At 59.5% G+C, this 54,815-nt stretch carries 58 protein-coding genes (1 of these 58 running past the window's edge); 29 read left to right on the top strand and 29 right to left on the bottom strand.

Translation table 11 applies throughout. The features are described from left to right. A protein-coding gene (locus ACR0LN_RS10005) for a radical SAM protein (RefSeq protein ID WP_480429466.1) crosses the window boundary here: on the top strand, positions 1–453 show its 3' portion. 843 nt of this gene lie to the left of the window's left edge; 453 of the gene's 1,296 nt are visible here — the last part of the coding sequence; its start codon lies beyond the left edge, outside the window; it ends in the stop codon at positions 451–453. Continuing rightward, positions 450–1,286: a DUF547 domain-containing protein gene (locus ACR0LN_RS10000; RefSeq protein ID WP_480429464.1), complete on the top strand. Its 837-nt coding sequence runs from the start codon at positions 450–452 to the stop codon at positions 1,284–1,286. Before ACR0LN_RS10005 ends, ACR0LN_RS10000 begins: the two co-directional genes overlap by 4 nt. Before the next feature lie 15 nt (positions 1,287–1,301). Here ACR0LN_RS10000 and ACR0LN_RS09995 read toward each other — a convergent pair whose 3' ends face one another. The 4 genes from ACR0LN_RS09995 to ACR0LN_RS09980 all read right to left on the bottom strand — a co-directional run bounded on the left by ACR0LN_RS09995 (position 1,302) and on the right by ACR0LN_RS09980 (position 3,774). Then, entirely contained in the window at positions 1,302–2,291 is a 990-nt protein-coding gene (locus tag ACR0LN_RS09995) for an adenosine kinase (protein ID WP_480429463.1), read from the bottom strand. Next, positions 2,288–2,932, bottom strand: coding sequence for an endonuclease III (nth, locus tag ACR0LN_RS09990; protein WP_480429462.1), 645 nt, complete (start codon positions 2,930–2,932; stop codon positions 2,288–2,290). Before nth ends, ACR0LN_RS09995 begins: the two co-directional genes overlap by 4 nt. 41 nt (positions 2,933–2,973) lie before the next feature. Beyond that, the gene (locus ACR0LN_RS09985; protein WP_480429460.1) at positions 2,974–3,165 is read right to left on the bottom strand and encodes a hypothetical protein; all 192 of its coding nucleotides are present in this window, start codon (positions 3,163–3,165) and stop codon (positions 2,974–2,976) included. A gap of 126 nt (positions 3,166–3,291) precedes the next feature. Beyond that, on the bottom strand, positions 3,292–3,774 hold the full coding sequence (locus ACR0LN_RS09980) for a class I SAM-dependent methyltransferase (RefSeq protein WP_480429455.1): 483 nt from the start codon (positions 3,772–3,774) through the stop codon (positions 3,292–3,294). A gap of 125 nt (positions 3,775–3,899) precedes the next feature. Here ACR0LN_RS09980 and ACR0LN_RS09975 point away from each other — a divergent pair, with 125 nt between their 5' ends. Further along, the gene (locus ACR0LN_RS09975; protein ID WP_480429453.1) at positions 3,900–4,751 is read left to right on the top strand and encodes a methylated-DNA--[protein]-cysteine S-methyltransferase; all 852 of its coding nucleotides are present in this window, start codon (positions 3,900–3,902) and stop codon (positions 4,749–4,751) included. A gap of 44 nt (positions 4,752–4,795) precedes the next feature. Here the strand turns inward: ACR0LN_RS09975 and ACR0LN_RS09970 are convergent, their stop codons facing one another. Continuing rightward, positions 4,796–6,235: an aldehyde dehydrogenase family protein gene (locus tag ACR0LN_RS09970; protein WP_480429451.1), complete on the bottom strand. Its 1,440-nt coding sequence runs from the start codon at positions 6,233–6,235 to the stop codon at positions 4,796–4,798. Positions 6,236–6,419: 184 nt separating this feature from the next. Between ACR0LN_RS09970 and ACR0LN_RS09965 the strand changes: the two genes are divergently transcribed. Together ACR0LN_RS09965 and ACR0LN_RS09960 are read left to right on the top strand one after the other, a co-directional pair. Further along, entirely contained in the window at positions 6,420–7,070 is a 651-nt protein-coding gene (locus tag ACR0LN_RS09965) for a peroxiredoxin (protein ID WP_480429450.1), read from the top strand. 263 nt (positions 7,071–7,333) lie between these two features. Further along, entirely contained in the window at positions 7,334–7,969 is a 636-nt protein-coding gene (locus ACR0LN_RS09960) for a DUF1326 domain-containing protein (protein ID WP_480429448.1), read from the top strand. 3 nt (positions 7,970–7,972) lie between these two features. Here ACR0LN_RS09960 and ACR0LN_RS09955 read toward each other — a convergent pair whose 3' ends face one another. Together ACR0LN_RS09955 and pnp are read right to left on the bottom strand one after the other, a co-directional pair. Beyond that, on the bottom strand, positions 7,973–8,362 hold the full coding sequence (locus ACR0LN_RS09955) for a nuclear transport factor 2 family protein (RefSeq protein ID WP_480429446.1): 390 nt from the start codon (positions 8,360–8,362) through the stop codon (positions 7,973–7,975). A 92-nt stretch (positions 8,363–8,454) separates the two neighbouring features. Beyond that, on the bottom strand, positions 8,455–10,605 hold the full coding sequence (gene pnp / locus ACR0LN_RS09950) for a polyribonucleotide nucleotidyltransferase (RefSeq protein ID WP_480429444.1): 2,151 nt from the start codon (positions 10,603–10,605) through the stop codon (positions 8,455–8,457). A gap of 283 nt (positions 10,606–10,888) precedes the next feature. Here pnp and ACR0LN_RS09945 point away from each other — a divergent pair, with 283 nt between their 5' ends. From ACR0LN_RS09945 to ACR0LN_RS09935, 3 genes are all read left to right on the top strand, one after another. Continuing rightward, positions 10,889–11,650, top strand: a complete 762-nt coding sequence (locus tag ACR0LN_RS09945; protein WP_480429443.1) for a DUF3299 domain-containing protein — start codon at positions 10,889–10,891, stop codon at positions 11,648–11,650. A 219-nt stretch (positions 11,651–11,869) separates the two neighbouring features. Next, a complete protein-coding gene (locus ACR0LN_RS09940; protein ID WP_480429441.1) occupies positions 11,870–13,471 on the top strand; it encodes a BCCT family transporter in 1,602 nt (533 codons plus the stop codon). Between the two features lie 119 nt (positions 13,472–13,590). Further along, complete coding sequence (locus ACR0LN_RS09935) at positions 13,591–14,328, top strand: heparin lyase I family protein (RefSeq protein WP_480429683.1); 738 nt, start codon at positions 13,591–13,593, stop codon at positions 14,326–14,328. A 116-nt stretch (positions 14,329–14,444) separates the two neighbouring features. Here ACR0LN_RS09935 and rpsO read toward each other — a convergent pair whose 3' ends face one another. The 8 genes from rpsO to rbfA form a co-directional block, all read right to left on the bottom strand. After that, the gene (gene rpsO, locus ACR0LN_RS09930) at positions 14,445–14,714 is read right to left on the bottom strand and encodes a 30S ribosomal protein S15 (RefSeq protein WP_170329634.1); all 270 of its coding nucleotides are present in this window, start codon (positions 14,712–14,714) and stop codon (positions 14,445–14,447) included. 143 nt (positions 14,715–14,857) lie between these two features. Then, entirely contained in the window at positions 14,858–15,883 is a 1,026-nt protein-coding gene (locus ACR0LN_RS09925) for a calcium-binding protein (protein ID WP_480429439.1), read from the bottom strand. A 94-nt stretch (positions 15,884–15,977) separates the two neighbouring features. After that, positions 15,978–16,481, bottom strand: a complete 504-nt coding sequence (locus tag ACR0LN_RS09920) for a DUF1643 domain-containing protein (protein ID WP_480429438.1) — start codon at positions 16,479–16,481, stop codon at positions 15,978–15,980. A 77-nt stretch (positions 16,482–16,558) separates the two neighbouring features. Beyond that, positions 16,559–17,398 carry a hypothetical protein gene (locus tag ACR0LN_RS09915; RefSeq protein ID WP_480429437.1) on the bottom strand — a complete coding sequence of 280 codons (840 nt, stop codon included), beginning with the start codon at positions 17,396–17,398 and terminating at the stop codon, positions 16,559–16,561. A gap of 95 nt (positions 17,399–17,493) precedes the next feature. Next, the gene (locus ACR0LN_RS09910) at positions 17,494–18,090 is read right to left on the bottom strand and encodes a class I SAM-dependent methyltransferase (protein ID WP_480429435.1); all 597 of its coding nucleotides are present in this window, start codon (positions 18,088–18,090) and stop codon (positions 17,494–17,496) included. 284 nt (positions 18,091–18,374) lie between these two features. Then, the gene (gene truB, locus ACR0LN_RS09905; RefSeq protein ID WP_480429434.1) at positions 18,375–19,280 is read right to left on the bottom strand and encodes a tRNA pseudouridine(55) synthase TruB; all 906 of its coding nucleotides are present in this window, start codon (positions 19,278–19,280) and stop codon (positions 18,375–18,377) included. 60 nt (positions 19,281–19,340) lie between these two features. Continuing rightward, positions 19,341–20,078, bottom strand: a complete 738-nt coding sequence (locus ACR0LN_RS09900; RefSeq protein ID WP_480429432.1) for a phosphodiester glycosidase family protein — start codon at positions 20,076–20,078, stop codon at positions 19,341–19,343. Further along, complete coding sequence (gene rbfA, locus ACR0LN_RS09895; RefSeq protein WP_480429431.1) at positions 20,075–20,470, bottom strand: 30S ribosome-binding factor RbfA; 396 nt, start codon at positions 20,468–20,470, stop codon at positions 20,075–20,077. Before rbfA ends, ACR0LN_RS09900 begins: the two co-directional genes overlap by 4 nt. Positions 20,471–20,559: 89 nt before the next feature. Here rbfA and dapB point away from each other — a divergent pair, with 89 nt between their 5' ends. Together dapB and ACR0LN_RS09885 are read left to right on the top strand one after the other, a co-directional pair. Beyond that, entirely contained in the window at positions 20,560–21,369 is an 810-nt protein-coding gene (gene dapB / locus ACR0LN_RS09890) for a 4-hydroxy-tetrahydrodipicolinate reductase (RefSeq protein WP_480429430.1), read from the top strand. A gap of 39 nt (positions 21,370–21,408) precedes the next feature. Then, positions 21,409–22,092 carry a DUF2306 domain-containing protein gene (locus ACR0LN_RS09885; protein ID WP_480429428.1) on the top strand — a complete coding sequence of 228 codons (684 nt, stop codon included), beginning with the start codon at positions 21,409–21,411 and terminating at the stop codon, positions 22,090–22,092. Here ACR0LN_RS09885 and ACR0LN_RS09880 read toward each other — a convergent pair. From ACR0LN_RS09880 to tmpA, 3 genes are read right to left on the bottom strand one after another with little or no spacing between them, the layout of a single operon-like run. Beyond that, positions 22,079–22,747 (bottom strand): ureidoglycolate lyase, encoded by a 669-nt coding sequence (locus ACR0LN_RS09880; protein ID WP_480429427.1) that lies wholly within the window; start codon positions 22,745–22,747, stop codon positions 22,079–22,081. The genes ACR0LN_RS09885 and ACR0LN_RS09880 overlap by 14 nt on opposite strands. Continuing rightward, complete coding sequence (gene tmpB, locus ACR0LN_RS09875; protein ID WP_480429425.1) at positions 22,744–23,334, bottom strand: (R)-1-hydroxy-2-trimethylaminoethylphosphonate oxygenase; 591 nt, start codon at positions 23,332–23,334, stop codon at positions 22,744–22,746. The genes ACR0LN_RS09880 and tmpB overlap by 4 nt, the downstream gene beginning before the upstream one ends. Next, entirely contained in the window at positions 23,331–24,467 is a 1,137-nt protein-coding gene (gene tmpA / locus ACR0LN_RS09870; RefSeq protein ID WP_480429423.1) for a 2-trimethylaminoethylphosphonate dioxygenase, read from the bottom strand. Before tmpA ends, tmpB begins: the two co-directional genes overlap by 4 nt. Positions 24,468–24,565: 98 nt before the next feature. Here tmpA and ACR0LN_RS09865 point away from each other — a divergent pair, with 98 nt between their 5' ends. Further along, entirely contained in the window at positions 24,566–25,420 is an 855-nt protein-coding gene (locus ACR0LN_RS09865) for a LysR family transcriptional regulator (protein ID WP_480429421.1), read from the top strand. Between the two features lie 4 nt (positions 25,421–25,424). Here ACR0LN_RS09865 and ACR0LN_RS09860 read toward each other — a convergent pair whose 3' ends face one another. Next, positions 25,425–25,607, bottom strand: coding sequence for a DUF1674 domain-containing protein (locus tag ACR0LN_RS09860; protein ID WP_480429420.1), 183 nt, complete (start codon positions 25,605–25,607; stop codon positions 25,425–25,427). Positions 25,608–25,695: 88 nt separating this feature from the next. Between ACR0LN_RS09860 and ACR0LN_RS09855 the strand changes: the two genes are divergently transcribed. From ACR0LN_RS09855 to ACR0LN_RS09825, 7 genes are all read left to right on the top strand, one after another. Continuing rightward, positions 25,696–26,952 (top strand): RsmB/NOP family class I SAM-dependent RNA methyltransferase, encoded by a 1,257-nt coding sequence (locus ACR0LN_RS09855; protein ID WP_480429419.1) that lies wholly within the window; start codon positions 25,696–25,698, stop codon positions 26,950–26,952. A 90-nt stretch (positions 26,953–27,042) separates the two neighbouring features. Beyond that, entirely contained in the window at positions 27,043–28,782 is a 1,740-nt protein-coding gene (locus ACR0LN_RS09850) for a heparinase II/III family protein (protein WP_480429418.1), read from the top strand. A 22-nt stretch (positions 28,783–28,804) separates the two neighbouring features. Continuing rightward, positions 28,805–30,394, top strand: coding sequence for a bifunctional phosphoribosylaminoimidazolecarboxamide formyltransferase/IMP cyclohydrolase (gene purH, locus ACR0LN_RS09845; protein ID WP_480429417.1), 1,590 nt, complete (start codon positions 28,805–28,807; stop codon positions 30,392–30,394). Next, a complete protein-coding gene (gene lspA / locus ACR0LN_RS09840; RefSeq protein ID WP_480429416.1) occupies positions 30,394–30,864 on the top strand; it encodes a signal peptidase II in 471 nt (156 codons plus the stop codon). The genes purH and lspA overlap by 1 nt, the downstream gene beginning before the upstream one ends. A gap of 50 nt (positions 30,865–30,914) precedes the next feature. Continuing rightward, complete coding sequence (locus tag ACR0LN_RS09835) at positions 30,915–31,433, top strand: DUF3035 domain-containing protein (RefSeq protein WP_480429415.1); 519 nt, start codon at positions 30,915–30,917, stop codon at positions 31,431–31,433. Positions 31,434–31,515: 82 nt separating this feature from the next. Then, positions 31,516–32,856 (top strand): M16 family metallopeptidase, encoded by a 1,341-nt coding sequence (locus ACR0LN_RS09830; protein ID WP_480429414.1) that lies wholly within the window; start codon positions 31,516–31,518, stop codon positions 32,854–32,856. After that, positions 32,853–34,163 (top strand): M16 family metallopeptidase, encoded by a 1,311-nt coding sequence (locus ACR0LN_RS09825; RefSeq protein WP_480429413.1) that lies wholly within the window; start codon positions 32,853–32,855, stop codon positions 34,161–34,163. The genes ACR0LN_RS09830 and ACR0LN_RS09825 overlap by 4 nt, the downstream gene beginning before the upstream one ends. Positions 34,164–34,185: 22 nt before the next feature. Here ACR0LN_RS09825 and ACR0LN_RS09820 read toward each other — a convergent pair whose 3' ends face one another. From ACR0LN_RS09820 to deoC, 3 genes are read right to left on the bottom strand one after another with little or no spacing between them, the layout of a single operon-like run. Beyond that, positions 34,186–34,995: an SDR family oxidoreductase gene (locus ACR0LN_RS09820; RefSeq protein WP_480429412.1), complete on the bottom strand. Its 810-nt coding sequence runs from the start codon at positions 34,993–34,995 to the stop codon at positions 34,186–34,188. A gap of 24 nt (positions 34,996–35,019) precedes the next feature. Beyond that, positions 35,020–37,353, bottom strand: a complete 2,334-nt coding sequence (locus ACR0LN_RS09815) for an aldehyde dehydrogenase family protein (RefSeq protein WP_480429411.1) — start codon at positions 37,351–37,353, stop codon at positions 35,020–35,022. A gap of 11 nt (positions 37,354–37,364) precedes the next feature. Further along, entirely contained in the window at positions 37,365–38,363 is a 999-nt protein-coding gene (deoC, locus tag ACR0LN_RS09810; RefSeq protein WP_480429410.1) for a deoxyribose-phosphate aldolase, read from the bottom strand. A gap of 198 nt (positions 38,364–38,561) precedes the next feature. Between deoC and ACR0LN_RS09805 the strand changes: the two genes are divergently transcribed. The 6 genes from ACR0LN_RS09805 to ACR0LN_RS09780 all read left to right on the top strand — a co-directional run bounded on the left by ACR0LN_RS09805 (position 38,562) and on the right by ACR0LN_RS09780 (position 45,886). Next, on the top strand, positions 38,562–39,515 hold the full coding sequence (locus ACR0LN_RS09805; RefSeq protein ID WP_480429408.1) for a metal ABC transporter solute-binding protein, Zn/Mn family: 954 nt from the start codon (positions 38,562–38,564) through the stop codon (positions 39,513–39,515). 3 nt (positions 39,516–39,518) lie between these two features. Further along, on the top strand, positions 39,519–40,322 hold the full coding sequence (locus ACR0LN_RS09800) for a metal ABC transporter ATP-binding protein (protein ID WP_480429407.1): 804 nt from the start codon (positions 39,519–39,521) through the stop codon (positions 40,320–40,322). A 3-nt stretch (positions 40,323–40,325) separates the two neighbouring features. After that, positions 40,326–41,531 carry a metal ABC transporter permease gene (locus ACR0LN_RS09795; RefSeq protein ID WP_480429406.1) on the top strand — a complete coding sequence of 402 codons (1,206 nt, stop codon included), beginning with the start codon at positions 40,326–40,328 and terminating at the stop codon, positions 41,529–41,531. Continuing rightward, the gene (locus ACR0LN_RS09790) at positions 41,528–42,457 is read left to right on the top strand and encodes a metal ABC transporter permease (RefSeq protein ID WP_480429405.1); all 930 of its coding nucleotides are present in this window, start codon (positions 41,528–41,530) and stop codon (positions 42,455–42,457) included. Before ACR0LN_RS09795 ends, ACR0LN_RS09790 begins: the two co-directional genes overlap by 4 nt. A gap of 281 nt (positions 42,458–42,738) precedes the next feature. Then, positions 42,739–44,604: a DNA mismatch repair endonuclease MutL gene (mutL, locus tag ACR0LN_RS09785; RefSeq protein ID WP_480429403.1), complete on the top strand. Its 1,866-nt coding sequence runs from the start codon at positions 42,739–42,741 to the stop codon at positions 44,602–44,604. Positions 44,605–44,656: 52 nt separating this feature from the next. Continuing rightward, entirely contained in the window at positions 44,657–45,886 is a 1,230-nt protein-coding gene (locus tag ACR0LN_RS09780; RefSeq protein ID WP_480429402.1) for a DNA recombination protein RmuC, read from the top strand. Positions 45,887–45,889: 3 nt separating this feature from the next. Here the strand turns inward: ACR0LN_RS09780 and ACR0LN_RS09775 are convergent, their stop codons facing one another. Genes ACR0LN_RS09775 through ACR0LN_RS09765 form a run of 3 tightly spaced genes read right to left on the bottom strand, consistent with a single transcriptional unit; the run spans position 45,890 to position 47,525 of the window. Beyond that, entirely contained in the window at positions 45,890–46,294 is a 405-nt protein-coding gene (locus ACR0LN_RS09775) for a hypothetical protein (protein ID WP_480429401.1), read from the bottom strand. A gap of 54 nt (positions 46,295–46,348) precedes the next feature. Beyond that, entirely contained in the window at positions 46,349–46,999 is a 651-nt protein-coding gene (locus ACR0LN_RS09770; protein ID WP_480429400.1) for a ChrR family anti-sigma-E factor, read from the bottom strand. A gap of 10 nt (positions 47,000–47,009) precedes the next feature. Next, positions 47,010–47,525, bottom strand: coding sequence for a sigma-70 family RNA polymerase sigma factor (locus ACR0LN_RS09765; RefSeq protein ID WP_480429682.1), 516 nt, complete (start codon positions 47,523–47,525; stop codon positions 47,010–47,012). A gap of 287 nt (positions 47,526–47,812) precedes the next feature. Between ACR0LN_RS09765 and ACR0LN_RS09760 the strand changes: the two genes are divergently transcribed. The 4 genes from ACR0LN_RS09760 to ACR0LN_RS09745 all read left to right on the top strand — a co-directional run bounded on the left by ACR0LN_RS09760 (position 47,813) and on the right by ACR0LN_RS09745 (position 49,796). After that, on the top strand, positions 47,813–48,586 hold the full coding sequence (locus tag ACR0LN_RS09760; RefSeq protein ID WP_480429399.1) for a DUF1365 domain-containing protein: 774 nt from the start codon (positions 47,813–47,815) through the stop codon (positions 48,584–48,586). An 86-nt stretch (positions 48,587–48,672) separates the two neighbouring features. Beyond that, the gene (locus ACR0LN_RS09755; protein WP_170326413.1) at positions 48,673–48,990 is read left to right on the top strand and encodes a DUF3775 domain-containing protein; all 318 of its coding nucleotides are present in this window, start codon (positions 48,673–48,675) and stop codon (positions 48,988–48,990) included. Positions 48,991–49,321: 331 nt separating this feature from the next. Then, complete coding sequence (locus ACR0LN_RS09750; RefSeq protein WP_480429398.1) at positions 49,322–49,558, top strand: DUF1127 domain-containing protein; 237 nt, start codon at positions 49,322–49,324, stop codon at positions 49,556–49,558. A 37-nt stretch (positions 49,559–49,595) separates the two neighbouring features. Further along, positions 49,596–49,796, top strand: a complete 201-nt coding sequence (locus ACR0LN_RS09745; RefSeq protein ID WP_480429397.1) for a DUF1127 domain-containing protein — start codon at positions 49,596–49,598, stop codon at positions 49,794–49,796. Positions 49,797–49,873: 77 nt separating this feature from the next. Here ACR0LN_RS09745 and ACR0LN_RS09740 read toward each other — a convergent pair whose 3' ends face one another. Genes ACR0LN_RS09740 through ACR0LN_RS09725 form a run of 4 tightly spaced genes read right to left on the bottom strand, consistent with a single transcriptional unit; the run spans position 49,874 to position 53,370 of the window. Beyond that, positions 49,874–51,016, bottom strand: coding sequence for a saccharopine dehydrogenase family protein (locus tag ACR0LN_RS09740; protein ID WP_480429396.1), 1,143 nt, complete (start codon positions 51,014–51,016; stop codon positions 49,874–49,876). Positions 51,017–51,019: 3 nt separating this feature from the next. Next, entirely contained in the window at positions 51,020–52,075 is a 1,056-nt protein-coding gene (locus ACR0LN_RS09735; RefSeq protein WP_480429395.1) for a saccharopine dehydrogenase, read from the bottom strand. 14 nt (positions 52,076–52,089) lie between these two features. Next, positions 52,090–52,704, bottom strand: coding sequence for a glutathione S-transferase family protein (locus ACR0LN_RS09730; protein WP_480429394.1), 615 nt, complete (start codon positions 52,702–52,704; stop codon positions 52,090–52,092). 15 nt (positions 52,705–52,719) lie between these two features. Beyond that, complete coding sequence (locus tag ACR0LN_RS09725) at positions 52,720–53,370, bottom strand: histidine phosphatase family protein (RefSeq protein ID WP_480429393.1); 651 nt, start codon at positions 53,368–53,370, stop codon at positions 52,720–52,722. A gap of 337 nt (positions 53,371–53,707) precedes the next feature. Here ACR0LN_RS09725 and gcvT point away from each other — a divergent pair, with 337 nt between their 5' ends. After that, entirely contained in the window at positions 53,708–54,802 is a 1,095-nt protein-coding gene (gcvT, locus tag ACR0LN_RS09720; protein ID WP_480429392.1) for a glycine cleavage system aminomethyltransferase GcvT, read from the top strand. Positions 54,803–54,815 lie beyond the last annotated feature (13 nt).

The raw sequence follows: 54,815 nt of genomic DNA, 5'->3' as shown, positions 1-54,815 counted from the left end.
CATGATGCGCATATCCGTATCCGCCCCAAGCTGTGGCGTATGATCCGGCGGCAACCTTTTCTGGCCTTGCGCGCACTGGGGCAACTGGGGTGGAGCGTGGCGCGATTGGGAACGGGCTTGTTACGCGGACCGATCCGGCGGCAGGCAGTGTTCATCCACAATTTCATGGCGGCAAATGCGTTAGAGGATGACCGCTGTGCGTCTTGCGTGTTCATGGTGGCGACAGCAAACGGCCCCCTTTCGATGTGCGTGCATAACGCCCAGCGCGACCTGCATCTGGCCAGCCCTGATCGGATCGACGGGCCGACCGGGCCAAGCTGGTGGAACGCGGCCGTGCCGCGCCTATCCGGCGGCCCCGATTTGCCCGACCTCAGCGATCCGGCACTGGCACCGCTGAAACGGCTCAAGGGTCAGATGCGGGCCATGCGTCAAAACCAAAGGAACGCGTCATGAGAAAGCTCTTGTTCTTGCTGCCGCTATTGCTGGCGGCTTGTGCAAGTGTCGAACGTTTGGCTTTGCCCGCACCCGAGGCCCTACCGGGGCGGGCGCTGACCACTTATGCACTTTCGCTAGGGAAACGGGTCGATCACGGGGAGTGGAGCGCCTTCCTGTCCCGCTATGTCGCGCCGGATGCGCAGGGTGTGAACAGGGTGGCTTACGATCAGGTCTCACAGGTCGATCGGAAGAAATTGGACGGGTATCTGGCCGATTTGCAGGCGGTCGATCCGGCGCAGTTGGCCCGCGATCAGCAACTGGCGTATTGGATCAACCTCTACAATGCGGTGACGGTGGATGTGGTGCTGGAAAACTACCCCACCACCTCGATCCGCGACATCAAAGACGGGCCGCTTTCGATCGGCCCGTGGAACCGCCCTCTGGTGCAGGTGGCGGGTGAAACGCTAAGCCTGAACGATATTGAGCACCGCATCATCCGCCCCACATTCAACGAACCGCGTATCCACTACGCCCTGAACTGCGCCGCTGTGGGCTGCCCAAACCTGTTGGATCGCGCGTGGCGGGCCGAAACGCTGGAGCGAGACCTCACCGCCGCTGAACACGCCTATGTCAACGATCCGCGCGGGGTTCGGTTCGACGCGCGCGGCGGTTTGATCCTGTCGAAAATCTACATCTGGTTCCGCGAAGATTTCGGTCCGAACGAGCAGGCCGTTCTGACTTACCTCCAGACGGCAGCCGAACCCGAGCTTCGTTCACGATTGAAGAACGCCCAGCGTGTGAAAGCATACAAATACGACTGGGCTTTGAACGATGCGGCGACAGGTTCTTAACAGCGCCGACCCGGCTCAGAGCAGCCCTTCGGAGCGCAGCAGTTCCTGCATGTTTGCCTCGGGGCGCGGGCCGATATGGCTGATGACCTCGCGGGCACAGACATTGCCGATGCGGGCGCAGGTCTCGTAGTCGCGACCCGTGGCCATGCCAAACAGGAACCCGGCGGCGAACTGATCTCCAGCACCGGTCGCGTCCACTGGCACCACCTTTTCGACCGGCACATCTGTGCGCTGACCTTCATGCAACACGGTCACGCCATCGCCGGAACGGGTGCAGACGACCAAGGGACAAATCTCAGAGGTTTTCTTCAACGCCTCTTCCAGATCATCGGTTTCGAACAGCGACTTGATCTCGGCCTCGTTGCCGATCACGAAGTCCAGTTCGTTCTCGATCAGTAGCAGGAAATCGACCCGGTGGCGTTCGACGCAGAACGGGTCGGATATGGCGATCCCGGCCTTGCCGCCACCCTTGTGACAGGCACGCGCGGCTTCAAGAAATGCCGCCTTTCCCTTTTCCTTGTCGAACAGATAACCCTCAAGGAACATGATCTGGCTGTTGCCGGCGACGTCATCAGACACGTCCTGCGATGACAGTTCCGAGGAAATCCCCAGATAGGTGTTCATCGACCGCTCACCATCCGGCGAGACAAAGATCATCGAGCGTGAGGTCGGCAGTTCCCCTCCGGGCACGGGCGGGTTTACGAAATCCACCCCATCCTCGTTCATTGCGTCAGCGTAAAACCGGCCCAAGGCGTCGTCATGCACGCGCCCGATGAATGCTGAATCCAGACCCAGCGCGCCTGCGCCTGCGATAGTGTTTGCGACCGAACCGCCCGGTGTTTGCACCCGACCTTCCATCGACGCATAAAGAACCTCGCCGCGTTCCTGTTCGATCAACTGCATGATGCCCTTCTCGATGCCCATCAGTTCCAGGAAACTGTCATCGGCCTGGGAAATCACGTCCACGACGGCATTTCCGATGCCGACAAGCTGGTAGGTCTTCATAGGTTCTTGTCCTCAAATTCGCAGAGATCGCGGATGATACAGGTGCCGCACATCGGTTTGCGCGCTTTGCAGTGATAGCGGCCATGCAGGATCAGCCAGTGATGTGCATGGAGTTGAAAGTCCGCAGGTATATTGTCTTCGATAGCGCGTTCAACCGCGTCCACATCCTTGCCCGGGCAGATACCGGTGCGATTGCCGACGCGAAAGATATGCGTATCCACCGCTTGCGCCGGTTGCCGCCACCACATGTTCAGCACCACGTTGGCCGTCTTGCGCCCCACACCCGGCAGCGATTGCAGCGCCGCACGGGAATTTGGAACCTCACCGTCGTAGTCCTCGACCAGTATGCGGCTGAGCTTGATGACGTTCTTCGCCTTTTGGCGGAACAGGCCAATGGTTTTGATGTGTTCGATCAGGCCCTCTTCGCCCAGATCCAGCATCTTTTGCGGCGTATCTGCGATCTTGAACAGTGCGCGCGTGGCCTTGTTCACACCCGCATCTGTTGCCTGCGCCGATAGGGCCACGGCCACGACCAGAGTGTAGACATTCACATGCTCCAGCTCGCCCTTGGGTTCCGGGTCGGCCTCCTGAAAGCGGGTAAAGATCTCGCGGATCTTGTGATATCCGAGTTGTTTTGCCATCCGGGCCTTAATGCCGTGTGCCGACCGTGTGGTAAAGGGCATCAGGGGCGTGCGGCTAAAAAGAAATGAGCCTCTTGCGGCACGATGAACGCATCACCCTGTTTATAGGGGGCCAGTCGGATCGCGACGTCCTCAATGACCTTATCGGTTGCCGCTTCGCCTTTTCCTTTCATGTCCTTTTCGACCGGCAGGGCAAGGATCTGCGCGCGTAAGTCATCAAATCTGCGTTGCAACGTGATCGCGCCATGTTGGGCTATCCGAAACCCGGCTTCTTGCAGCAGTGAGGTTATCAGATCTCCGTCGCGGAAAGAAAAGGGGGCGCGGGCCTTCGTCGCGGCACTGTCGCTGACAAATGTGGTCTATGCGCCGGCCAATGCGTCGTTGAAGGGGGAAATGGTCCGCCAGCATGTCAGGCAGAGCGCGCCACCAGTTTTCAGAATACGGTAAACCTCAAAAAGGGCTGCGGGTTTTTCGGGGAAGAACTGCAGCCCCTGCTGAATACAGGCCAGATCAAAGCTCTGATCGTCAAACGGCAGGTCGGTCACGTCGGACGCGACCCACTCAACATCATGGTTTGTTGGCGTTGTCAGAGAATGCGCTACGTCGATCATAGTCTGGTTGAGATCAACCCCAACAACTCGCCCCTTACCGGGCAGATGCTCAAGCAAGACGCGCGTCAACGCTCCGGTGCCGCAAGCCACATCAATTATGTGCCCGTTTTCTGGCAGGTTAAGGCGGCTGACGGTCGCTTCTGCCAACGGCGCAAACATCGCCGGAACGGAATGATCCTGATAATTGCGGGCTGCTGCATCGGATAGGTGAAACGAGTCGATTGGGGGCATGGTGCGGATCTCCTGACCCGATCCAACGTAACACACAGCCCTTATCTGCCCCAATGCGCAGGTTTCGGGTCGCTCACTCCCGTTTGTTCAGACTATGATCACTGCAATTGAGCATGAGGTGAAACATGAACGTTCAGACCCCCGAAAGCGGTTATCACTACAACGTCATGCGGCGCGCGATCGAGTTGATTGATCAGGGCGGCGAAACCCTCAGCCTTGAGGAGCTGGCGCGCCAGATGGACATGAGCCCCGCGCATTTCCAGCGCTTGTTCTCGCGTTGGACTGGTGTATCGCCGAAGCGCTATCAGCAATATCTAACGTTGGGCCATGCCAAGGCGCTGCTGCGCGAACGGTTCACCACGCTGGAGACGGCACATAACGTTGGCCTGTCTGGCAGCGGCCGCCTGCACGATCTGTTCTTGAAATGGGAATCCATGAGCCCCGGCGAATACGCCCGCAAGGGTGCTGGTCTGACGATCTATTGGGGCTGGTTCGAAAGCCCCTTTGGCCCGGCACTTGTGATGGGCACAGACAAGGGTATATGCGGCATGGCCTTCGGTGCCGAGACCGGCGAGGAAGAGGCGATGGAGGACATGCTCTCGCGCTGGCCTTTGGGCGAGTTCGTCGAAGATCCAATGCGCTTGCGCCCCTGGGTCCTAAGCGCCTTCGGATCGGTCAGTGATCGGCTGGAGCCGACGCCACTCTATCTGATCGGCTCACCCCTGCAGATCAAAGTGTGGGAGGCGCTGATGCACATCCCTTCGGGTCAGGTCACCACCTACTCCGAGATCGCGGAGCGGGTCGGGTCGCCACAGGCCGTGCGGGCCGTGGGCACGGCGGTCGGGCGCAACCCGGTTAGCTGGTTGATCCCCTGTCACAGGGCATTGCGTAAATCCGGCGGTTTGGGCGGCTACCATTGGGGGCTGCCGGTGAAACGCGCCATGCTGGCCTATGAGGCCGCTCAGGCGGATGCCTGAGACTTAGAGCGAGGCACCGTCAGGTGCCTCACAACTGGATCACGTTATTCCGCTGCCCAGCCGCCGACGGCTTTGACTTCCAAAAAGTCCTCAATCCCCCATACACCGCCTTCGCGCCCGTTGCCGGACTGCTTCATCCCCCCGAACGGAGAGCCCGCGCTGCGCGATTGCCCATTCATCTCAACCATGCCCGAGCGCAGAACCCGCGCCATGCGGTTGGCGCGGGCACCGTCCTGGGTCTGGACATAGTTGGTCAGGCCATAGGGCGTGTCATTGGCGATCTCGACCGCTTCGTCCTCGGTGTCGAAGGGGATCATGGTCAGGACCGGACCAAAGATTTCCTCGCGGGCGATGGTCATCTGGTTATTGGCATCAGCAAAGACCGTGGGACGCACGTAAAAGCCCTTGTTAAGACCCTCGGGCCGACCGGTCCCGCCTGCAACAAGACGCGCGCCTTCATCAATGCCCTTCTGGATCAGGTCCTGAATCTTGGTCCACTGCACCTCATTCACCACCGGGCCGATATGACGGCCTTCTTCCAGTGCCGGTCCGACCTTGACCATGTTTGCCACTTCGGCGGCCGTTTCAACCGCCTGATCATAGATCGGGCGCTGCACCAACATGCGGCTAGGGGCGTTACAGCTTTGGCCGGTATTCTGCATCATGTGCAGCACGCCGCGTTTGACAGCCTTCTCATCCGCATCGGCAAAGATCACATTGGCGCCTTTGCCGCCCAGTTCCAGATGCACTTTCTTCAACGTGTCTGCCGCGGCTTTTGAAATCGCTGTCCCTGCACGTGTCGAGCCGGTAAAGCTGACCATATCCACATCTGGGTGCGCCGACAGTTGCGAGCCGACACCGACGCCATCCCCATTCACCAGATTGAACACGCCGGGCGGGAAGCCGGCCTCATCCATCATCTCGGCAAAGATCATCGCGTTCAGCGGGCTTTGTTCCGACGGTTTCAGGACCATCGTGCAACCTGCAATCGCTGCAGCGCCGACTTTGAGCGTGATCTGGTTCATCGGCCAGTTCCAGGGCGTGATCAGGGCGGCGACGCCCACGGCCTCATAGATGATCCGGTCGTTTGGGGCGTGATCGCCCAGAGGGCGTTCAAACTGAAACGCTTTGGCGGCGCGGACGAAGTTTTTGAGGTGGTAGATGCCTGCGCCAGATTGCGACGTGCGGGACAGGTCCAGCGGCGCGCCCATTTCAAGTGACATCGCCTGCGCCAGATCCTCGGAACGTGTCTGGTATATCTCGACCAGTTTCTCAACCAACGCGATGCGGTCCGCGACCGGAGTAGCCATCCAGCCGGGCAGGGCGGCCTTGGCGGCGGCGACGGCGGCATCGGTATCGGCCTGCGCGCCCAGCGAGATTACGGCGCAGGGTTCCTCGGTCGAGGGATTGATCACGGAAAAGTCATTGGCTGCCGAGGGGGCGACCCATTGGCCGTTGATGTAGAATTCGCGGTTTTCAATCATGGCGCATCCTCCTGAGCCAGTTGCCCGAAATCGGTGTGTCGCGGCCACTCTGGCACCGGGATTAGGACGTCGCAAGCAATAATTTGATCAAATTATTTTAGCTCGTATTCCTAGTTTAACAATTGCGCAAAGTGTTTAGGTTTACGGCAACCGACTCGGGTATTTACAAGAAGGGAGATGCATCATGGGTTTGCGCATCAACGATACTGTTCCAAACTTCACGGCAGAAACTGATCAGGGCACCATTCAGTTCCACGACTGGATCGGCGACAGCTGGGCGATCCTGTTCTCGCACCCCAAGGACTTCACCCCCGTTTGCACGACCGAGTTTTCGGCCGTGGCGCAGTTGAATGACGAATGGGCTGCGCGGGGCACCAAAGTGATTGGTGTGTCCGTAGACAATGTCGATGACCACAAGAAGTGGAAGAAAGACATCGAGGCCTATGGCAACGCCAGCCCCGGCTTTCCAATCATCGCCGATGATGGGCTTGCTGTGTCGAAAGCCTTCGACATGCTGCCTGCCGAGGCTTACCTGCCCGATGGGCGCACCCCGGCGGACAGCGCCACGGTGCGGTCGGTCTTTATCATCGGGCCGGACAAGCAGTTGAAACTGTCAATGACCTATCCGATGACCGTGGGACGTAACTTTGCCGAGATTCTGCGTGCGCTGGACGGGTTGCAGATGTCGTCCAAAGGGGTTGCAACTCCGGCCAACTGGGTGCCGGGTGAGGATGTGATCATCCCGCCTGCGGTTTCGAACGACGAAGCGAAAGAGAGGTTCGGCGAGTTTGAGACGATCTTCCCCTATCTGCGCAAGACCAAGGCGCCGTCGTAAGACGGGGCCGGGTCAGGGGGGCTGTCTGCCCCCCATCGCGCACGCGTGCGCGATTCCCCCCGAAGATACTTTTAGCCAGATGAAGCAGGCGGGACGTTTGGAAACTTAGCTCTCCTGTCCGCCGTACGGAGCCCCACGAGCTGGCGATTTCCGGTCCTTGGTTCTTGAAGTGACGGAAATGTGTTAGGGTGGCGCAGGCAGACCCACTGCAGGCAGACAACCAGCAATATCGAGCATCAGACTGTGCATTACAGGAGATGACGATGGCATTTACAGATTGGTATGTTGAGGGCGATGCTTTTGGGAACTGCAACTGCGGCTATGCCTGCCCCTGTCAGTTTGAGGAATTGCCAACCCAGGGTCATTGCCGCGGGTTCGAGGTTCTGGAAGTGTCAAAGGGCCATTTTGGAGACACGGACCTTGCCGGAGCAAAGGCTGCGCTGATCTATGCCTGGCCGGGGCCGATCTTTGAAGGCGGCGGCGAGATGCAGGTGATCATCGACCCAAGTGCATCCGAGGCTCAGCGGGCTGCGTTGGAAAAGGTCTTTCATGGGGAAGAGACCGAAGAGATGGCCACCCATTGGTTCGTTTTCCGCGCAATGTGCGAAACTGTTCACGATACCCTATACCTGCCGATTGATTTCGAAATGGATATGGAAGGGCGCACGGCCAAGGTGTCCATCGGTGATGTGCTCAACTCGACGGGTCGCCCAATTGAGGCTCCGCATGGCGGTGGCCCGCACCGTGTGCGGATCGACATCCCCGGTGGGATTGAATTCACGCTGGCCGAGATCGGAAGCGCCTCGACCAAGGCAGATGCGGCCATAAAGTTGGATTTAAACGACAGCTATGGGCAATGGCATGTCATGAAGCACGGGCCATCGGGGGTGGCGCATTAAGGTTCAAGCCTCGCCAAAATCGACAAGAACTGGGGCGGTGTCATAGATGATCCGAACCGATTTAAAGCAGCTTTGATCTTCGGTCAGCTCGAACAAGTCAACGCATTCGATCGTTTCAGGATGCCCGTCCCGGATGGTCCTTGTGTAGTCGAAATGTACCGCCATCTGTGGCGCCCCTGATGTGTCGGAGAAAGTGTTTTTATGAACCGTCGTCCTGTCGTGGGTGATGCGCATGACGTTGGTGTAAAAATCCCGCGCGGGTTGCTTGCCAGAGACCGGGGAAGTAGCGGTTGCACCCTCGGCGAACAGGTTCAACATTTCGGTCACGTTACCGCTTTCGATGGCCCGAAGATACTGCCGCGCCAATTCATTCATACGATCTTTGTCCGACATCGCCATCCCTCCCGCTGGGTTAGGTGGCACTGTACCACAAAAAAGGCCCCGGCGGTTTCACCGGGGCCTTCATCATTTGAGAGAGGAACAGATTACTCTGCGCTTTCCTCTTTCTTTTCTTTCTTCTCGGGAACGATCTCTTCACCGGTTTCCTGATCAACGACTTTCATCGACAGGCGGACCTTGCCGCGGTCGTCGAAGCCCAGCAGCTTGACCTTTACTTCCTGACCTTCCTTCAGAACATCCGACGGATGGTTGAGGCGGCGGTTTTCGATCTGGGACACGTGGACCAGACCGTCCCGCTTGCCAAAGAAGTTTACGAAAGCACCAAAGTCGACGATCTTGACCACTTTACCGGTGTAGATCTGACCTTCTTCCGGCTCTGCCACGATCGAATAGATCATGTCATAGGCCTTCTGGATCGATTCACCATCGGGCGAGGCGATCTTGATGACGCCGTCGTCGTTGATGTCGACCTTGGCACCCGAAACCTCAACAATCTCGCGGATGACCTTACCGCCCGAGCCGATCACTTCGCGGATCTTGTCGGTCGGGATGTTCATGGTCTCGATGCGCGGGGCGTGGACCGAGAATTCGTTGGTCTCGGACAGGGCCTTGCCCATCTCACCCAGAATGTGCATCCGGCCCTCTTTGGCCTGTGCCAGAGCGGTTTCCATGATCTGCGGCGTGATGCCTGCGACTTTGATGTCCATCTGCAGCGAGGTGATGCCGTTTTCGGTACCTGCCACTTTGAAGTCCATGTCGCCCAGGTGGTCTTCGTCACCCAGAATGTCGGTCAGAACAGCGTAGTCACCGTCATCTTCCAGGATCAGACCCATGGCCACACCGGCAACCGGTGCTTTCAGCGGAACACCCGCGTCCATCATCGACAGCGAGCCGCCGCAGACGGAAGCCATCGAGGACGAGCCGTTCGATTCAGTGATCTCAGACACCACGCGAACGGTGTAGGGGAAATCCGTCGGTGCGGGCAGAACCGCCTGCAGCGCGCGCCATGCCAGCTTGCCGTGGCCGATCTCACGACGACCAGGCGAACCCACGCGGCCAACTTCACCCACCGAATACGGAGGGAAATTGTAGTGCAGCAGGAAGTTTGATTTGAAGTTGCCATGCAGCGCATCGATGAACTGCTCATCGTCGCCGGTGCCCAGCGTGGTCACGGCCAGCGCCTGTGTTTCACCACGGGTGAACAGGGCAGAACCGTGTGTACGTGGCAGCAGTGAAGTTTCGGCTTCAATGGCACGGACATCGGTGGTCGAGCGACCGTCGATGCGCTTGCCGCCTTTGACGACGTCACCGCGCAGGATGCCGGCCTCGAGCTTTTTCATCGCCGAACCAAGGTTGCTGTCTTCCAGCTGTTCTTCGGTCAGCGCTTCTTTGATCGCTTCACGGGCCGCGGCAACAGCGGCGGTGCGCTCTTGCTTGTCGGTCAGTGCGAAGGCGGCGCGCATCTGCTCTTCACCGGCAGCGGAAACAGCGGCGTAGAGATCCGAATAATCGGGGGCGACGAACTCGAACGGCTCTTTCGCGGTTTCTTCGGCCAGATCAATGATCAGGTCCAGAACCGGCTGGATTTGTTCGTGCGCGAAGTTCACGGCGCCCAGCATTTCAGCCTCGGACAGTTCGTAAGCTTCCGATTCCACCATCATCACGGCGTTCTTGGTGCCAGCAACAACCAGGTCCAGGCGCTGTTCGGGGTTCAGGCGCAGGTCCTGCATGTCGTCCACGGTCGGGTTCAGGACGTATTCGCCATCCACGAAGCCAACACGGGCACCGGCGATCGGGCCCATGAACGGGGCGCCGGAAATGGTCAGGGCAGCCGAAGCGGCGATCATTGCAACGATGTCGGGATCGTTGACCAGATCGTGGCTCAGCACGGTACACATCACCAGAACTTCGTTCTTGAAGCCGTCAACGAATAGCGGGCGGATCGGACGGTCGATCAGACGCGCGGTCAGCGTCTCTTTCTCGGTCGGGCGCGCCTCGCGCTTGAAGAAGCCACCCGGAACCTTACCGGCGGCATAGTATTTCTCTTGGTAGTGTACGGTCAGCGGGAAAAAATCCTGACCGGGCTTTTGCTGCTTGGCAAAGGTCACGTTCGCCATGACGCTGGTTTCGCCCAGCGTGGCAATCACGGTGCCGTCGGCCTGACGGGCAACCTTGCCGGTTTCCAGTGTCAGCGTCTCTTCGCCCCACTGAATCGATTTCTTTGTTACATCAAACATATGCGTATCCTAGAACGGAGCACTCCCGCCCCTGCGGGTCTCCGGTTTTGCATGGCGGCCCCATTGCCGCCGACCCCAATTTATCTTCCGTTCGAGTGCCGGGGTCAGGGCACAACGTCTCAGATGCAGCGCGCATACATGAGATTGCGTCCAAAGGAAAGCGAAACCGAACGGGTCAGGCGGTTGGTCGCCCCATGGATATTGTGATGATAGCGGCATGGACGCCGTGGGTCGTTGGTCGCTAAGATGCGGGCACTGTGCGGGTTTCTGGCGGAGGCTGCGAATGAACACATGGTTAAAGGTGGCATCGCTGGCGCTGCTGGGGCTGACCGGTCCGGTCGTCGCTGCACCGGCTACTCCGCTGGACTGGGCTGCGTTGCCGGACCCGTCGGTGCAGAGCTTCGACGATCCGTTCCGCGACCTCACACCCGAACAATTCGACGATCTTCTGTTCGCGCTGCGCCTGCGGGGCCGGTTGCAGCAGGATGTCGGCAGTGCAGAAGAGCGTGAGAAATGGCAGGACCTTCTGGCCGAAACCGAAGGCGCGCTGGCGGCTGATCAGATCGACATCGACTGGCTGCTGTCTCAGCGCAAGATCGTGTCGGAACGGCGCGACATGGCCAATACCAGCGGAAACCCCAGTCTTGACGGGCAGACTGTGACCCTGATGGGATTTGCCCTGCCTGCGCCGCCGGATGAAGACGGGCGATCAGTGGTCTATTTGGTGCCGCAGCCCGGCATGTGCAGCCACCTGCCGCCACCTGCGCCAAACCAGATGATCCGGGTGCGGCTGCATGACGATTGGGCACCGGCATATGCGCATGAGCCAGTGCGCCTGACCGGGAAGCTGGTCATTGATCCCTCGGATTATGAGATGAACGTGGTTGACGGTGTGATGCCAATGCGCGCGACGTTCGGGCTGGATGCCGACCTTGTCGAAACGCTGCAAACACAAGAGGGTCAGACCACTTGGAAGCCTAACCTGAAGGATCGTTTGCGGGCTGCGGGCAGCCGCAAAACGGGTGGCGCGGCAGCAGCCGAATAGGCCGGATTCCTTAGTTGAATGCACGCCCCTGGCACCCTTGCCAGAGCGATTTCAATTCTAAAATATGAATGCATTTTGCGAATTTTTGAAGCCGGTGTAAGCTCTTACCACGAAAGATGTGGTCGAAAGGGCAGGAAACGCGCCGAGGAAATCCAAAAAACTGATGTCCAATGACCCAAGACCTTGGCGTTTGCACGTAGCAAACTGAGGGAGAGTCGGATGACTCAAACAAAGAAAATGTTGGATCCGGATCCCCGGATTTATGACTTTGAGACCGAATATGAACTGGGTCAGGACAACGTCCGGCCATTCGGTCTGGACATTCACAACCCGGTCTTTCTGATCTCGAGTATCCTGATCTTCGCGTTCGTTCTGATCGCATTGGCCAACCAAGAGGCCGCAGCCACGTTCTTTGGGTGGCTCCGGCCCTGGCTGACCAGCACGTTCGACTGGTTCCTTGTCCTATCGGTGGACGCGATTACATTGTTCTGTCTGGTGCTTATCATCCTGCCGGTGGGCAAGGTACGGATCGGCGGCAAGGATGCCAAACCCGATTACTCCTATGCTGGTTGGATCGCGATGATGTTCGCAGCCGGTATCGGCATCGGGCTGCTGTTCTTTGGCGTGATGGAGCCGGTCTATTACAACTTTGCCGAAGGCGGCAACGCGCGCCCCTTGGGTATCGATATCGCAGTGCCGGGAAATGAATATATCGGCATCGTCGGGACCATCCATCACTGGGGGCTTGAAGGCTGGGCGGTCTATGCCGCCGTGGGTCTGGCCCTGGCAATCTTTAGCTATAACCTCGGTCTGCCGCTGACGCTAAGGTCCGCTTTTTACCCTATTCTGGGCGAGCGTGTCTGGGGTTGGTGGGGTCATATCATCGATACCTTGGCTGTGTTTGCGACCCTGTTCGGCCTGACCACTTCCTTGGGTTTGGGCGCGCAACAGGTTGCGGCGGGGTTGAATGAGGTGTTCGGCATCGAACCCAGCCCGACCGTTGTTGTCCTGCTGATCATCGGTATCACCATGATCGCGCTGGGCTCGGTCCTGATGGGGATGGATGCGGGCGTGAAGCGGCTGAGTGAGATCAACATGATCATGGCCGTGGGGCTGTTCATCTTTGTGATCGTCGTCACCGGCGTCGGCACTGCCATCGCGCGGTACTATAATGTGATGGTCGACTATGTGCTTCACCTTCCCGCCCTGTCCAACCCGTTCGGACGAGAGGACACCAGCTATTTCCACGGCTGGACGACGTTCTACTGGGCGTGGTGGATCGCGTGGTCACCCTTTGTGGGCATGTTCATCGCCCGCATCTCGAAAGGCCGTACGGTGCGTGAGTTCGTGATCTGCGCGCTGCTGGCACCAACAGCTGTCTGTGCCCTGTGGATGTCGACCTTTGGCGGTGCCGCCATTGACATGCTGAACGCAGGCGGAGCCGAAGGTGTTCGCGCCACGGTGATCGACAGCTACGCCCCCGAGGGCGCGCTGTTTGGCTTCCTGAAAGAGCTTCCGCTGTACGGCATCGTAGCCCCAATCGCGTTGATCCTGATCGTGGTGTTCTTTGTCACCTCGTCCGATTCCGGCTCGCTGGTGATCGACACGATCACTGCAGGTGGCAAGATGGACGCGCCGGTGATCCAGCGCGTGTTCTGGTGTACGTTGGAGGGCCTCGTCGCCATCGCACTTCTGCTTGGAGGCGGCCTGTCGGCCCTGCAGGGCGCGGCGGTCTCGACCGGTATTCCGTTTACGCTGGTGGTTCTGATTATGTGCTACTGCCTGTGGTTGGCGCTGAAATCGGAAAAGGCGAAGATGTAAGACTCAAGCCTTGAAGACAAGCGAAACGCCCGCCTTGCGGTGGGCGTTTCAATTTTAGGTATCCATTTTTTGGAGGGTTGAATTTGCCTCGGATTGTATTGGGGTTTTTCGTGGCACTCATGCTCGGCCTGGCTGTCGCTACACCTGCAAAAACAGAGACGGTTGTTCGAAATGTGAAAGATCTCCAATCACCGCGAGAGGTAATTGATAAGGGCTTTCGCGGATTGAAGCGAGAAAAGTGGTCCAACGCGAAATCCTATGGCGCGCAGATAGTGACCAACGCTCCGGTTGGACGCTCAGACAAGGTACTGAGAATGGAGCTTCGTTATGGCGATTGCGGCACCGAAGCCAAATGGAATGACTGCAAGCATGGAAATGAGCGCGTAGAGTTCGGCAAATACAACGCGTTCAAACACGGTAACCGAAGGCAATACAGCTGGGAGGTCTATTTTTCGGACGGTTTCACTGATCGAGGCGCACAACAGGTAATCGTTACTCAGTTTTCCATGATGGGTGCCAATTCGCACCCTTTCCAGTTTGCTGTGCGAAATGGTGCTTTGATTGCTTTGAAGCGGGTCGAAAGTACCGATTGGAATTACGAAAGCCTGGTAAAGACTATCATTCCTCGCTCATCTCTGACCGGACGATGGCATCGAATAAAAGTGGATGCAAAATGGTCGAAGAATCCAGACGGTCATTTCATGGTCTGGGTAAACGAAAAGCTTGTATATCAATGGAAAGGCAGAACGCTGGGCGTTGGCAGTGTTGGAAAACTGAAGCTGGGGATGTACCGGCAGAAAGTTACACCTTCCGCACCTCCAATTGTTCTTTATTTCGCGAAATTACGTGAGGGATGAGCGCCGCAATAGGCGCTTACTTTCCACCGGAAATCAGAGAACCTTCCCCAGTGCGAACAAAAAAACGCCCGCCAAAGTGGCGGGCGTTTGAAATCTGAAAGCGATGCGATCCGTACTTAGCGGCGGATGCCCAGCTTTTTGATCAGGTCCTGATAACGCGCTTCTTCTTTGCCCTTCAGGTAGTCCAGCAGCTTACGACGCTGGGCGACCATTTTCAGCAGACCGCGACGACCGTGGTTGTCTTTCTTGTGGGTCTTGAAGTGCTCGGTCAGGGTGTTGATGCGCGAGGTCAGGATGGCAACCTGTACTTCAGGCGAACCGGTGTCACCTTCTTTGGTTGCGAATTCTTGCATGACGCGTGCTTTTTCAGCGGCAGTAATCGACATCGGGGTCTCCTTTAAAGGTTAGAGTTAATGGCGCAGGCCGGGATGTCGTCCAGCACAGGCCCATGGAGAAAGCCGCACCGATTCCGATGCGGATGCGCGCGTATAAGCGGATTTTAGGCGAATGGCAAAGGGATTCTGCCGGATCAACCCAAAGCGCCCAGCCGCGCCAGTTCTGCCTCGGCAATCAGTTGGATGTCATCCGCTGTCATCCCCTCCGCCCCCAGCAGCTTTGCCACGTTTTGCCCGTCGATCCGAACATGGGTCAAGTTTTCGTTGTCGGCGTCTTTCTCGATCTGGATATCGGGGTCATCCTGACCATCCCACGAGATGAACAGCTTGTCCTGACCCGGTTGGAAATCCATAATAGTAACAGCTTCGTCTTCAGGTACAGGCGCAAGCACGATGTCATCGGCCCCCTCGCCGCCGGTGACGATGTCACCGCTGTCTGCAAGTATCGTATCCTCTCCGGCACCGCCGTTCAGAAAGTCGGGCGACTGTTCGGCCTCACCATCGTCGCCAGTCAGAAGGTCGTCGCCATCTCCGCCAAACAGAACATCCTCGCCAGCGCCGCCGTGCAGTGTGTCGTTACCAAAGCCCCCATGCAGAGCGTCGTCGCCTTCACCACCCGTCAGAGTGTCATCGTCCTGACCGCCATAGAGGTCGTCGTCGCCCTCGCCCCCGTCAATTCGATCCAGCCCGAAGTGACCGTATAGCGTATCGTCGCCCTCTTCTCCGGCCAGAAGATCATCGCCGTCTTCGCCGTGAAGGGTATCGTCGTCGTCTCCGCCCGTAATGACGTCGACCCCGTCGCCCCCGTACAAAACATCATCACCTGCCCCGCCGTCGATCATGTCATCCCCTTGGTACCCATTGATCTGATCGTTGCCGTCCAGCCCGGTCAGAACATCAGTTTGGTCAGTGCCGGCGATTACCAGGTCGCCTTCGTATTCGGACACTATCGTCCCGTTCGAAGGTTCTTGTGCCTCGGGGTTGGCTTCCGGCGTATCGGAATCTTCGTCTATTTCCAGAAACTCTCCCTCAGATATTTCGTCGGGTTCATCTTCGATGCTGATGTCTTCTTCGGGTTCGTCTTCGGTTATTAACGCATCGCTCACGACATAGGCGGCGCCACCGACCGCGGCCAGGCTTATGAAACCGATCAGAAACATGGGAACCCTCCGTGAACGCATTGCCCCGAGGGTAAATTTTTCATGAGATCAAGTGCTTGGTCAAAGCCAAGCTGACCTTGTGGTTAACCCTTTATCACCACGGTTCGGGTTGCTGGGTATAGGCGATATAGAGCGGATGTTTCGGGTGCCCGGCCTTGGTCAGGCCCAGATGAAACAGCGGCTGGCCGGTGCCGCGCAGCAGGGTTTCCACCGCCGGACCGCGTTCCAGATGTGCGCCGTGGGTACCCCAGGCGGCAATGACCTGATCGGCCCAGTTCACGCCCTCCAGAATGGCCGCGTCATTCTCTGGCCCCACCGGCTCGGCGGCGGCACGCATCTTGCGCGGATCTGTATCGCGCCAGGCAAAGATGTTGGTTACCTGAAATGCGCCAAACCCCAGTGCGCGGGCACGGCGTTCGCAGCGTTCGACCGTCGGGTCATTCTGCACCTCAGTCGCGGTCGATGGGTTAAGCATAACAAACAACGCCCTGCGCCCCACTGGGTCCCAGACGCGGGTCAGGCTATAGCGATACTTTTCGCAATCGGAATAGATGGCGGTCGAGGGCGCGTCGCCCTTGGTATGCGTTCGGGTGATCATACTTGGTTGTTGTTTCCCTATTGTCCTTCAGTCCTGTGGTTAAAGACCAGAACTTGATTTGTACGCAACGGAAAACCTCAACGACTTGACGCCATTACCTCAGCGACGTCAATGGCGGCCGTAAGCTCGCTTATGATGTGACGGGGTGAACTGAGATGGCGAACACCGGCGAGAATATCCAGGCCGTGCTTCCATTCTGCGCCGCCGTAGGCTGAGCGCATATGATCCAAACCCTCCAGAATCGTTTGCGGATCGTTGTCCGCAAGCAGGAAAGGGTAGTCGGGTCCAAGATAGAACAAGGCGTCATCTGTATTGCGATCCACTAGAATGTTGGCGTGCATTGCCGCCGCAGTGAAGCCTTTGGTGAAAGGCTTTGAGACCTCTTTGGAATACCGATCTGTGCGCACACCATAGTGGGCTGTGTAGTGAGCGAGAAGCTGTGAACAGTAGAAAAAACCCTTTTTCATGTAAGGCAACACCTCAACTTCGTCCGAACTGGCCACCATGTTTTTAGGGTTGCCAAGATAGCAGATCGAAAATGCGTCAGCGATGTCGCCTGTTCTGGCGGGTAGCCGTGGATCGGCATGATGGGTGACATGCATCACCGCAGAACTTGAAATTCCGGCAGCTTGCAAGCGATTTTCCATCTTTTGACGACCTAGGTGAGACGCCATTATATGCGCGTCATACAGCGGTAAGGCCTTGGGGGATGGTACGCTGTCTACATGATCACGGCAAACGGAGCGAGCGTTTTCACGGAGGCGCAAGATGTTGTCTTCCCCCAAGTCTTCAATCGCGAATTTGAGGCCAATCACTATGGCATCTTTGGCGTGTTCGACGAAGGCCTGGTGCCGCCGTTGGAACCTAGGTTTCGCGATGCCGATCACTTCGATCTCGAACTCATCACCGCGATACACGCGCAACATTTCCGACAATTGATGCACCCTCATCACGGTCGATCCCATCTGAGATTGACGCCCGCGATAGGCAAATATGACGCGACGTTTTGCCATTAAGGGGTGATCACCGTGATTTTTGTAACGGGCGCGTGAGGTTTTGCCACTTTGGAGACAAGTCCAAATCCTGTTGCCATCTCATGGCGGGCACTTGTGAATTCAAACAAGTCAGCAAAGCGATCTTCTCCGTATTGCTGAAGCGTTGTCGCTTGATACCGGGCCAGAATCTCGGAATAGGCCTGTGACAGAATTGTGTTTGCAGGGTCAAGTCCAGAAATCGCCAGCAGCCCAGTTGGCGCAGCGTCGAGGTAGGTCAGTTCAAGGTCTGGTCGATATTCTTGCAGGATCGGTACAAGCTTCCATACATCACCCGTCCAGACTTTGGGCAAAGCATCAAGATCGCGCGTTGTCATGTCATGGGTAAAGGGGAAGCAATCATGTACGAATAAAACGCCACCTGGGTTGCTGTTCCTTTCGGCGTTTATGATGTCGCGCAAGGCGTATTCCATCAGATGCATGCCGTCGATATACACGATGGAAAGGCGAGCACCCAAGGTTGCCAAGCGGTCCTGTTCAAAGAACGTATCGCTTTCTTCTTGGAACAGGTGCAATGCCGGCTTTTGTCCAAGAACGTCCGTTTGAAGGCGAAACACCGGGTCAACCCCAATGGATTTGCTTCTGGACTGCGACAAAACCCGACCGCCGCGGCAGCCGATTTCCAGGTACCAGTCAAAATCCCAAGCCGCGAACATTCTTCTGAAAAATCTGACGTAGTTTAACCCATTGGCTCTTTTCAGCATCAATACGAACCGTCTCTTGTGTGCGGACTTGAAAATTAACTGTTCACGCACTGGTACGACAAACGAACGGCGATGCAAAACGTGAATTCGCGCCGCGCCCTGTTCAGTGAATTTTCTGTTGCCAAATGGTTCGTGGGCTAATGCTGGAACACCCGGCTGGGGTGCAATTCACCCGATTTGTAGACGCCGACGGCCACGGCCTTGCCGTCCAGTGAGGCCCAAGCTTCGTCGCCGTACTCTACGTCCGAGGCCAGAACCATGCCCGGATTGCCATTGCGCAGGCGAGTTGCGCCTTCGGGGGTGCATTTCAGTTCGGGCAGGTCGGCGAGGCCGGTTTCCAGTGGGTGGAGGTGTTCGTCCAGTGCGGTGGTCTTGGCCATTTCGTCGATCTGCTCGATGGACAGGCCATCTTCGACCTCGAACGGGCCGGACCAGATTCGGCGCAGTTCCTTGACGTGCCCGTGGCAGCCCAAAGCCTGGCCCAGATCGCGGGCGATGGAGCGGACGTATCCGCCTTTGCCGCAGGTCATTTCCAGCACAACGTGGTCTTCGTCGGGACGGTCGACGAGGATCAGTTCCTCAACCCACAAAGGCCGGGCCGACAATTCCACATCCTCACCATCACGAGCCAGTTTATAGGCGCGCTGGCCGTCGATCTTCACCGCCGAAAATTTGGGCGGCACCTGCATGATGTCACCCAGAAACGGGGTCAGCGCCTGTTTGATGTCATCGTCCGAGGGGCGCGCATCGCATGTCGCAATCACTTCGCCTTCGGCATCGTCGGTGTTGGTGGCCTGACCCAGACGCACGGTGAAGGTGTAGGCCTTGAGCGCGTCAGTGATATAGGGAACAGTCTTGGTCGCCTCACCCAGAGCTACGGCCAGAACGCCGGTGGCCTCGGGGTCCAGCGTCCCCGCATGGCCCGCTTTCTTGGCGTCCATCGCCCAACGCACCTTGTTGACCACTGCGGTCGAGGTCATACCCGCGGGTTTGTCCACCACCAGCCACCCGGAAATGTCGCGACCCTTGCGTTTGCGTCCCATATCACACCTAGATTCTTGCTAAGGCGCGCGGGTTAGCGGATCACTTGGCGGGTGTCAATTTCAGGGCGCGTCTTCGACCACTCCCACGATTGGCCCCAACGAAAACCCGATATCGGACCGGTTGCTGGCACGTTCGTACATCCGAGAGATATTGCCGTCGAGAAACAGCGCGTTCGGTATGTCCAGCACGTCTCGAAACAGCCGACCGAATTCGTGAAAGGTGACGTAATCGTCCGAGATTGCAAACACCGCACGCGTGCCATCCGCGCTGGTCCCAACGCCGTTACGCACATAGCGCGAGGTCGAATCGGGCAGAAACCGGGGGTGCAACTCTCCGTCGATGACTAGCATCGGGCCGGATTGGGTGGCGAAACGACACTGAGGCGCCTGATCGACAAAGCGCAGCGTCTCAAACACATCGGCGCGGCCGTTGCGGATGCAAAACACACCGTTGGGCAACAGGCCGAAATTGCCGGGGCCTGCATTGGGGATCACGCGCATCTGCTCTTGCCCGTCCTCGACATAGTGGCCGACAGGTGAGCGGTCGTCGTGATACATGCCTGCGTTCATCGCAAAGGCCAGCCGTTTGCCACCGGGGGCCAGCGCCTCGTTCACTGACGAGAAATGTCCCAGCAGATCGCCGTTTTCGTCATTCAGGAAAAGGCGCAAATCTTCGGATGCGGCATCCACCTCGCAGATGGTGTACCGCTTGCCCTCGTGGGTCAGCTTTTCACAGGTGACCGCAGAGGCTTGCGCGGCCCAAAGGGCCGCGCCCAAGGCCGTAAGCGCTCGGATCACTCGTCCAAATCGCGGCGCACCGCGTCCTGTCCGAACATGCGGCGGGTGTCGTCCAGACGGTCAAACGTGTCATCCAGGCGGAACCGCAGATCGGGCGAGAATTTCAGGCCGACCTTCTTGCCGACCATGCGCCGCAGCTCACCCTTGTTGCGGGCCAGCAGTTCGATCACGTCTTCTTGCCCCTTACCGCCCAGAGGCAGCACATAGGCGGTGGCGATCTTCAGATCGGGCGAGGTGCGCACCTCACCCACGGTGATCGACATGCGGTTCAGGTCGGGGTCGTGGACATCTCCGCGCGCCAGAACCTCGGATAAGGTGCGGCGGATTAGTTCGCCGACGCGCAGCTGTCGTTGGGACGGGCCGGGGCCATCGTGGAATTTGTTCTTTGCCATGCCCCCGATCTAAGCCCAAAGCTGGGCTTTGCCAAGCGGGCGCGAACGAGGTAGGAGGCTTTGAGCCGACCAATTCAGAGGAAAAAGCCATGACCCATATTCCGGGGATCGTCATCACAGGGGCTTCGGGCCGTATGGGGCAGATGCTGATCAAGACTGTCACCGACAGCGATCAGGCGCGTCTGGTCGGTGTCGTTGAGCGTGCAGGTCATGACTGGATCGGTCAGGATGTGGGCACAGCGATGGGCGGTCAAGCGCTGGGCGTTGCCGTGACCGACGACCCGCTGGAGGCGTTTGCTCAGGCGCAGGCAGTTATTGATTTCACCGCGCCCGAAGCAACCTTGGAGTTTGCCGCGCTGGCGGCACAAGCGCGTTGTGTCCACGTGATCGGCACAACCGGCATGACCGACGAACAGATCGCAGCGCTGGAACCGGCGGCGCGTCATGCGGTGATCGTACGTGCAGGGAATATGAGCCTTGGTGTCAACCTGCTGGTCCAACTGACCAAGAAGGTCGCCGCTGCGCTGGACGAAGATTTCGATATCGAAGTGATCGAAGGTCACCACCACCACAAGGTAGACGCGCCCTCGGGGACGGCGTTGATGTTGGGTGAGGCCGCAGCCGAAGGGCGTGGCGTGAAGCTGGCGGATGTGGCGGACAGGGGCCGTGATGGCATCACCGGTGCGCGCCAGCGCGGTAATATTGGCTTTCACGCCATTCGCGGCGGCGACATCGTCGGCGAACATGACGTCCTGTTCGCCGCGCCGGGTGAGCGCATCGTCCTGCGCCATCTTGCCACTGACCGCGCCATCTTTGCGCGCGGTGCCTTGAAAGCCGCGTTGTGGGGGCAGGGCAAGGCACCCGGTCAATACGACATGGTGGATGTGCTGGGGCTGTAGGCCATAGACGGATCGCCCACTGGCGCTAAGCTCGGACACATGCGGAAGTTGACCTTTGGAGTGACAACCGGCGTCCTGCTTGCGGTGTTTTACCTGACACTGCTGCCCTTTGTGCTGCATGGGTTCGGCATGATCGGCGTTGGGCTGTCAGACGACGCATCCCGGCAGAGCTATCTGTTCACGGATGATGCACGTATCGGCAACACGGCCATGATGCTGCACATCTTTGCCGGAACGCTCTTGGTGGCACTTGTGCCACTGCAACTGATCCGCGCCCTTCGGCAGAAGTTCAACCGCTTTCACCGCGCATTGGGCGCTGTGCTGATCACGCTGGCACTGATCACAGGGCTGGCCGGAATGACCTATATCCCCCTGCGCGGAACCATTGGCGGGCCGGTGATGTCTGCTGCGTTTTTCCTGTATGGGCTGTGCCTGTTTACCGCAGCGCTGATGCTGGCACGGATGGCCTTGATCCGGGATCGCGAAGGGCATTGGGTCAGGGGGCTGCGGCTGTTTTGGCTGGCGCTTGGGTCGTGGCTCTACCGTGTGCATTACACGCTTTGGTACTTGCTGACCGGAGGGGTGGGGTCAGAGCCCGATTTCTCGGGTCCGTTTGATCTGGTGCAGAATTTCGCGTTCTTCGTGCCCTACTTGTTGGCGGTGCAGATCTGGATCATGCGCAAGCGTTCCGCGCATCAAGGCGTTTTGGCTACAGGTCTTTGATCCTGTCTGCGCGCAACGGACAGGCGAGATAGACACCGAATTCCTTGCCGATATCGGCGCTGACCCGTGCATGGACGCGGCCCTGACGATCAAGAAAGCGTTGATTATCTTCGACGGGGAATATCCCCTCATGCCAGATGCCGGGATGGATATAGAGACCGCGTGAACCGTCACACCAGAACGCCACCACCTTGTCAGGCGTCAGGTTGTCTCCGGGCAGGGCAGCGGGGACGATGAAGGGTTTGTTGTCCAACGGCCAGAACATCTGCCCGCCATCCGGGTGATAGTTCATGTGCCACAGCAGCACCTGATCGCGCGGGGCTGTCTGCCGCTCTGTCTGCGCGGTCTGAGGGTCCGCAGACCATCCCAGGACGTAATGGCCCTGCACTGCTTCGTTCTCGCCATACAGCACGTCGCCCTGCCAGTCGCACTTGAACGTGCCCTCGACCCAACCGCCTTCGTCGCCGGTGCCCTCGTCGATGGGGCGCCAGCCTTGTTGGGGCCAGCGCACGATCTCAATCTCAAAGCCCTCGGGGTCGTCGACCAGACAGCCATAACCTTTGACCGTCTCATCCGTGGCGCGGATCAGAGGGACCTCGTGCCACGGCAGCGACGGTTTCGAGCTGGCCTCGAAAATATACTCCGGCGCGGTCATGACGTGCCCAGATGCTTGTCGACCATGCGTTGCACCATCGGCGCGAAATGGGCGAAATCGGGGGTTTCCATGTCGGCGCGCTTGCCCGCCTCGTCCAGATAGCGGACCTGAATGATTTCCTTCAGGTTCGGGTTGGATTCAAATGCGGCCACCTCTTCCGCGCTCATCGGGCCGCCCTGCAGTTCCAGCGTGTGGACCGACGCGGCGGAGAGGCGGTTGAAGTACTCGGGCTTGGTGGCGCAGAGATACCGTTTGGCCGCCACGTGATAGCGGCAGCAATCGGTGATGACCGACGGAAAGAACTGCTCCAGCACTTCGGCGCCCGCATCTTCGTGGTGGCGGTCTTCGGTGTCGTCGGGGTGATAGGTGCCGAATTCCGAGGTGAAATGTCCAATGTCATGCAGCAATGCACCGACTATGATTTCCTCGGGCTGACCGTTTTGTTCGGCGATGGTGGCGCCTTGCAGCATGTGTTGGGCCATGGTGACGGGTTCGCCCAGATATTCTTCTCCACCGCGGCGGGTGAAGATGTCGCCGATGAAGGCGACGATGTTGTCCTGGTTCAGGGTCGAAAAATCAGGCTTCATTCCGCCGCCTCCGGTTGCGCTATCTCCATCGCCGCCAGCGTGGACAGCAAACCGTCCTTGTCGGCGTAACAGCCCTGCAACCAGCGCGAACCTGCACCGGAATAACCCAGTCGCGCATGTAGGACGCGGGTGTTGTCGACGATGAAGCTTTCACCCGGTTCCAGCTTGAACGATACGCCCATTGCGGGATCGTCGATGATCTCGCCCAGTTGGCGATAGGCGGCATAGTAGGCCTCCATGTTGTCGAACGGGATATCGACCAGCGGCGCAGTCGAGCGGTTATTGAATCGGATGCCGATCAGCTCTCCGTCGGGCGACAGTTCGATCATCGGGCGGCGCGAGCGCAGGCAGACCCCGTCAGAGCCCTTATATTCGAACCGCGCCGGATAGCCCGCCAGCAGGGCAAAGCCTTCGGGATTTTGGCCGCGCAGCTTTTCGGCGGCGCGGAAGCCGTCAACGACGATGGAATCGCCCCCTTCGGCGCTGTTCTCCAGACAGTACAGGATTTGCAGCGTCGGCACCGGGTCGCGATAGGGGTTGTCGGTATGCGCCTGCAAGCCAAGTCCGGTATAGGCAAGGTTGGTCGGGTTCACCTCGGTCCGAACCTCGAAATAGGGGCCGTAGTTGGTTTCGCGCACATAGCCGAACAGATCGGCCACTTGCAGCAGCGATTCCGCCTCGGTCGGGCCGCCGGTCAGCTTGGCAAAGCCGAACTCAGCCACGGCGGCCAGCCAGTTGCGTTTGGCAGCGGGATTGGCGTGAACTTCGGCCCAGTCCCCGGTGGGCGCGTCGATGCCGCGTTCCCAGGTGGTGATGCCGGGCGCGGTACGGCCAAGCGCGACCGGCGTAGCGCGGTCATAAACGTGATCGGCCAGCCACGCGGCGGGGAAGGTCACCGTCTTGTCTTCGGGCCGGAAGGTGACGCGCAGATCGCCGTTAACAACCTCGGCGGTGCTGATTGCGATGTCGGCAGGGATGTCCCCGATGGTGATCAGGCGCTGGCCGTTGCCGGGCGCGCGGGTCTCAGGGTCCAGCGCGTTGTCGCGCAGCCAGATGGCGTGAAAGCGGGCTTGGGTGCCAGTGTCAAACTCAATAGTCACAACCGAGGCGTCATGGGTGGCGGTGCGCAGCATGGGGGTCTCCTGTTCGGCGCGGGCTTTGGTTGAGCAGATACGCCGTTCATGGCATTACGACAATTAATCCTTCTTTCGGCTGAGGCTTGGAAAATCTTATGGCTAAGAAAAAGATCGGATTGCCGCCGCTGGACTGGCTGCGCGTGTTCGAGGCTGCGGGGCGACTGGGTGGGTTCTCAGCCGCCGCGCGCGAGTTCGGGCTGACGCAGGCGGCGGTCAGCCAGCGGATTGGCAACCTTGAGGCATGGCTGGGCCGAACGCTGTTTGTGCGTGAGGCACGCGGCGTATCGCTTACGGTTGAAGGTGAAAGCTATCTGCCCTTGGTGCAGGACAGTTTGCAGGCGTTGGAGCGCAACACCGAAGACCTGTTTGGCAAATCACCTCGCGAGCTGCGGGTTGCCGGGTTGTCGTCGAATATTCACGCTCTTGTTGTACCGGCGCTGGCACGGTTACACGAGATGCGGCCCAAAGTGCAGGTGATGACGGACTCGGTCGCGCGTCGATCCACATTGGACGAAGAACGCACATGGCTGCAAATCCGCTATGGCCGTGGGGCATGGCCCAGTCGCGAGGCAGAGCTGATCGCACGCGAGGTGTTGGTCCCGATGGCCGCGCCGGGTGTGGATTGGGGCGCGCCGCTGATTGATCTGCGGGGGGAGCGCCCTGCGTGGCGCGACTGGGCGCGTGAAACCGAACAGGCAGACTTGCCGACGTCCAAGATCAGTTTCGATTCGATGGAACACGCCATTTCAGCCGCCCGACAGGGGATCGGCGTGGCGTTGGGATCACTGCCGCTGGCCCATGCGGACTTACAGGCGGGACGGTTGCGCCGGTTGGACTTGCCGGAACTGAAGACCAAGGACGGATATTGGCTGACATGGCCGGAAGACCGTGCAAAATCGAAAAAGCAGCGCGCGCTGATCGGTGATTTTTTGCAAGCGCTTCGGGGCTGAACGCTCAGAAGTCGATCGCCAATCCCTTTTTCTCCCAATCGCCATAGCGTGCGGGGTCAGGGCCGTCGCGCCCGCCCAGTTCCTTGGGCATCTCATTCGCTTTGGCCTCGGCCTTTTTGCGGCGCTCTTCGGCCTCGGCCAACGCGCGTTGGGCAGCGGGGGGCAGGTCTTTGCGGTCGTCGCTCATGACATCGGGTTCCTTTTCGTGCTGGGGCTTGATATACGCCCGCGTCCGCCCTTTGCAATGCGGGCGGGGATAAAACAAAGGCGGTTCCATGTCCGACAACGCAACAGCGGCGCGACGCAGCGCGATCTATCTGCTGGATCAGATCTTGGGTGAAGGGCGCCTGTTGTCCGAATGTCTGGCCGCAGGCGCGCTGGACCGGCTGGGGCCGGAAGACCGCGCACGGGCGCAACGCCTGACATTGGAAACTTTGCGCGGGCTGGAACGTGTCGACCGCTTGCTGGACAACCACCTGAACCGCACGCCCGCACTGACCGTTCATAACGCACTGCGACTGGGTGCGGTCGAGCTATGTCACGGAGAGGCGGCACATGGCGTAGTCAACTCGATGGTCGAGATCGTAGGCCGCTCGCGCAAGCATGGCCGCCTCAAGGGGCTGGTGAATGCGGTATTGCGCAAGATGGCCGCCGAAGGGCCAGAGGCATGGCCGAAAATGCGGGTGCCGCGCTTGCCCGAATGGCTGCGTGATCCGCTGAGCATGGCCTGGGGTAAAGAGGCCGTAGCCGGAATGGAGCAAGCCCATTTTGCCGCTGCGCCGCTGGATATAACGGTCAAGCCGGGTGCCACTGGCCCCGGAGAGGCGCTGCCGACCGGGTCGATGCGGTTGCAGGACGCAGGGCAAGTTTCCGCATTGCCCGGCTATGACAAAGGCGATTGGTGGGTTCAGGACGCGGCGGCGGCTTTGCCGGTGCGTGTTTTGGCACCGCAGGCCGGAGAAAAAGTGCTGGACCTCTGCGCCGCGCCCGGCGGCAAGACGCTGCAACTGGCCGCTGCTGAGGCCGAGGTGACGGCGCTGGATATCTCTGAAGCGCGGCTGGAACGTGTCCGCGAAAACCTCAAACGCACCGGTCTGAAGGCAAATGTAATTTCAGGCGACGCGCTGGAGCATCAGGGTCAATACGATGCCATCCTGCTGGACGCGCCATGTTCCGCGACCGGTACGATCCGGCGCCACCCCGATCTGCCTTTTGCCAAGGATGGATCGGAATTTGGCGGATTGATCGAGTTGCAGGCGCAGATGCTGGCTCATGCCTGGACGTTGCTGAAACCCGGCGGGCGGCTGGTTTATTGCACCTGTTCCCTGTTACCCGACGAAGGTGAGGTACAGATCGAAGAAGCGCTGGATCAGTTCCCCGATATGACGGTGGACCGCGAAGCGCTGAACATTGCCGGTATCCAACCGGATTGGATCACCGAAGAAGGCGGCCTGCGTCTGCGGCCTGATTATTGGGCGGATCGCGGCGGGATGGATGGGTTCTACATCGTCAGTTTGAACAAATCGGCTTGAGCGCATGCTTTTCGGTGACTTGACGAGCGCACCGGTCTATCGTTGGGTCTCAGGCGCCAACAGAGCGCGAGGGGCAGAGTAACGAGCGTCATGTCGAAATCGCAAACCATGACCGGCAGGTGGACTCGGTTTCAAAACCGTTTGTACGCGCGGCTGAGCCAGCGGCGCAAAGCCGTCGCGGGATTCGTGAATGAACCCGAGCCGCGCACCGTCGGATCGTTCGCGCGGGGGCGGCAACTGGTGGCTGGGAATCTGCTGTTTGCCGGCTTCCTTGTCGAGGCTGAGGACACCGCCCTTTGGGATGTCACTGCCCCCAGCATCGGTTTTGATAATGAACGACACGGTTTTGCCTGGCTGGATGATCTGGCGGCTGTTGGCGACATGCGCGCGCGCGAAAAAGCGCAGCGCTGGGTTTGGGGCTGGATCGACGTACACGGTCGCGGGCAAGGACCCGGCTGGGTGCCTGATCTGACCGGGCGGCGGATTCTGCGTTGGATCACCCACGCCGCATTTCTGCTGCGTGGCGCAGATGAAAAACAAGGCCGCCAGTTCTTCCGCTCATTGGCGCAACAAACCTGGTTTCTGTCCAAGCGCTGGCAGGCTGCTACACCGGGCTTGCCGCGGTTTGAGGCGCTGGCCGGTCTGATTCAAGCTGGGTTGGCGTTGAAAGGGCTCGAACATATGGCCGATCCGGCCCTTCGGGCTCTTGCGAAAGAGTGTGAAAAACAGATTGATCCGCAGGGTGGGATTTCCACCCGTAACCCCGAGGAATTGCTTGAGGTGTTCACCCTCTTGTCTTGGACGTCGGCCGCGCTGGGTGATTTGGGGCGGGGAACTCCGGGCGCGCAGGCCGATGCGATAAAGCGCATGGCCCCGACTCTGCGCAGTCTGCGGCACTCTGACGGCTCACTGGCCCGGTTTCACGGAGGTGGGCGCGGGGTCGAGGGTCGGCTGGATCAGGCGCTGGCCCAAAGCGGAGTCCGACCGCACCACGCGAAAGGGTTGGCGATGGGGTTTGCTCGGCTGTATGCGGCGCGGACCAGTGTAATTGTTGACGCCAGTGTCCCGCCCAAGGGCGCCGCATCTTTCAATGCTCATGCATCGACCTTGGCCCTTGAGCTGACGTCAGGGCGACGGCCCCTGATCGTGAATTGCGGCTCGGGTGAAAGCTTTGGTTCGGAATGGCGCCGTGCCGGGCGTGCAACGCCGTCCCATTCGACCCTTTGCCTGGACGGCTATTCCAGTGCCCGATTAGCGAAATCGGGCGGCGACGGTGAAAGCGAGGCATTGGTTGATGCTCCACAGGGCGTTCCGACCGAATTTGAAGAGGCGTTTGAGGGCAACCGTTTTATGGTTGGTCATGATGGCTACACCAAAACTTTCGGCCTGACCCATGCCCGCACGTTCGAGCTGCGCTTTGACGGGCGCGAACTGATTGTCGAAGATATCCTGCTGACTGCGACCGATAAGGACAAACGGCAATTTGACAAGGCTTTGGATGCCTCAGGCTTGAACGGCATCACCTTTGATATCCGGTTTCACCTGCATCCTGACGTGGACGCGGCCATTGATCTGGGCGGTGCGGCGGTGTCGATGGCGCTGAAAAGTGGAGAGATCTGGGTTTTCCGCCATGATGGTGTCGGAAAATTAACTGTTGAACCAAGTGTTTATCTTGAAAAAGGGCGTTTAAAGCCGCGCGCGACAAAACAGATCGTTCTATCTGGCCGCGCAATGGAGTATGCGACGCGCATCCGGTGGACGCTGAGCAAGGCACAGGATACAGCCTATGCCGTGCGAGATCTGCACCGGGACGAGCCCGAATTCGACTGACGCCAAAAGGACCTTTGGACCCATGACCGACCTTCACCCCGTGCGCCGCGCGTTGCTTTCCGTTTCCGACAAGACCGGGCTGATCGAGCTGGGCAAGGCGCTGTCTGAGCGCGGGGTCGAGCTGTTGTCGACCGGCGGCACGGCGCGCGCGCTGCGCGATGCGGGGCTTGAGGTGAAGGACGTGAGCGAGATCACCGGCTTCCCCGAGATGATGGATGGCCGCGTGAAAACACTACACCCGATGGTGCATGGCGGGTTGCTGGCGCTGCGCGACAATGACAGCCACGTGGCTGCGATGAATGAACACGGCATCGGCGCGATCGACTTGTTGGTGGTGAACCTCTATCCGTTCGAGGCGACCGTCGCCAAGGGCGCTGATTACGACACCTGCATCGAGAACATTGATATCGGTGGCCCAGCGATGATCCGTGCAGCCTCGAAGAACCACGATTTTGTCAACGTCGTTGTGGATGTTGAGGATTATGACGCGCTGTTGGCTGAACTGGCGGCGAATGACGGCCAGACCTCTTATGCGTTCCGTCAGACTCTGGCGCAGACGGCCTATGCCCGCACGGCTGCCTATGACGCCGCTGTGTCGAACTGGATGGCCGATGCGCTGGCGGCTGAGGCTCCGCGCCGCCGTGCATTTGCCGGTGAGCTGAAACAAACCCTTCGCTATGGTGAGAACAGCCACCAGCAGGCGGCGTTCTATACCGACGGCACCAACCGCCCCGGCGTGGCGACTGCTGTGCAGCATCAGGGCAAGGAACTGAGCTACAACAACATCAACGACACTGATGCGGCGTTCGAATTGGTGGCCGAATTTGACCCGGCGCAAGGCGCGGCCTGTGCCATTATCAAACACGCCAACCCTTGCGGCGTCGCGACAGGGGCGACCCTGCTGGACGCCTATAAGGCCGCGTTTGATTGCGATCGCACCTCGGCCTTTGGCGGCATCGTGGCACTGAACCAGCCGCTGGACGCCGAAACTGCGCAGGAAATTACCGGCATTTTCACAGAAGTCGTGATTGCTCCGGGCGCATCCGATGAGGCCAAGGCGATCTTCGCCGCCAAGAAGAACCTGCGCCTGTTGACGACCGATGACCTGCCCGATGTCACCGCCGGTGGCAAAACCGTGCGTCAGGTGGCCGGTGGCCTGCTGGTGCAGGACAAGGATAACGGGTTTGTTGGCATGGATGACCTGAAGGTTGTTACCAAGAAGGCCCCGACAGATGAGCAGATGCGCGACCTGCTATTTGCGTGGAAAGTGGCGAAACACGTTAAGTCCAATGCCATCGTCTACGTCAAGGATGGCGCGACGGTTGGCGTGGGCGCGGGGCAGATGAGCCGTGTGGACTCCGCACTGATCGCCGCTAAAAAAGCCGAACGCATGGCCGATGCGCTGTGCTTGCCGCAACCGCTGACCATCGGCTCTGCCGTAGCCTCGGATGCGTTCTTCCCGTTCCCCGACGGTCTGATGGAAGCCGCCGAGGCAGGCGCGACCTGCGTCATACAGCCCGGCGGTTCGATGCGCGACGACGAAGTCATTGCGGCGGCGGATGAGGCCGGTCTGGCCATGGTCTTTACCAGCATGCGCCACTTCCGCCACTGATGCGCTCTCATGTCCTGCTCTGGGCCACGCTGGCCGCGTTTTTGATCGACCAGATCAGCAAGTATCTGGTCGTTCACGTCATGCGCGTGGCCGATGGCAATATCGACGTTTTGCCGCCGCTTTTGGTGTTCAAATACGGTGAGAACAGGGGCATCAATTTCGGCTTGTTTCAGGGCAATTCCGAAGCCGCCCGCTGGGTTCTAATCGGGGTCTCTCTGGCGATCTCGGTCGGTGTGCTGATCTGGCTGATGCGCTCGGTCCCGTCAAAATTGATGCTGTTCTGTGGCGGTCTGCTGATCGGCGGTGCGCTGGGCAACGTGGTGGACCGTGTTTTGTATGGATACGTTCTGGATTTCCTGAACATGTCCTGTTGCGGCATAAACAACCCGTTCGTGTTCAATCTGGCCGATGTGTTCATCTTTGCGGGTGCCATCGGACTTGTGTTGTTCGACAGCAAAAAGCCCTCGTGACGCGCCGGGTTATATGCGATAAAAGCGCCTGAAACTGGCTGGAGACTCTGATGCGGCTGCCGCGTTCCATACTTGCTGTGACATTGGGCTTGGGTGTTGCCGGATGTTCGGATATCGGTCTGCGCCACCTTGAGGCACCAGGGGACGGCCCGGACGAGTTTTCGGTGATGCCGGTCAAGCCGCTGACACAGCCGCAGGATTATTCCTTCCTCCCGGCACCCACGCCCGGAGGGGGCAACCTGACCGATCCCAACCCCAAGGAAGATGCGGTTGTGGCGCTTGGCGGCAACGCGGCGGCGCTGAATGCCAATACGGCAATTCCGTCTTCGGATGCGGCGCTTGTAACGGCCTCAAGCCGCTATGGCGTGGCGTCCAACACACGGCAGGTCGTTGACGGCGAAGACGCGGAATTCCGCAGAAAGCAAGGCCGCTGGACCCGGTTGCGCCTGTTTAAAGTCGACCGGTATTCGCAGGTCTATCAGCGTCAGTCGCTGGACGCGGACGCGCAGAACGAGGCAGCACGTCGCGCGGGGATCGAGACGCCCTCGGCGCCTCCAGCTGATGAATAAATCTTAACTTTCCGTCATCGGCCTTGAACCTGCGCAGGACCACCGTAGTTTGAACACCATCAAATGAAACGGAGGACGCCCCATGGTTCGGGCCCTGGCATTGTCTGCCGCCCTGTTCGCCGCCGCCCCTTTGTTTGCCAAAGAAGGGCATGAGGCGGTCACAACTTTTACGCTGGACAACGGCATGGATGTCGTTGTGATCGAGGATCACCGCGCCCCTGTCGTGCAACACATGGTCTGGTACCGCGCTGGATCGGCGGACGAACCGGTTGGCTCGTCCGGCGTTGCGCATTTTTTGGAGCATTTGCTGTTCAAGGGCACCGATACGCTTGCACCGGGTGAGTTCTCGGCCACCGTTGCGGCCAATGGTGGCAATGACAACGCGTTCACATCGTACGACTACACCGCCTATTTTCAGCGCGTCGCGGCCGACCGGCTGGAACTGATGATGCGGATGGAGGCAGACCGGATGCGCAACATCCGTTTGACCGAAGACGATATCCTTACCGAACGCGACGTGATCCTTGAGGAACGCAATCAGCGGACGGACAACAGCCCCCGCGCCCTGTTCGGCGAGCAGATGAGTGCGGCACAATACCTCAACCACCGTTACGGCGTCCCGATCATCGGCTGGCGGCACGAGATGGAGACGCTGGATATGGAGGACGCGTTGTCCTTCTACCAGACGCATTACGCGCCCAATAACGCCATTCTGGTGGTGACGGGCGATGTCGAGCCTGACGCGGTCAAGAAACTGGCCGAGCAATATTACGGCGTTATCCCTGCCAATCCTGACCTGCCCGAGCGTATGCGGTCGCAAGAGCCGCCGCAGACGGCTGAACGTCGCCTGACCTATAAAGACGCGCGTGTGTCGCAGCCCTATGTGCAGCGCAGCTATCTGGCGCCCGAGCGTGATCCCGGTGAACAGGAAAAAGCTGCAGCCCTTTTCCTGCTGGCCGAGTTGCTGGGCGGCAGCACGACCTCCTACCTGAATGAAAAACTGCAGTTTGAACAACAAATGGTGGTTTACACCGGCGCCTTCTATCGCGGTGTCTCTTTGGACGACACCACCTTTGATCTGATCGTGGTGCCCGCCGCAGGTGTGTCCCTGCAAGAGGCCGAAGATGCCATGGATCAGGCCGTCGCGGATTTCATTGCCGAGGGCGTGAACGAAGAAGACCTCGACCGGATCAAGATGCAGCTGCGCGCCGCCCAGACCTATGCACGCGACAATGTGGACGGGATCGGCAACCGCTATGGCCGTGCCCTGACCAGCGGTCTGACGGTCGAAGACGTACAGGCTTGGCCCGACATCCTGCAGGCCGTGACGGGGGATGAGATCATCGCCGCCGCCCGTGAGGTTCTGCAACCCGAAACCTCGGTGACCGGTTGGCTGATGAAAGACGATGAGGTGACGCAATGAAACGGTTTATCGCACCACTGATTGCCTTCGTCATCGCGCTGCCCGCCTGGGCGGAAATTGAAATTGAAGAGGTCACCTCGCCCGGTGGCATCACCGCATGGCTGGTCGAGGATCATTCGATCCCCTTTACCGCACTGGAGCTGCGCTTTCGTGGCGGTACCTCGTTGGATGAGCCCGGTAAGCGTGGGGCTGTCTATCTGATGAGCGGGCTGATCGAGGAAGGTGCAGGCGATATGGACGCCCGCACTTATGCGCGCGAACTGGAGTCGCTGGCCGCCTCGTTCCGCTATGATGCTTCGGATGACTCAGTCTCGATCTCGGCCCAGTTCCTGACCGAGAACCGGGATGAGGTGATCGACCTGTTGCGCACCACCATTCATGAGCCGCGTTTTGATGAGGACGCGGTCGAGCGGGTGAAGGCGCAGGTCGTGTCTGGCCTGCGGTCGGACCAGACTGACCCGAACGATATCGCCGGGCGCAGTTTTGCGCAGATGGCCTATGGCGATCATCCTTACGGCACCGAGGGCAAGGGGACCATCGAAAGTGCCTCTGCCCTGACCCGCGATGATGTGGTCACCGCCTATGACAACGTATTTGCCAAGGATCGGCTCTATGTCGGTGCTGTGGGTGATATCACCGCCGAAGAACTGGGCGCGCTTCTGGACAAGCTGCTGGCCGACCTGCCGGAAACTGGCAAAGCCAAGCCGGGTCGTGCCGATGTGAACATCCCCGGCGGCGTCAGCGTGGTCGAGTTTGACACACCGCAATCCGTGGCCCTGTTCGGCCATGCGGGGATGGATCGTCACGACCCGGATTTCTTTGCCGCCTTTGTCCTGAACCACATTCTGGGTGGCGGCGGGTTCGAGAGCCGACTGATGCAGGAAGTGCGCGAAAAACGCGGCCTGACTTATGGGGTCGCGACCTATCTGGTGCCCAAGGATCTGGCCTCGGTCTATCTGGGTTCGGTGTCTTCGGGCAATGACCGCATCGCCGAAGCAGTTGAGGTGATCCGTGCCGAATGGGCGCGTGCGGCGGCTGAGGGTGTGACGCAGAAGGAATTGGATGATGCCAAGACCTATCTGACCGGAGCTTACCCGCTGCGGTTCGACGGCAATGGCAGGATCGCCGGGATTATGGTCGGGATGCAGATGGACGATCTGCCCATCGACTATATCACCACCCGCAACGACAAGGTGAATGCGGTGACGCTGGATGATGTGAACCGCGTGGCAAGCGAATTGCTCGACCCCGAGGGGTTGCATTTCACAGTGGTCGGCAAGCCCGAGGGTTTGGAAACCACCAACTGATCTAAAAAGGGGTGGGCCGGGCTCATCCCTTTTTCATATTGCGCAGCATTTGCCCCATCATCTGCCCGAACTTGCCTGACCCGCGCTGATACAGCGCGCCATCGACCGACAGAACCGTGCCACTGATATAACTGGCCATATCCGAGCAAAGGAACAGGCAGGCATTGGCCACGTCCTGCGTAGTGCCCCAGCGCCCCAGCGGAACATCACGGCGCAGGGCCTCTTCAGCATCGGGGCTGGGGGCCAGACGTTTCGCGCCCTCCGTGCCTTCGATGAACCCCGGCACGACCGAGTTCACGCGGATGCCCTCGATCCCCCATTCCATCGACAACGTCCGGGTGATCTGATCCACGCCGGCCTTGGCGGCGCAGACATGGGCCTGCCCTTCGTAAGGCAGAAAGGATTGCGGGGCCGAGATGTTGATGATGCTCGCGCCGGGGCTTTTGAGGTAAGGGTAGGCCCCTTTCATCACGTGGACGGTGCCCATCAGGTCGATGTCGATCACCGTTTTGAACGCATTGACCGACATCTCGGACGTCAGTGCCGGAAAGTTACCTGCCGCGCCCGAGACCAGAACATCGAATTCGCCCAACCTGTCGTGAAACTGCTTCAGCCCGTCCGCCACCGCATCCGGGTCGCGAACATCAAAGGCCGCGCCGATGGCCTCAGCCGCACCGGCAGCTTTCAGAGCCGCGACAGTGTCATCGACCTTTTCTTGCGAGCGGCTGGCGACCGCCAGTTTCGCGCCTGCGGTTGCAAAAGCCTCGGCAATGCCGCGGTTGATACCGCTGGTGCCGCCAATGACAATGACGGTTTGTCCTGAAAAATCCATGTGGGCCTCCCTTTGGCGGGAGCCCTACTCTCCGTAGGGCACCCAGATGTTTTTTACTTCGGTTGCAGCCTGCAGGAAGCGGCGGGAATGGTCCATGCTCCAATCAAATGCCGTCGCGTTATTGACCCAGGTCCGCTTCAGGTTTCCGGCCGATACGACCTCGATCTCTTTCGACAGATCGGTGGACGAGAAGGACCAGACCGCATCCACGTTCAGATGCGACGCCAGAGGTTTGGCCAGTTCAGCATGGTTGCCGGTCAGGAGGTTAACCACGCCCGCAGGCACGTCCGATGTTTCCAGGATCTGGTAGAAATCCGTCGCTGCGAGCGGGTAGGGCTCGGATGCCACCAGAACCGCCCGGTTGCCCATCGCAATCGCCGGGGCCATGGCCGAGACCAGACCCAGCAGCGGCGCCTCATCCGCACAGAGCGCGCCGATCACGCCAACTGGTTCTTTCATTGCAAGCGCCACGCCCCGGATCGGAACGCCATGCACTTGACCGTCATATTTGTCGGCCCATGCAGCGGCGGTGAACAGGCGCTGGATCGACGTTTCGACCTCTTTCGCGCCGTCCTTCTTGCCGGTCATGGCGTCAATGCGTGCGGCGAATTCGTCCGCACGGGCCGAGAGGTTCTCGCCGATGTAATACAGGATCTGTGCCCGCAGATGGCCGGTGGTCTTGGACCAGCCCTTGGCCCCCGCCGCAGCCTCAACCGCGTTGCGGACGTCCTTGCGGTTGGCGAGCCCCACATGGCCCAGCAGGCCGGATTTGCCCCAGACGGGCTTGGAATAGCCACCATCGGGCCGCGCCTGCTTGCCGCCGACATACATCTTGGCGGTGCGGTCAATCGGATCGACCGGAGCACCTTCGCCCATCACCGCTTCAACTTTCGCCAGCGGCTTAGCTTTACCTTTGGGCTTGGTATAGGCCGCCAGCCCCTCCCAACCGCCTTCGCGGCCAAAGCCGCTTTCACGCACCCCGCCGAAGCCGGCAGCGGCATCGAACAGGTTGGTCGCGTTCACCCAGACCACACCGGCAACCAGCTTGGGCGCGATGTCCAGCGCCAGATTCACGTTCTCGGTCCAAACCGTCGCGGCCAGCCCGTAACGGGTGTTGTTGGCCAGCTCAACCGCCTCAGCCGGTGTGCGGAAGGTCGAAGACACCAGAACCGGGCCAAAGATTTCCTCCTGCATCAGCGGATCGGAGGTTTCCAGCCCCGAGATCAGCGTTGGCGGGTAATAGCAGCCGTTCGCAGGCAGCTCACAGGCCGCCTGATGCACATGACCGACCGTGTTGCTTTCGACCAGTCCCTTGATGGTCTGCAATTGGACCGGGTCCACAACCGCACCCACGTCGACGCATTTGTCCAGCGGATCACCGACGCGCAGCTTGTCCATCCGCGCGCGCAGCTTGTCGTGAAAACGATCCGCTATGCCTTCCTGCACCAGCAGGCGCGAGCCCGCGCAGCAGACCTGACCCTGATTGAACCAGATCGCATCGACCAGCCCTTCGATCGCTGAATCAATATCGGCATCGTCAAAAACGATGTAGGCAGACTTACCACCCAACTCCAACGTCAACTCCTTGCCCGACCCTGCGGTTGCCTCACGGATACGGCGACCAACGACGGTCGATCCGGTAAAGGCGATCTTGTCGACGTCCGAGGACACGAGCATCTCACCCACGGCACCGTCGCCAGTGATGATATTGACCACGCCTTTGGGCAACCCGGCCTGCGAGCAGAAATCGGCAAACAGCAGCGCGGTCAGCGAAGTGTACTCGGCTGGTTTCAGAACCACCGTATTCCCCATCGCCAGCGCGGGCGCGATTTTCCACGCCAGCATCAGCAGTGGGAAGTTCCATGGGATAATCTGACCGCACACCCCCAAAGCCTGCGCGTCTGGCAACTCGCTCTCCATCAATTGCGCCATGCCTGCGTGGTAATAGAAATGCCGCTGCGCCAGAGGGATGTCGATGTCCCGCGATTCCCGGATCGGCTTGCCGTTATCCAGGCTCTCCAGCACCGCAAACAGGCGCGCATGTTTCTGCAGCAGGCGCGCAATGGCATAGAGGTGCCGCGCACGGCCTGCGCCGCCCAGCTTCTCCCATTTCGGTTGTGCCTTGCGGGCGGCGGCAACAGCGGCGTCCACATCGGTCTGTTTCGCTTGCGTCAGCTTTGCCAGAACCTCTCCGGTCGCGGGATTGCGGCTTTCGAACCCTTTTCCCGGTTTGGTAAATGCCCCGTCGATATAGTGACCGAACTTGTCGCCCTGATCGACCAGCCAAGCCAGCGCCTCAGCAGCACTTTCGGGGGCGGGGCCATAATCCATGGTCTCGAAGATTTCTTTGACTGTCATTGTTCTTTTCCTCAGCCCATGGAGTGACGGTAGCCAGCCGAGTAGAACCCGGTGACATAGTGTTCCAACTGCCGCTCAATATCGCCCAGCAGCGACGAGGCACCAAAGCGGAAGAGGTCCGGTTCCAGCCAGCGGTCACCCAGCTCGTCCTTGATCAGCGACAGGTAAACCAGCGCGTCCTTGGCTTTGGAAATACCGCCCGCAGGTTTGTACCCCACCCGATACCCGGTGCGGTCATAGTAGTCGCGGATTGCGCGGATCATCACCAGTGACACGGGCAGGGTGGCGTTTACGCTCTCTTTCCCGGTCGAGGTCTTGATGAAATCTGCGCCCGCCATCATGCAGACCAGCGAGGCGCGGGCGACGTTGCGCAACGACCCAAGTTCTCCGGTCGCCAAAATGGCTTTGACATGGGCATCGCCGCAAGCCACGCGAAAGGCTTTCATCTCATCGTACAATGCCTGCCAGTCGCCGGACAGAACGTGGCGGCGAGAGATCACGATGTCGATCTCTTCAGCCCCGGCCTTCACGCTTTCCTCGATTTCGGCCACGCGCAGGTGGAACGGCGACAGACCCGCCGGAAAACCGGTTGATACCGCTGCAACTGGGATGCCAGTGCCTTTCAGCGCCTCAACGGCGGTTTCGATCATGTCGTGATAGACACAGACCGCGCCGGTAGTGATCGGCGGCATGTCCATCGCCTGCAGAACCGACGCAGACACGGGTCGACGCGCCTTGGCGCACAAGCGGCGCACCCGCCCTACTGTGTCGTCCCCCGACAGGGTGGTCAGGTCGATCATCGTGACCGCCTTCAGTAGCCACGCGGCCTGATAGTCTTTCTTCACCGACCGCCGACCGGGCAGGGTCGCCGCGCGGCGCTCAATCGCCGAGGTGTTGGCCTGCACGGCCCGCACCCAGTCCAGATCAAGGTCCATACCGGGGTTTCTAGGCTCGGTCACTTGCGGCAGATGCGCGGTGCGCACGGGGCTGTCTGAGCTCTGCGTTTCCATAATCACATCCTTTGGGAGGTTTGCGTCAAATTCGCACGGGCGGCGCGTAATTGGAAGGCATAGCGCGGGGTAGAGGAGTTATTTTTTGACCAAATGGACAAAATAAGCGTTTTCTTGCGAATAATTCGCAAGAGCGTTGACTTAGTTGCGAATGGTTCGCATATTCATTCTCAACAGAGTTCCAAATCGGGGTCTAAGATGATTCGTCGCAGCTTTCTTGCAGCACTGGCTTTTGCCGCTGCTTTGCCATTGACGGCCTGGGCCGAGGCGCCGCTGAAAGTGGTCGCCACAACCGGTATGATCGCGGATGCTGCGCGGCAGGTTGGCGGCGATCAGGTTGAGGTTAAGGGCCTGATGGGCCCCGGCGTCGACCCGCACGCCTATCGCCAGACCCGCAGCGACATCGTTGCAATGACCCGCGCCGATCTGATCCTGTGGCATGGTCTGTATCTTGAGGCGCAGATGGAAGACTTCTTCCACGACCTCAGCCGTAAGCGCGCCGTCGTGGCCGTCGCCGAAGGGATCGACACGTCAAAACTGCGTGCCCATGACGATTATGCTGACAAATACGACCCGCATGTGTGGATGAGCCCTGCCTTGTGGCGCGATGTGGTGGTCGAAGTGCAAGAAGCGCTGACTGAGGCACGCCCCGAGGCAGCGGACATCTTTGCAGCAAACGCACAGGTGCATCTGGACGAGATTGACCAGTTGGAAGCCTATGCCGCTCAGGCTCTTGCATCTGTTCCCGAAAATAACCGTCTGCTCGTCACGGCGCACGATGCGTTTGGCTATTTCGGTGCCGAATACGGCTATGAAGTGATGGGCATTCAGGGCATCTCGACCCAGTCCGAAGCTGGTCTGAACCGGATAGGAGAGCTTGTGGATACGCTGGTCGACAAACAGCTGAAAGCGGTATTCGTGGAAAGCTCGGTCTCGGACCGGTCGATGCGCGCCCTGATCGAAGGGGCTGCGGCTAAAGGTCATGATGTGGGTGTCGGTGGCGAGCTGTATTCGGACGCAATGGGCGAACCGGGCACCTATGAGGGCACTTATATCGGCATGCTGGACCACAACATCACCGTCATTGCGGGCGCTCTGGGCGCAGATGTTCCTGATCGCGGCATGAACGGCCGATTGTCAGCGGGGTTTTGAGTGATGCTGGAACTGGCCGCTGATCAGGGTGTTTCGATAACCGAGCACAGCTTGGACGACAGCCCACTGGCCATTCGCGGGCTGACTGTTTCTTACGGTCAAAAACCGGCAGTGTTTTCGGTGGACATGACTGTTCAGCCCGGCGCCATGACAGCCATCATCGGCCCGAACGGGGCGGGCAAATCGACCCTGCTCAAGGCCGCTTTGGGGATTGTGTCGCCGCTGTCCGGGCAGGTGACTGTCTATGGCAAGCTGTTGGAGCAGCAACGCGCCCGGATCGCATATGTGCCGCAGCGCGCCAGTGTTGACTGGGATTTTCCGACCCGCGTGATTGATGTTGTTCTAATGGGCCTGTCGCGGCAGTTGGGCCTGCTGGGCCGCATCCGCGCCCGGCATATGGCGCAAGCAATGGATTGTTTGCACCGTGTCGGTATGCGCGATTTTGCGGATCGCCAGATCGGACAGCTTTCGGGCGGCCAGCAACAACGTGTCTTTTTGGCCCGCGCGCTGGCGCAGGAGGCGGATCTGTATCTGCTGGACGAACCTTTTGCAGGCGTCGACGCAGCCACGGAAAAGGCCATTATCGCGGTGCTGAAATCACTGAAAGAGGCCGGCAAGACCGTTGTTGTGGTGCATCACGATCTGGCCACCGTCACCGACTATTTCGACCATGTCTTCCTGATCAACACCCGCAAGGTGGCCGAAGGTCCGGTGACCGAAGCATTCACAGCCGAAACCCTGCAATCGGCTTACGGAGGTCGTCTGGCCACCGCTCAGATCGACCAGATTTCGCGCGCGCTGGGGTAATTCATGCTTTGGGACGCTCTGACCCTGCAGCTTGGTTATAACGCCACGCTGGTTGCGATTGGTGCGACCTTGTTGGGCGTATCCGCCGGGGTTACCGGCACTTTCCTGTTTCTGCGCAAACGCGCGCTGGTCAGCGATGCGATCAGCCATGCGACGCTGCCGGGCGTTTGCCTCGCCTTCATGCTGCTGGTCGCCTTGGGCGGGGACGGGCGCAACCTGATCGGCCTTTTGGCCGGATCGGCGATCTCGGCCTGGATCGGGTTGCTGTGCATGAACTGGCTTACACGCCACACGCGTTTGGCCGAAGATGCGGCGATCGGAGCGGTTCTGTCCGTGTTTTTCGGCTTTGGCATCGTGCTGCTGACCATCATTCAAACCATGGGCGTTGGCCGTCAGGCTGGGCTAGAGGGGTTCCTGCTGGGTTCGACCGCCGGAATGCTCTGGGCCGATGCGTTGATCATCGCGGTCGGAGGGGCGGCGACATTGCTGATGGTGATGATCATCCGCCGTCCGATGACCATGGTGGCTTTTGACCCGGAATATGCGGCGGCGCGGGGGTTGCCGGTGCATCGCATCGACCTTGCGATGATGGGGCTGGTAATGGCCGTCACTGTGGTTGGCCTGAAGATCGTCGGGCTGATCCTGATCGTGGCGTTGCTGATCATTCCTGCGGTGACTGCGCGATTCTGGACTGAACGTTCGGACAGAGTGGTACTGCTGGCCGGTGTGGCGGGTGGTCTGGCCGGGTATCTGGGCGCAGCGCTGTCGGCTTCGGCCCCCAATTTGCCCACCGGTCCGATCATCGTTTTGGTCAGCTTTGGGTTCTTCGCCCTGTCCCTTCTGTTTGCACCGGTCCGAGGTGTTTTGGCAGCGGTTTTGAAACATCAGAAGTTTCAGCGACGCGTGCACGTCCGGCAGGGTCTGTTGGCGTTGGCGCAGGACCAGAAGATCTATGAACCGCTGACTCTGCGCCTGTTGAAACGTGCCGGGCTGGCCCGGGCTGACGGCGTTGCCACCGAGGCCGGTAAGGCCCGCGCCGCCAAAGCGCTGCGCGATGAAAAACGGTGGGAAATCGTTCGCGCCGATCAAGCGCATGAGGCAACGGCGGCGCTCTATGACGGGTTGCGCGACATCGAAACCGTTCTGACCCGCGACCAGATTGCCGAGATCGACCGCCGGATCGGCGGCCCGCAGGGGGTGCCCTCATGAGCGGCGAAGAATTCGTCTCCCTGTCGCTGACGCCCTTGTTGATCGGGACCTTTGCGGCCATTGCCTGCGCGTTGCCGGGGAACTTTCTGGTTCTGCGCAAACAGGCTCTGATTGGGGATGCAATCAGCCATGTGGTGCTGCCGGGCATCGTGGTGGCCTTTATCCTGACCGGAGCGATCTCGACTTGGCCGATGATGCTGGGCGCGGCGGGGGCGTCGATTGTGGCCGTGGTGATGATCGAGGCGATCCGGCGATTGGGTCAGATCGAACCCGGCGCTGCGATGGGGGTCGTGTTTACAACGATGTTCGCAGGCGGGGTGCTGTTGTTGGAGCAGACCGATACTTCGACCGTGCATCTGGACGTGGAACATGCGCTTTACGGCAATCTGGAAAGCCTGATATGGCTGGATGCTGTGGGGTGGTCGTCGCTGCTGGACCTGACGGCATTGGCCGGGCTGCCGCCGGAATTGCCGCGCATCGCGCTGACGCTGCTGGGCGTGGTCCTGTTCATCTGGCTGTTCTGGCGTCCGCTGAAAATCTCGACCTTTGACGAAGGGTTCGCCCGCACCATCGGCATCCGCACCGGCGCGTTGGGCATGGCTTTGGTGATCGTTGCCGCGATTGCCGCCGTGGCCGCCTTTGATGCGGTTGGGTCGATCATCGTGATCGCCATGTTCATTTGCCCTCCGGCGGCGGCGCGTATGATGACTAACCGGTTGGAAACCCAGATTATCTGGAGTGTCATTTTTGCCATCCTGTCGGCGATCTTTGGGTATGTTCTGGCGGGTTACGGGCCGCTTTGGTTGGGGGGTTCGGACGCTGTCAGTGCGGCAGGGATGATTGCGACTATGTCCGGCCTAATCCTTGCGGCCACCGCGATTTGGGGGCCGTGCCGCACCCGTGCCGGAGCACCCAGCACTGCTTGACACGGCGTGATCCCGCTGTACTGGCACATGACCTGTCGGCTGAAAATCGCCCAGATTCCAAACCCTGACAGAGTTAATGATTGTCATACCAATTTTCGTGCTAGGTCCCCCGCTATTAAATTCTGAATGACCACCACTCACATCGGATCGTTCGGACAATCGCGATCAGGTTCGCCGTACGCAAGTTGCGGCACTGCGCGATTGTTCGAACGCCCCCTCCCGAAAAATAGAGCAGCCTAACCAGTGGCAGAATCGTGCTCGTCTGTGCTAGGTCTGGTGGTATGGCACAGGCAAACCCCAATATCAGCGAAAACCGCCCCGTTATTCGGCAGCTCGACGATGCCGCTATCAACCGTATTGCAGCGGGTGAGGTGGTGGAACGCCCAGCCTCGGCGGTCAAGGAGCTAGTCGAGAATGCAATCGACGCCGGGGCGACCCGGATTGCCGTTGATATAGCTGATGGGGGCAAAACCTTGATTCGCGTCACCGATGACGGTTGCGGGATTTCGGCTGCGGATTTGCCGTTGGCGCTGTCGCGTCATGCAACGTCCAAGATCGACGGCTCGGACCTGCTGAACATTCACACCTTTGGCTTCCGGGGTGAGGCGTTGCCCTCGTTGGGCGCGGTCGGTCGGTTGACCATTACAAGCCGGGTGCCAGGGGGAGAGGCGGCGCAAATTCATGTGTCAGGTGGAAAGATGGAGGCGGTAAAACCCGCAGCCCTGCGCGCCGGGACGGTGGTCGAGCTGCGTGATTTGTTTTTTGCCACACCGGCTCGGCTGAAATTCATGCGCACTGACCGGGCTGAGGCGCAGGCGATTGGTGACACGGTCAAACGTCTGGCGATGGCGGAACCTGCGATCACTTTCACACTGCGCGATGTTTCGGGCGGGGGCGAAGGGCGTGTGACCTTTCGCGCCGACCGCGAAAACGGTGATCTGTTCGACGCGCTGCATGCCCGTTTGGCGCGCGTGATCGGACGCGAGTTTGCCGAGAATGCCCTGCAGATTGACGCCACGCGTGAAGGCATCCGGCTGTATGGCTATGCCGCATTACCAACCTATTCGCGCGGCGCGGCAGTGGCACAGTACTTGTTCGTCAATGGCCGGCCTGTGCGCGACAAGATGCTGACCGGAGCGTTGCGAGCGGCCTATTTCGATTTCCTCAGCCGCGACCGCCACCCCGCGGCGGCGCTGTTCATTGATTGCGTCCCGACCTTGGTGGATGTGAACGTCCACCCCGCGAAATCCGAGGTTCGATTCCGCGATCCCGGCGTGGCGCGCGGGCTGATCGTTTCGGCCTTACGGCACGCACTGGCTGAAGCGGGGCACCGGGCGTCTTCGACCGTCGCCAATGCGACTTTGGGCGCGATGCGGCCCGAACCGACACTGCCCGCTCAGCCCGCGCCCGCGCGGGTGTATCAGATGGACCGGCCGTCTCCGGCGGCGCGTCAGGCGGCCTACAGGGCGCAAGCGCCAGGCTTTGCGGAACTCTCGCAGGATTACAGCGGCAGTATTGTGGAGCCGACGCCCGTAGCACCCGTTGCCGAGGAACCGCCCGTCGCCGACCTGCCTTTGGGTGCTGCGCGTGGGCAGGTGCATGAGAATTACATCATCGCCCAGACGGCCGATGGCATGGTGATCGTGGATCAGCACGCCGCCCATGAACGTCTGGTATATGAGAAGCTCAAAACCCAGATGGCCGAGAACGGTGTCGCCGCGCAGGCGCTGCTGATCCCCGAGATTGTGGAGCTTTCCGAAGGCGATTGCGCGCGACTGATGGCCGTGGCCAATGACCTGTCCCGCCTCGGCCTGACTTTGGAGCCCTTTGGTGGCGGGGCCATCGCCGTACGCGAAACTCCGGCTATTCTGGGTGAGGCCGACGCCCGCGCGATGATCCTCGATATCCTCGACGAACTGGCCGATCAGGGCGAAAGTCAGACGGTACAGGCGCGGATCGAAGCGATCCTCAGCCGTGTTGCCTGCCATGGCTCGGTCCGGTCGGGTCGTCGGATGCGCGCCGAAGAAATGAACGCCCTGCTGCGCGAGATGGAGGCCACGCCCCATTCCGGCCAGTGCAACCACGGGCGGCCAACTTACGTGGAATTGAAGCTGAGCGATATTGAACGCCTGTTCGGGCGCAGTTGATCCCGCGACCCGCGCGGGCTATGAAGAATAAAACAAGAACATCCGAGGCGACATGATCGAGATTGCTGGCACCCAAGTTGCATTGAACGACCCCATGATCCTGATTGCGGGCGGCGTCGTGGCGTTGATCCTGCTGCTGTTGTTTGTGTCCATGCGGGCGGCGCAGCGCTCGGCCCGGATGGCGGAACCTCTGGCCCGGCAGATGGCGCACCTGGGTCAGCATGTGCAACAGCTGGGGCAAGGGCAGGAACAACTGCGCGGCGGGTTGCAGCATGTCTCGGATACGCAGGCCAATGCGCAGGTGCAGGTGATCCAGACGGTCGAATCGCGCTTGTCCTCGGTGCAGCAGCAGATGAATGACCGGCTGGCGGACAACGCGATGAAATCGGCGCGGGCGCTGGCCGAGATGCAGGAGCGGATGAAGGAATCGCTGCATGGCTCGTCGAAACAGACTGCGACCTCGCTGACTCAATTGCAGGAACGTCTGGCCGCCATCGACAAGGCGCAGGACAATATCACCAAACTGTCGGGCGACGTGCTGAGCTTGCAGGATATCCTGTCTAACAAACAAACTCGTGGGGCGTTTGGAGAGATCCAGCTGAACGATATCGTCTCGAAGGCGCTGCCCTCGGACAGTTTCCAATTGCAGGCCACCCTGTCAAACGGACGGCGGGCGGATTGTCTGATCCATTTGCCGAACCCGCCGGGTCCAATTGTGATCGACAGTAAATTCCCGCTGGAGGCTTATGAGGCGCTGATCGGTTCCACCAATGACATGGAATTGAAGGCAGCAGTGCAGATGTTCCGCAGCACCGTCCGCAAGCATATCAACGATATTGCCGAGAAATATATTCTGGACGGTGAAACCGCTGACGGGGCACTGATGTTCCTGCCGTCCGAGGCTGTCTATGCCGAGCTGCACGCCAAGTTCCCTGAACTGGTGCAGGAGAGCTTCAGCAAACGCGTCTGGATCGTGTCGCCGACCACCTGTATGGCAACGCTGAACACGATGCGCGCGATCCTGAAAGACGCGCGGATGCGGGAACAGGCAGGGGCCATTCGCAAGGAATTGGGGGCGCTGCACAAGGATGTCGAACGTCTGGGCGACCGCGTGTCCAATTTGGACCGCCATTTCGGACAAGCGGCCAAGGATATTTCCGAGATCAAGATCAGCGCTGAAAAAGCCGGGCGTCGGGCGCAGCGGCTGGACAACTTCGATTTTGAGGAACTCGCGCCAGACGAACACCCCAACGTGGTACCGCTGGGAAAATCCGAAGCCTGAATCCTACTGGATCGACAGGTCCAGGTTGTAACCTACCGTCTTGCCGGTATCGCGGTCATTGCCCATCAGGTAGACGCGGATCGTATAATCTCCATTCTCCGGCAGCTCGATCCGGGCGGTGTTGCCGTTGATCGATCCGATATAGATCGCCTCACCATCGCTGCCCGGCGGCAGGATGTTGAAATAGATCACGCCATTACCATTGGTGTCACTGACCTGAAGCTCGGCGAACATTTCCTGACCGGCATTCGCGCCGAGACTGTAGTCAAAGTACTCGTCGCCGGTGATGGTCCCGCTGACCATTGTTCCAAAATTCCCGGGCTCGAATTTCACTTCTGCCGCAGGCTGCGCCCACGCAGCGCAAGCAATGCCAGCAAAGAAGACACCCAAAACCAAACGCTTTTTCATGATCACCTCCCAAACCAAATGCGGGGTCAATGTACCACGAATCGCTCAGATGCTTCAGATGCGCAGGAATGGCTGGAACAGACGTGGCATCAGTTTGTTGAACTTCAACGGCGCGTCAGTCACGGCAAGACAGATGCAGTCTTCCGATATATCGGCCGTCGGTGTGTGATGCAGGTCTTCATCCGCGATCTCGACATCGCCGCGGGCAAAGTGGTCTACTTCGTCCGAGAAAGCGCCCTGCAAGACCATCGTCAATTCGATGCCGTTGTGGCTGTGATCCGGCACCGCAGCACCGGCGGGTATGAACAACAGGCGCGCGGTTGCTTCGCGTGTGGTCGGCAGGATCGCCTGTTTCACGCCCATGCCGATGGGGCGCCATTTTATGTCATTCACATCTCCGCCCACATAATCCTGCAAAGGCGCGGGCAGAACCGAACATCCCGGACGCGCTGGCTTGGCAACCGGTGCGCCTTGCGCAATCAAAGCCATCGTTGCGGCCAGCGACCCATCGCTCATCTGCGTTGAAGTATCCTGATCCTGCAACACGCAGCCACCCACTGCATCAAAGCTCTCAGCGCGGGCGCGGCAGTGGTCACACAGGGACAGATGCGTAGCGACCATCAGGTCGAAGGCTTCGGGCAGAGTACCTGCGGCATAGGCCATCAGCAGGTCGTCTGTCAGGTGATGTTTGATCTTGTTGCTCATTGTTGCCATCTCAGTTCATCGCGTGGCGCAAGCGGTCCAGCGCCAGCCTAATTCGTGATTTGATCGTGCCCAGCGGCAGACCAGTTTGCGATGCAATCTCGCGGTGACTCAGGTCGCCGAAATAGGCCTTTTCGATCAATTCTCTCTGCGCCTCCGGCAACGCTGCCATAGCGTCACGCAGCTGCGCGGTTTCCTGTTGCAGCACCAATACGTCGTCCTGATCAGGTTCCGCCTCTGGGCCCCATCCAAGATCTTCGGGCTCGGGCCGGCGCTGTTTGCGCAGGACGTCGATGCGCTTGTTCCGTGCGATCGTGAACACCCAGGTGGCCACGGTCGCGCGGGTGGGATCGAACAAGTGCGCTTTGTGCCACAAGGTCGCCATGACCTCTTGCGTGCATTCTTCGGCCAATGCGGCGTCAGACCCCGACTTGATCAGGAACGCCTTGATCCGAGGCGCGAAGTGCTGAAACAGCTCAGCAAAGGCCGCCTGATCCTGCGCGTCCCGAATGCGTCTGACGTGGCTCACCCACTCAGTTCTGGTATCACAACTGCCATCCGCTTTGTTCACCGGCTTGCCCCTGATGCGTTTCTTCGCGCGCCAAGGTTTGAGTGTTGGCCCGTCGGCCGCCGGTTCATCCAAGGTCACGGTTTCGATCTCGGTAAACATAACCACATTACGCGGGCTGGCCCAAGTTGGATCACTTTGTGGACTGTTTTTGATCCGCGCTGCGCTAATTTTCGTAGTATCTTGCGTAAACAAATGAGGAAAAGAATGCCGTTTGAACGGTTTACAGGCAGCGTGAGGATCGCCGATTGAGCAAGCTTGACCATATCGCGGGTCATACGTTTCACGGACGCAAAGGCGCGATCCAGAACGCCTTTCGTTATTCCGTGGACTATATTCTGCTGGACCCTGAAAGCCAGCCTGACACTCCGCTGCTGTTTTCCATAAACCGCGCCAATATCACCAACTGGCGGGACCGCGACCACGGAGGTGAACCCGGGCGGGGCCAAGGCGCAGCCTGGCTGCGCGATCAGTTCGACCAGATGGGGGTAACCCAGCCAGACCATGTCACGCTGCTGACCCAACCGCGCGTACTGGGTCATGTATTCAATCCGGTCAGCTTCTGGTTCTGTTTCGACGCCGAGGAACAGCTTTATGCGGTGGTCGCAGAGGTGACGAACACCTACGGCACACGCCACAGCTATCTGTGCCACAATCCCAATTTCGCACCGATTCAGCCCTCAGACCGGATCGTAGCCGATAAACTGATGCACGTGTCGCCGTTTCAGAAAATCGAAGGCTCATACACATTCCGGTTCGATTACCGTCGCGATCGCGTCGGCGTCTGGATCGACTATGGGCGTGAGAACGGCGGGCTGATCGCGACTCTGACCGGCCCTCGGGCACCTCTGACCAATCGCGCGATTCTGTGGTCGCTGTTACGCCGCCCCTTTGGTGCGCGTCGCGCGTTTGTCCTGATCCTGTGGCAGGCATTGAAGCTGTGGGTGAAAAAGGCCCGGTTCCGACCGTTTCGCACTGCCCCTGTTCCCGATCATCCGGTTTCGCGCATTCGCGAGCCATAAGGCCGCTTAGTTTGCGTAAGATCAAAGACTCAGGCCCCGTGGGATGGTTGTGCTAGGATGAAACCGCGAACACGAGGAGTTGGGTCATGTTGGAAATCTCGGCAAGAAAAATCGCTCAGGTCGCCATGATGGGGCGGGAACTGAACCGGGCCGAGGGCGAGTTGCGCGCCTTTATCGACCGGATGGGCGAGGATGAGCAGGCCGAGCTTGTTGCCGTGATGTGGATCGGGCGCGAAAGCTTTTTCGCCGAAGATCTGGCCGAGGCAATCGCAACCGCAAAATCCGAAGCCTCAACCCCTTGCGCCGACTATCTGATCGGCACTCCGCACCTGTCGGATCACCTTGAGAACGGTCTCGATGCGCTGGGGATTTCGGCAGAGGATGTCGAGAACGATCTGATGTAGGTGCTATGCCTATTTAAACACATCAGCAGGTTTGTTTCGGTAAGGCCATATGAGATTTTGGCTGAACGACGCCTGAAAACGGCCAGAGGCGCGTGGAAAAGAAGTCTTCGCCGCCTTCGATGCATTTTGGATTGGGTCGCCCTTTAGTCGGCAACCCGATCTGCGACCCATCAGAACAAGATTCGATTCAAATTGGCGCATTTCTATCTGAACGATCCCGACAGCTCGGCGTAGCCCGACACATTAACCAGTCTTAATCCAACTCTCCGGTATCGTTAATCCCGAGTTCTTTTCTCTGTTTCAACGCAATTCAGAGTGAAAGGAGAAAGTCATGGGATACGCACAAACAGTTACCCCTCAGAAGGGGCTCTTCTTCGGTATGTTCTCGAATTACGCCGAAGCACGGGTCGAACATTTCCGCCGTGGAATCTTGGCCAATACCGTTCGCGAGCTTGAAAACCTGAGCGACAAGCAGTTGGCGGACATCGGTGTGCCGCGCGACGAGATCAAAGAACGCGCCTATCAGAGCGTCTATCACAAGCAGCCCTACAAGCGTCAGGTTCACTGATCGCCGCCACAGGTGCGGCACAAAAACGGAGGAGAAAATGTTGGACTCAAACCCACCTCAGAAAACGTCGGTCGATGCCAGTGCGGTTCTGTTGTTCGATCGGGCGATGCGGTTGCATGCAATCAGATCGAACATTGTTCGTGCGGCGCAGGAATTGAATCGTTTGTCTGACCAAGAACTTGCGGACCTTGGCATCAACCGCAGCGATATCGACCAAACGATCGAGCGCTACATTTGAAAGACGAAGATGCACAAGCAAGACGACCTTAGACACCGCTAAAGCCATTCCGATCACCCGGAATGGCTTTTTCTTTTTTAGGCAGTGTGGTCGACCACCTGAAGATGCTGGGCCAGCGTATCGATTTCGGCCATCCAGCCCTGTACCAGTTTGGGGTCACTGGGGGCGGCGTGAACGCCAGCCGGGATGGCGCGGTTCAGAACCGCCTCGACCGCCAGCGACACCGGGATTGAGACCAGCCGCGCCATGGCCGTGCCGCGCGCATCACCCCAGGCGTCCATCACGTAGGTCTTGTGCCAGACCTCGGTGCCGTCTTTCTCGGCTTTCAGGCCCACGCACAGGACCACACGGTCCGGCTCGCCCTCGTCATAGGCATTTTCCTCCCAGAACTGGTCCGACATCTCTTTCAGGCGCGCGTCCCCCTCGGGGCCGGACAGCGTTTCGATCTCGGCAAACACATCCGACCACGCATCAGCCCAGCCGTTCAGGCGCAGAGTGCCGCGGACGAATTCCTTGACCGGCCAGTGCTTTTCAAAGTGGTACTGTTTCATGAACGGGATCGAGTCGCGGTTCGGGTAGACCTCGAAGCTCTCCGGCGTGGGCAGTGGCGCGATGTAGCTGCTGATCGCGTCCCACGGGCGGGCGACGTCCAGCGGAGCGTAGTCGCGGATCGACTTGGACGGCGAGCGCAGCGCCTTGAGGACACCCAGCGGCGACCAGCTGAACTTGTAGCGGAACGGGTTCGGGTTCTTCGGGATACCACCGCAATACGAGATGAAGCTCAGGTGGTTTTCCGGGTCGAACGCGTCCGAGGCGCGATAGTCGTCGACAAGCGCATGCGCCATCAGGTGGTCAATGCCCGGGTCCAGACCCACCTCGTTGACCAGCGCCACACCGGCTTCGCGTGCTTTATCGTCCAGCACGCGCATTTCGGGCGCGAAATATGACGACGAAACGAAGTTTGCCTCTTTCGAGATCGCAAGTTCTGCCAGCGGCACGTGCCAGTCGCCCGGCAGCATCGAAACGATCACGTCGCCCTTTTCCAGCACCGCGCCCAAAGCGTCGATGTCAAAGGCGCGGATGTCGTCGGTCAGGTCTCCGACCTCGGCCTTGGCCTTTTCGACGGTCCGGTTCCAGATGGTGACTTTGTGCCCGCCTTCGATCAGACGGCGCAGGCCGGGGATGGCCGACAGGCCAGTGCCACACCAGTGAATCGTCATGGTTCAGAGTCCTTCGATATGTGTTTTGTAGGTTGCTTCTGCCCGACCCCAGACACTGCTGTCCAGATTGGTCAGGGTCAGAAGCGAGGGCAACAGTTGCGCGGCGTAGTCTTCCGAGCTTTCGACCGGCAGCATCGACGGCAAGTTGTCGATGGCCATCACGTCCATCACTGGGTCAGCGGCAACGCGTAGGGCCGGGGCCTCCCAAGTGGTGGCGCGGTCATAGATCGGCACCGGGTTGTAGTCACTGTCCGGGTCGCAGGCCACATCGCCGATGGCGGTCAGGTTGCGGGGTGCGGTCAGCGCGTCTTGTGGAACAAAGACCGGCGTGCCGGGGCGTGCGAAGATGCAGTTCAGGAACAGGTCGTGGTCCAGAATTTCCGGGAACGGCCCGCCGCTGGCGGTTTCCGCCATGTCCCATTTGGTGACGCTGACACCCATCGCTCCGCAGAGGTCAGCGGCCCCGGTGCCGACGCGGCCCAAAGCGCCGATGACGATGGCGCGGGGGCGCTCGGTGCCGGTTTCATCCAGTTCAGTCAGCAACTCGGCATTCAGCGCGTCTTTGCTGCGATATACACCCACCGGCGGGCATTCCTGACCACGTTGCTGCGCCGCCCATGTCTTTAGCGTGACCGCGGCGCCTGCATAGCCAGCCCAATAGCCAAAGGCCGCAACCCGGCGGCCATTTTCGTCCACCAGATATTCCAAATCATACAGCGTTCCGCCGCCTGCCTTGAACCGCTCCAATAGCGCTTTACCCGAATGCTGGCCCTTATAGGCGTGACCAAACATGATGTGGCGGTGGGGCAGGGGTGTGCCATCCTCGGGCAGTTCTTTCAGGCCAAAGATGATCGCGTCCAGCGGGGCTTCGGGCCATGAATTCTCGGGCGCGATCTCACACCCGGCGTCCTTATAGCCGTCAATCGGAATGGCACGGACGGAACTCTCTTCTACCGTCACGCGGATACCTGCCGCGATCAAGGCGGCAGCACCTTCCGGGGTCAGTCCGACCCGTTCCTCATTCGGGCGCTGTTCTGCCCGGACCCAGAGATGTGTCATGTGTTTTCCTTTAGTCAGAGCATGCCAGCGGCCTGAACCGCCTGAACCGAGGTGCGCGCCTCCATCGCCGTTCGGAAGGCAAGAATCTTGGGAAAGGCCGTAACGTCAACGCCGTCTCCCTCCAGCCAGCTACAGACGACGTACAGATAGGCATCAGCCAGCGAGAGTGCCTCACCCAGCACAAACGGCCCTCGCAACCCGTTCGAACTGATGTATTCGCAGGACGCCGTCATCGTCTGCGCGACTTTGTCTTTCATGTCCTTCCAGCTGGATTTCTTGTCGGCCCAGCGATGCCCGCGCTGTTTGTGCGCGTGGTTCACATGCATGGTCGAGGCAAGGTAGAACATCACCTCACGCATCCGGGCGGCCATGATCGGATCTTCAGGCACAAGCTTGGCCTCTGGCGCTTTGGCGGCGATATATTCCAGCAGCGCCCCGGTCTCGGTCAGGATGCCGCCATCCACCACCAACGCCGGAACGCGACCATTGGGGTTGATTTGCTTGTAGGCGGGTTTGGTCTGCTCTCCGCCTGCAAAGTCCAGTTTGATTGCCTCGTATTCCAGCCCCGCCTCTTCCAGGGCAACCGCAACAGCAACCGAGATGGTGCGTGGAGCATAGTAAAGCTGCATGGGACCTCCGAAGGGTTACAAATGGGTTTGCGCGAACTGCCGATCAGGCGCTTCCAGATGCGGGACGGCGTTGAACAAAACCGGACTCAGCTGTGCGCCAATCGGGTGTAACCGATGCAGCGAGGTATTCATGATGGCCAAAGCCACTCGAGCCATCGCCGGGACACCCAGACCCATCGCCTGCCGTACCACCATCGAGATTAGCCCGCCCGAGGTCACAACAATGGCCGGGCCACCCTCGGTTCCAATCTCGCGCAGGGCGTCCGATACGCGGGCTTCGAAAGCCTCGAAACTTTCGGGCGTATTCGCGATTTCCCCCTTGGCCCAAGCGGCGAAAGTGCGGGGCAGGTGCTCCACGAACTCTTCCCGATCTGTGGGGACCGTCACACCGTGCTGTTGCTCGTACAACTGTGCGATGTTGAAATACTCGATCTCATTCAGGCGCGGGTCCTGAATCGGGTCAGGCAATCCCATGCTGGCGGCGGTTTCCACATGCCGCTGCAACGTGCCGCAATAGACCCGCGGGTAATGCGCGTGTGTCTCTTGCAGATGCGCCCCAAGCCAACGCGCCTGCTGGTGGCCCAGCTCGCTGAGCTTGTCGTAGCTTTCTTCGTCACGCGCTGCGGTGTTGGCCTGTCCGTGACGAACGAGTGTAATATGTGACATTGCGGTCCCTCTTGGGCGAAGTCTTAGGGCAGGATTCGCGCAGGGACCAGAGGCGTTTGGGGGGCGGAGGCCAAAAAATCGCGCCGCCACAAGAGCTTTAATTCGCGTCAAATTGATTTTGGGTTTCTCGTTTTCAAATGTTGCCTAATGGGGAAAAGTTTCCTATAGGATACAAAATTACGGCATGCGGCCGCATACGCTCTGCATCGAATGCCAAGCATATCCTGTTGACTTGCAATAGAGTCCCGGGAACCTTGGTGACAACTGACTGTCGGCCAGAGCTGCCACGGCACCCCGCGCGGCGATTTTTGAGAACGGTATTTGAGAGGCCCTAGTTATGACCGAACCGAAGCGCACACCTCTTTACGATTTGCACGTTGAGTTGGGTGGTAAGATGGTTGATTTTGCTGGGTGGGAGATGCCTGTTCAGTATCCTTTGGGGATTATGGGAGAGCATAAGCAGTGCCGTGAGAAGGCGGCGGTGTTTGATGTGTCTCATATGGGTCAAGTGATCCTGCGGGGCGAACATGTGGGTGAGAAGCTGGAAGCTTTGTGCCCGCAGGCCTATGCGACGCTGAAGGAAGGCAAGGCGCGGTACGGGTTCTTTACCAACCCGGAAGGCGGGATCATGGATGACCTGATCGTGTCGAATGCGGGGGATCATTACTTTGTGGTGGTGAACGCAGCGCTGCGGCATCAGGACATTCCGCATATGAAAGCCAATCTGGACGGCGTCGAAGTGACCGAGATCTTCGACCGGGCGCTGGTCGCCGTGCAAGGCCCCAAGGCCGAGGACGTGGTGGGCGCGCTTTGCCCTGCGGCCCGCGATCTGAAGTTCATGGAAACCACCGTGGCCGACATCAACGGCGTCGAATGCCGCATCTCGCGGCTGGGCTATACCGGCGAGGATGGGTATGAGATCTCGATCCCCGAGGACAAGGCCATTGAGATCACGCGCGCCTTTCTGGCCCATGACGATTGCGAACCGGCGGGTTTGGGCGCGCGCGACAGCCTGCGGCTGGAGGCGGGGCTGTGCCTTTATGGCAACGACATCGATCAGAGCACCTCACCCATCGAGGCCAGCCTAGGCTGGGCCATTCAAAAACGCCGCAAGGAAGAGGGCGGCTTTCCGGGCGCGGATCGTGTCCAGCGCGAACTGGCCGAAGGTGCCGCCCGCAAGTTGGTGGGCATCAAGCCCGAAGGCCGCGCACCGGCGCGTCAGGGTGTGGAAGTGCAATGCCTCGAGGGCAACACGATTGGTCAGATCACCTCGGGCAGCTTTGGCCCCACGGTCGGCGGCCCGGTTGCGATGGGTTACGTCAGCAAAGGCCATGGTGAGCCGGGCGAAAAGGTGAACCTGATCATCCGGGGCAAGGCGCAACCGGCGCAGATCGTGGCGCTGCCCTTCGTCACACAGAATTACAAGCGTTGAAGTCAGGAGAGAG

The organism is Ruegeria sp. AA6, assembly GCF_056542865.1.
Note: the sequence above shows the minus strand (reverse complement) of the source record. Positions and strands in the feature narration are given on the sequence as shown.

Bases quoted from the DNA above. Each gene is read 5' to 3' on its own strand.
- purH (WP_480429417.1), top strand. From the start codon at position 28,805: ATGACCGACCTTCACCCCGTGCGCCGCGCGTTGCTTTCCGTTTCCGAC.
- ACR0LN_RS09940 (WP_480429441.1), top strand. From the start codon at position 11,870: ATGACTCAAACAAAGAAAATGTTGGATCCGGATCCCCGGATTTATGAC.
- gcvT (WP_480429392.1), top strand. From the start codon at position 53,708: ATGACCGAACCGAAGCGCACACCTCTTTACGATTTGCACGTTGAGTTG.
- ACR0LN_RS09955 (WP_480429446.1), bottom strand. From the start codon at position 8,362: ATGTCGGACAAAGATCGTATGAATGAATTGGCGCGGCAGTATCTTCGG.
- ACR0LN_RS09755 (WP_170326413.1), top strand. From the start codon at position 48,673: ATGTTGGAAATCTCGGCAAGAAAAATCGCTCAGGTCGCCATGATGGGG.
- ACR0LN_RS09835 (WP_480429415.1), top strand. From the start codon at position 30,915: ATGCGGCTGCCGCGTTCCATACTTGCTGTGACATTGGGCTTGGGTGTT.
- ACR0LN_RS09800 (WP_480429407.1), top strand. From the start codon at position 39,519: ATGCTGGAACTGGCCGCTGATCAGGGTGTTTCGATAACCGAGCACAGC.
- ACR0LN_RS09820 (WP_480429412.1), bottom strand. From the start codon at position 34,995: ATGGATTTTTCAGGACAAACCGTCATTGTCATTGGCGGCACCAGCGGT.
- rbfA (WP_480429431.1), bottom strand. From the start codon at position 20,470: ATGGCAAAGAACAAATTCCACGATGGCCCCGGCCCGTCCCAACGACAG.
- mutL (WP_480429403.1), top strand. From the start codon at position 42,739: ATGGCACAGGCAAACCCCAATATCAGCGAAAACCGCCCCGTTATTCGG.
- ACR0LN_RS09880 (WP_480429427.1), bottom strand. From the start codon at position 22,747: ATGACCGCGCCGGAGTATATTTTCGAGGCCAGCTCGAAACCGTCGCTG.
- ACR0LN_RS09925 (WP_480429439.1), bottom strand. From the start codon at position 15,883: ATGTTTCTGATCGGTTTCATAAGCCTGGCCGCGGTCGGTGGCGCCGCC.
- ACR0LN_RS09805 (WP_480429408.1), top strand. From the start codon at position 38,562: ATGATTCGTCGCAGCTTTCTTGCAGCACTGGCTTTTGCCGCTGCTTTG.
- deoC (WP_480429410.1), bottom strand. From the start codon at position 38,363: ATGGAAACGCAGAGCTCAGACAGCCCCGTGCGCACCGCGCATCTGCCG.
- ACR0LN_RS09740 (WP_480429396.1), bottom strand. From the start codon at position 51,016: ATGACGATTCACTGGTGTGGCACTGGCCTGTCGGCCATCCCCGGCCTG.
- dapB (WP_480429430.1), top strand. From the start codon at position 20,560: ATGACCCATATTCCGGGGATCGTCATCACAGGGGCTTCGGGCCGTATG.
- ACR0LN_RS09795 (WP_480429406.1), top strand. From the start codon at position 40,326: ATGCTTTGGGACGCTCTGACCCTGCAGCTTGGTTATAACGCCACGCTG.
- ACR0LN_RS09995 (WP_480429463.1), bottom strand. From the start codon at position 2,291: ATGAAGACCTACCAGCTTGTCGGCATCGGAAATGCCGTCGTGGACGTG.
- ACR0LN_RS09975 (WP_480429453.1), top strand. From the start codon at position 3,900: ATGAACGTTCAGACCCCCGAAAGCGGTTATCACTACAACGTCATGCGG.
- ACR0LN_RS09830 (WP_480429414.1), top strand. From the start codon at position 31,516: ATGGTTCGGGCCCTGGCATTGTCTGCCGCCCTGTTCGCCGCCGCCCCT.
- ACR0LN_RS09725 (WP_480429393.1), bottom strand. From the start codon at position 53,370: ATGTCACATATTACACTCGTTCGTCACGGACAGGCCAACACCGCAGCG.
- ACR0LN_RS09770 (WP_480429400.1), bottom strand. From the start codon at position 46,999: ATGAGCAACAAGATCAAACATCACCTGACAGACGACCTGCTGATGGCC.
- ACR0LN_RS09885 (WP_480429428.1), top strand. From the start codon at position 21,409: ATGCGGAAGTTGACCTTTGGAGTGACAACCGGCGTCCTGCTTGCGGTG.
- ACR0LN_RS09920 (WP_480429438.1), bottom strand. From the start codon at position 16,481: ATGATCACCCGAACGCATACCAAGGGCGACGCGCCCTCGACCGCCATC.
- ACR0LN_RS09960 (WP_480429448.1), top strand. From the start codon at position 7,334: ATGGCATTTACAGATTGGTATGTTGAGGGCGATGCTTTTGGGAACTGC.
- ACR0LN_RS09855 (WP_480429419.1), top strand. From the start codon at position 25,696: ATGTCCGACAACGCAACAGCGGCGCGACGCAGCGCGATCTATCTGCTG.
- ACR0LN_RS09825 (WP_480429413.1), top strand. From the start codon at position 32,853: ATGAAACGGTTTATCGCACCACTGATTGCCTTCGTCATCGCGCTGCCC.
- truB (WP_480429434.1), bottom strand. From the start codon at position 19,280: ATGGGACGCAAACGCAAGGGTCGCGACATTTCCGGGTGGCTGGTGGTG.
- ACR0LN_RS09980 (WP_480429455.1), bottom strand. From the start codon at position 3,774: ATGCCCCCAATCGACTCGTTTCACCTATCCGATGCAGCAGCCCGCAAT.
- ACR0LN_RS09780 (WP_480429402.1), top strand. From the start codon at position 44,657: ATGATCGAGATTGCTGGCACCCAAGTTGCATTGAACGACCCCATGATC.
- tmpB (WP_480429425.1), bottom strand. From the start codon at position 23,334: ATGAAGCCTGATTTTTCGACCCTGAACCAGGACAACATCGTCGCCTTC.
- ACR0LN_RS09775 (WP_480429401.1), bottom strand. From the start codon at position 46,294: ATGAAAAAGCGTTTGGTTTTGGGTGTCTTCTTTGCTGGCATTGCTTGC.
- tmpA (WP_480429423.1), bottom strand. From the start codon at position 24,467: ATGCTGCGCACCGCCACCCATGACGCCTCGGTTGTGACTATTGAGTTT.
- ACR0LN_RS09850 (WP_480429418.1), top strand. From the start codon at position 27,043: ATGTCGAAATCGCAAACCATGACCGGCAGGTGGACTCGGTTTCAAAAC.
- ACR0LN_RS09750 (WP_480429398.1), top strand. From the start codon at position 49,322: ATGGGATACGCACAAACAGTTACCCCTCAGAAGGGGCTCTTCTTCGGT.
- ACR0LN_RS09730 (WP_480429394.1), bottom strand. From the start codon at position 52,704: ATGCAGCTTTACTATGCTCCACGCACCATCTCGGTTGCTGTTGCGGTT.
- pnp (WP_480429444.1), bottom strand. From the start codon at position 10,605: ATGTTTGATGTAACAAAGAAATCGATTCAGTGGGGCGAAGAGACGCTG.
- ACR0LN_RS09965 (WP_480429450.1), top strand. From the start codon at position 6,420: ATGGGTTTGCGCATCAACGATACTGTTCCAAACTTCACGGCAGAAACT.
- ACR0LN_RS09865 (WP_480429421.1), top strand. From the start codon at position 24,566: ATGGCTAAGAAAAAGATCGGATTGCCGCCGCTGGACTGGCTGCGCGTG.
- ACR0LN_RS09970 (WP_480429451.1), bottom strand. From the start codon at position 6,235: ATGATTGAAAACCGCGAATTCTACATCAACGGCCAATGGGTCGCCCCC.
- ACR0LN_RS09815 (WP_480429411.1), bottom strand. From the start codon at position 37,353: ATGACAGTCAAAGAAATCTTCGAGACCATGGATTATGGCCCCGCCCCC.
- lspA (WP_480429416.1), top strand. From the start codon at position 30,394: ATGCGCTCTCATGTCCTGCTCTGGGCCACGCTGGCCGCGTTTTTGATC.
- ACR0LN_RS09935 (WP_480429683.1), top strand. From the start codon at position 13,591: ATGCTCGGCCTGGCTGTCGCTACACCTGCAAAAACAGAGACGGTTGTT.
- ACR0LN_RS09735 (WP_480429395.1), bottom strand. From the start codon at position 52,075: ATGACACATCTCTGGGTCCGGGCAGAACAGCGCCCGAATGAGGAACGG.
- ACR0LN_RS09790 (WP_480429405.1), top strand. From the start codon at position 41,528: ATGAGCGGCGAAGAATTCGTCTCCCTGTCGCTGACGCCCTTGTTGATC.
- ACR0LN_RS09945 (WP_480429443.1), top strand. From the start codon at position 10,889: ATGAACACATGGTTAAAGGTGGCATCGCTGGCGCTGCTGGGGCTGACC.
- nth (WP_480429462.1), bottom strand. From the start codon at position 2,932: ATGGCAAAACAACTCGGATATCACAAGATCCGCGAGATCTTTACCCGC.
- ACR0LN_RS09745 (WP_480429397.1), top strand. From the start codon at position 49,596: ATGTTGGACTCAAACCCACCTCAGAAAACGTCGGTCGATGCCAGTGCG.
- ACR0LN_RS10000 (WP_480429464.1), top strand. From the start codon at position 450: ATGAGAAAGCTCTTGTTCTTGCTGCCGCTATTGCTGGCGGCTTGTGCA.
- rpsO (WP_170329634.1), bottom strand. From the start codon at position 14,714: ATGTCGATTACTGCCGCTGAAAAAGCACGCGTCATGCAAGAATTCGCA.
- ACR0LN_RS09860 (WP_480429420.1), bottom strand. From the start codon at position 25,607: ATGAGCGACGACCGCAAAGACCTGCCCCCCGCTGCCCAACGCGCGTTG.